Origin of the sequence: Paracoccus binzhouensis (genome assembly GCF_016446475.1) — a bacterium.
Taxonomy (GTDB): domain Bacteria; phylum Pseudomonadota; class Alphaproteobacteria; order Rhodobacterales; family Rhodobacteraceae; genus Paracoccus; species Paracoccus binzhouensis.
This window is the reverse complement of the sequence record NZ_JAEHFP010000013.1, coordinates 1-54,360: the sequence shown is the minus strand read 5'-3', so window position 1 is coordinate 54,360 and position 54,360 is coordinate 1. Positions and strand designations below refer to the sequence as shown.

Genomic DNA, 54,360 nt, shown 5'->3' with positions numbered 1-54,360 from the left:
GGGCAGCGGCGAGGCCCCGGCCGCCATGCCGGGCACCGCGCCGCGGCTGCGCGTGGCACGCAGCCCGGGCCGGACCGGCGCGCATCCGAACGGACAGCCGGCCTGGCTTGCTGTGGGGTTCTGGGCCGTCATGGCCGTCCCGTCCTCATGCCTTGGAATCACTACAAATATGGCAGGCCAGTCTCCTTCGTGAAAAGGGGGGATGGCGTGCCGGGCTGACAAATCCACACGCTGACCGGCGCGCGCCGGCAGGAAATCTCGCGGCATTCGGGCCGCGGCCGGAATTCCAGCACCAGCGCGCAGGGTGCGGCGGGCAGTTCCTCGGCCGCGTCGGGGAACAGGCGCGGCGCCTGCAGCGCATAGCCGCGGATGCGCGCGCGCACCGGCTCCAGCGCCGCCTCCTCCCCGGTCGAGCGCGCGGCCAGCAACTCCATCAGGTTCAGCTCCATCAGCAGCAGCTCGCGCAGCGCCTTGTCCGCCGCCGCGACCGGGTCGTCATGGCAGCCGAAGCCCAGCACCGGGTCCTGGCCCTCCAGGCTCATGCTGCGGCAGACCATGACGCAGGGCTCGCAAGAGCTGCGGATCTGCCACCAGTCGGTGCGCCGGCGCAGCGCCGCGCCCCGGCGCATGGCCTCGAGCTGCGCGGCCAGACCGGCCTGCGCGATCCATGCCTCCGAGACCGGCGCCGCCGGTTCGTGCCCCAGCCACCAGTCGGCGACCGCGGCGCGTTCGCAGGCCTCGTTGCGGGCGGCCTCGCAGGCAAGGGCGGGGTCGGGATGGGCCGCCACCCCGTCGCGCCACGGGTCGAACGCGCCGCCCCGTCGTCGCCAGTCGGCCAGGGCGTGGATCTCGGCGGTTTCGCCAAGGCAGCGGTCGAAGGCGTCGTCCCTGGTCCACCCGGCGCCGCTGGCAGTGCGGCCGTCCCGGGTCAGGGCCTGCAGGATGACGAGGCCGGGGGCGAAGAAGCTTTCGCGCCAATCGTGGCGCTGCCAGCTGTCGATCAGATCCTCGGTGCGTCGGCAGAGCTGTTCCATCGGTTTGCAGATGTCCTTTCAAGTCCTGGGTTTCCCCGGCCTAGCGGCTGCCTGTGATCCCGGTGTGAATTTTCCCCGGCGAGGGGCTGTGGCCGGGTCGCGGCCCGCAACGGCTTGCCGCAAGCGCCCGCGATGGCTAGGAAAGCCCTGCAACAGCAGGAGGGCCGGGCCATGGCCGACGAGGATTATGTCTATGACGAGGCGAGCGGAGAGTGGCGCCCGGCCTCGGAAATGGCCGCGGCGGCCCAGGCGGCCCTGCCCGTCGCCCGCGACGCGGCCGGCAATGCCTTGGCCGACGGCGATTCGGTGACGCTGATCAAGGATCTGAAGGTCAAGGGCACCAGCCAGGTGCTCAAGCAGGGCACCGTCATCCGCTCGATCCGGCTGACCGAAAATCCCGAGGAGATCGACTGCCGGCACGACTCGATCAAGGGCTTGGTGCTGCGCACGGAATTCGTGCGCAAGCGCTGAGCGGGCGGGCGGTGGCCGGGCAGGGGGCGGGCAAAGTCGCCTGCCGGGCATTGCAATCCTGACGCGTTTCCATCACGCTTCCCCTCAACGGGATGAGGGAAGCATGGCAGGACGTCCGACCATCGAGGATGTAGCCCGCGCCGCCGGCGTCAGCGTGGCGACGGTGGACCGGGTGCTGAACGGCCGCGCCCGGGTGCGCGAGGAGACGGCGCGCAAGGTTTCAGAGGCCGCCGAGGCGGTGGGCTATCACGCCGCCCCCGCCATCCGCGCCCGGGCGCTGGCCCATGTGCCGGAACTGCATCTGGGCATCGTCCTGCAAAAGGAACGCCATGCCTTCTACCAGGATTTCGCCGCCCGGCTCGAGGAGGCGGCGCGCCTGGACCCATTGCGGCGTTGGCGGCTGACCGTCCGCTTCTCGCCCGGACAGTCGCCGGCCGATTTCGCCGAGACCATCGCCGGCATGGCCGGCAAGGTGCAGGCCGTCGCTGCCACCGGCATCGACCATCACGACGTGACCTCGGCGGTGGCGATGCTGCGCGGTCGCGGCATTCCGGTCTTCTCAATGCTGTCCGATTTCGCCGCCGGCGTGCGCGAGGCCTATCTGGGCACCAACAACCTGAAGACCGGCCGCACCGCGGCCTGGCTCATGCACCGGATCATGCGGCAATCCGGCAAGATCGCGCTGTTCATCGGCGGGCACCGCTTTCACGGCCATGACCTGCGCGAGGCTGGATTTCGCAGCTATTTCCGCGAATATGCGCCAGAAATCCCGTTTCTCGACACGATGATCAACCTCGAGACCCGGCAGCTGACCTATGAGACGACGCTGGAAATCGCCGCCCGCCATCCCGACCTGGCCGGGATCTATTGCGCGGGCGGCGGCATGGAGGGTGCCATCGCCGCCATCCAGGAACTGGGCCTGGGCGGCAAGGTGGCGCTGATCGTCCACGAGCTGACGCCGGAATCGCGCCAGGGGCTGATGCAGGGCGTGGTCTCGGTGGTGCTGGCGACGCCCTTGCAGCCGCTTTCCGCCGATGTGCTGAGCGCGGTCGGCCATGTGCTGGAACACGGCATGGCCGAGAACCCGGGCCAGCGCTTCGTCAATGCGCTGGTGGTGACGCCGGAAAGCCTGTGACCAGGAATGATGGAAAGACATCATTTCTGGCTCTGTTTCTGTCATCCATGATGGAAATTTCCTCTCAAAGCATTTGACCTGAATCGCGTTCTGCCCGAATGCTTCTGCACGGTCCCGGAAGATGAGGAGCCAGGGATCGGCAGCCAGACAGGGTCGCGGCGCCCCGTGCGTGCCTTTCCGGCACCCCGGCGGCCGCTGTCCGAGCTGACGCGGGCCACGCCCGCATGAACCGAAATGGGGAGGATAGTGATGAAGAGATTCCTGCTGGCAACGGCCTGCGCCGCGTCGCTTTCGGGGGCGGCCTCGGCCGAGACCATCGGCGTGTCCATGGCGCTGTTCGACGACAATTTCCTGACCGTGCTGCGCAACGGCATGCAGGAGCACGCGGCGACCCTGGACGGCGTGACGCTGCAGGTCGAGGACGCGCAGAACGATGTCGGCAAGCAGCTGAACCAGATCGAGAACTTCGTCGCCTCGGGCGTCGATGCGATCATCGTCAACCCGGTCGATACCGATGCCACCATCGCCATGAGCGCCGCGGCCCAGAACGCCGGCATCCCGCTGGTCTTCGTCAACCGCCAGCCGGTGAACCTGGACAGCCTGCCCGAGAACCAGGCCTTCGTCGCCTCGGACGAGAAGGAATCCGGCACGCTGGAAACGCAGGAGGTCTGCCGGCTGCTGAAGGAGCAGGACAAGACCGAGGCCAAGGCCGTGGTGCTGATGGGCGAGCTATCGAACCAGGCAGCGCGGATGCGGACCCAGGACATCAAGGACGTGCTGGCGACGCCGGATTGCGGCTTCATCACCATCGTGCAGGAGCAGACGGCGAACTGGTCGCGCACCCAGGGCGCCGACCTGGTCAGCAACTGGCTCTCGGCCGGGACCGAGTTCGATGCGGTGATCTCGAACAACGACGAAATGGCGATTGGCGCCATCCAGGCGCTGAAGACCGCCGGCCGCGACATGGGCTCGGTGGTGATCGGCGGCATCGACGCCACCCAGGACGCCCTGGCGGCGATGAAGGCGGGCGATTTGGACGTGACCGTGTTCCAGGATGCCGCCGGCCAGGGCCACGGCGCCGTCGACACCGCGCTGAAGCTCGCCCGCGGCGAGGCGGTCGAGCAAAAGGTCTATGTGCCCTTCCAGCTGGTCACGCCCGAGAACCTGGACCAGTTCCTGTCCAAGAACTGAGCCTTGCGGCGGGGCCGCCCTGGCCCCGCCCGATCGAGACAGGGGGGAAGCCGATGCTTGACCGGAGCAGCGCCTGGCAGGGCGAGTTCATTCTGGAAGTCGACAATATCACCAAGGAGTTTCCCGGCGTGAAGGCGCTCGACGGGGTGCAGCTGAAGATCCGCCCCGGCACCGTCCATGCGCTGATGGGCGAGAACGGCGCCGGCAAATCGACGCTGATGAAGATCATCGCCGGGGTCTATACGCCCGATGGCGGCGAGGTGCGCTTCGCCGGCCAGCCGCTGAGCGTCAGGACCCCGCTCGACGCGCTGAACTCGGGCATCGCCATGATCCATCAGGAACTGAACCTGATGAACTGGATGACGGTGGCCGAGAACATCTGGATCCGGCGCGAGCCGCTGAACCGCTTCGGTCTGGTCGATCACGGCCGCATGCGCCAGATGACCGCCGACCTGCTGGGCCGGCTGAACATCCGGCTGGATCCCGACGCCCAGGTCAGCGAGCTGACCGTGGCGCAGAAGCAGATGGTCGAGATCGCCAAGGCGGTCAGCTACAATTCCGACGTGCTGATCATGGACGAGCCGACCAGCGCCATCACCGAGGCCGAGGTCGAGCATCTTTTCGCCATCATCCGCGACCTGAAATCGCGCGGCATCGGCATCGTCTACATCACCCACAAGATGAACGAGCTGTTCGAGATCGCCGACGAATTCACCGTCTTCCGCGACGGCAAATATGTCGGCACGCATCCCTCCAGCGGCGTGACCCGCGACGACATCATCCGCATGATGGTCGGGCGCGAGATCACCGAGATGTTCCCCAAGATCGACTGCGAGATCGGCGAGACCGTCCTGGAAGTGCGCAACCTGACCCTGCCGGGCGTGTTCCACGACGTCAGCTTCAGCGTCCGCAAGGGCGAGATCCTGGGCATCGCCGGGCTGGTCGGCTCGAAACGCTCGAACGTGGCCGAGGCGATCTTCGGCGTGCATCCCGCGCCCATCGGCGACATCCTGATCGACGGCCGGCACGCGCGCATCACCTGTCCCTCGGACGCGATGGCGCATGGCATGGCCTTCCTGACCGAGGACAGGAAGGAGACCGGCTGCTTCCTGATCCTCGACTGCCTGGAAAACATCCAGTCGGCGCTGATCACCCGCGGCCATGTGAAGAACGGCTTCCTGGACCAGAAGACCATCACCGCCAAGGCCGAGGACATGGCGCAAAAGCTGCGGGTCAAGACCCCCAGCCTGCACGAGACGGTCGAGAACCTGTCGGGCGGCAACCAGCAGAAGCTCTTGATCGCGCGCTGGCTGCTGACCGAGCCGCGCATCCTGATCCTGGACGAGCCGACGCGCGGCATCGACGTCGGCGCCAAGTCCGAGATCCACCGCCTGATCACCAACCTGGCCGCGCAGGGCGTGGCCGTCATCATGATTTCCTCGGAAATGCCCGAGGTCCTGGGCATGAGCGACCGCATCATGGTCATGCACGAGGGCCATGTGTCGGGCTTTCTCGACCGGGCCGAGGCCGATCAGGTCAAGATCATGTCGCTGGCCGCCAAGTAACAAGGAGTCCCCATGTCAGACGCAAGCATGGCCGCGCCGCAGCGCCGCCACCGCCCGATGATGGCGGAATTCAACATCCTTCTGGTCCTGGTCGGCATCAGCCTGACCTTCGAGATCCTGGGCTGGATCACCCAGGGACAAAGCTTCCTCGGCAACTGGCAGCGGCTGTCGATCATGATCCTGCAGGTCTCGGTGGTGGGAATCATCGCCATCGGCGTGACGCAGGTCATCATCTCGGGCGGCATCGACCTGTCCTCGGGTTCCATCGTCGGCGCCACGGCCATGGTCTCGATGAGCCTGGCGCAGGCCGCCGGCTATGAGCGCGCGGTCTATCCGGCGCTGACCGGCCTGCCGGTGCTGGTGCCGCTGGCCGTCGGGCTGCTCTTCGGGCTGGTCTGCGGCATCATCAACGGCGCGCTGATCGCCTATACCAGGATCCCGCCCTTCATCGCCACGCTGGGCATGATGGTGACGGCGCGCGGCTTCGCCAAATGGTATACCAAGGGCCAGCCGATCAGCTTCCCCTCGGACGGCTTCGCCGCCATCGGCAAGGGTATGATGCCGGTCGTCATCTTCCTGGTGGTGGCGCTGATCTTTCACGTGGCGCTGAAATACACCCGCTATGGCAAGTTCACCTATGCCATCGGCGCCAATCCGCAGGCGGCGCGCGTCTCGGGCATCAATGTCGAGCGTCAGCTGGTCAGGATCTATGCCATTGCCGGGCTGCTCTCGGCCCTGGCCGGAATCGTGGTGGCGGCGCGCGGCCTGACGGCGCAGGCCGGCATGGGCACCATGTACGAGCTCGATGCCATCGCCATGGCGGTGATCGGCGGCGTGTCGCTGACCGGCGGGCGCGGCTCGATCCTGGGCACGACGATCGGCATGGTGATCTTCGGGGTGATCATCTCGGGTTTCACCTTCCTGCGGCTCGACGCCTATTACCAGGAGATGATCAAGGGCGTCATCATCGTCGCCGCCGTGGTCGCCGACGTCTATCGCCAGAAGAAGCGCAAGAAAGCCTGAGCCATGACCCACGCTTCCCTGGGTGTCGCGCTGATCGGCACCGGCTTCATGGGCAAATGCCACGCCATGGCCTGGCGCAACCTGGCGACCGCCTTCGGCGGCACCCCCCCGCGGCTGGAGATCCTGGCCGACACGCCCGCCGACAGGGCCGCCGATGCGGGGCGTTCCTTCGGCTTCGCCCGCGCCACCGGAGACTGGCGCGCGGCGGTCTCGGACCCGGCGGTGGACGTGGTCTCGATCACCACGCCGAACGGCCTGCATCGCGAGATGGCCGAGGCGGCGCTGGCGGCGGGCAAGCATGTCTGGCTGGAAAAGCCGATGGCCCTGACCGTCGCGGATGCCGAGGCGATGGAGGCGGCGGCCCGCGCCTCGGGCCGGATGACGCTGCTGGGCTACAACTATACCCGCTCGCCCGCCTTCCGCGCCGCCGTCGAGCTGGTGGCCCAGGGCGCCATCGGCCGGCCGATCCACTTCCGCGGCATGTATGACGAGGATTACATGGCCGATCCCGGCCTGCCCTGGAGCTGGCGGCTGACCCGCAAGGACGGGGGCCTTGGCGCGCTGGGGGATCTGGGCTGTCACCTGGTCTCGGTCATGCTGGCGCTGATGGGGCCGGTGGCCCGCGTCTATGCGCAGATGGACACGGTGATCGCCGAGCGTCCGCACCAGGACGGCACGGCGCCGGTCGAGAACGAGGACCAGGCGCAGGCGCTGATCCGCTTCGCCTCGGGCGCCTCGGGCGAGTTTTCCTGCTCGCGGATGGCGCGGGGCTATCGCTGCCGCCTGGCCTGGGAGGTGCAGGGCACCGAGGGCACGCTGCGCTTCGACCAGGAGCGGATGAACGAGCTGTGGCTCTACCAGCCCGGCGCGGCCGAGACGGACGGCTTCCGCCGCATCCTGACCGGCCCGGCCCAGCCCGGCTTCGCGGCCTTCTGCCCGGCGGGCGGGCATAATTTCGGCTTCAACGAACAGAAGGTGGTCGAGGCGCAGCTGCTGCGCGAGGCCATCGAGAGCGGCAGCCCGGCCTGGCCCGACTTCACCGCGGGCCTGGCCATCGAACGCATCATCCACGGCATGGCCCGGTCCGCCGAGACCGGCGGCGCAGTGGCCTTCTAGACCCACCCCTATCGGAGCACATTCCATGACCTTGAAGATCGGAGTCATCGGCACCGGCGCCATCGGCCAGGACCATACCCGGCGCATCAACCGGGTGCTGGCCGGTGCCCGGGTCACGGCGCTGAACGACGTGAACCGCGCCAATGCCGAGGCCTGCCAGCGCGACCATGCCCCCGAGGCGCGGATCTTCGACGATCCGCATGCGCTGATCGGGGATGCGGATGTGGATGCGATCCTCGTCTGCTCCTGGGGCCAGACGCATGAGGATTATGTCCTGGCCGCCATCGCCGCCGGCAAGCCCTGCTTCTGCGAAAAGCCGCTGGCCACCACCGCCGAGGGCGCGAAGCGCATCGTCGAGGCCGAAGAGGCCGCCGGCAGGCGGCTGGTGCAGGTCGGTTTCATGCGCCGCTACGATCCCGGCTACGTAGCGCTGAAGAAGGCGCTCGCGCAGGTGACCGGCGCGCCCTTGATGGTCCATGCCGCGCATCGCAACCCGCGCGTGGGCCAGAACTACCTGACCCCGATGGCCATCCACGACACGCTGATCCACGAGATCGACGTGCTGCGCTGGCTGCTCGACGACGACTATGTCAGCGCCCGGGTGTTCTTCCCGCGCAAGTCGCCCCGCGCCCATGAAAACCTGCGCGATCCGCAGGTGGTGGTGCTGGAGACCGCCGGCGGCGTGGTGATCGACGTCGAGGTCTTCGTGAACTGCCATTACGGCTATGACATCCAGTGCGAGATCGTGGGTGAGGACGGCATCGCCCGGCTGCCCGAGCCGATGGGCATCCAGACCCGCTCGGGCGCGGTGCTGGGCCAGCCGATCCTGATGGACTGGAAGGACCGCTTCATCGACAGCTACGACCACGAACTGGCCGATTTCCTGAAGGCGGCGGCCCAGGGGACCGCCGCCGGCCCCACCGCCTGGGACGGCTATGTCGCCGCCGTCACCGCCGATGCCTGCGTCGCCGCGCAGGACGCCTCGGGCGAGGCTGTCAGGATCGACCTGCCCGCCCGTCCCGCCCTTTACGCCTGAGGTTTCGCCATGCGCTTCGCCCTGAACCATATCGTTGCCCCGCGCCTGCCGCTGGCCGAGTTCTTCGCCCTGGCCCGGCGCCTGGGCTGCACCGAGGTCGAGATCCGCAACGACCTGCCCGACGTGACCGGGCAGGCCCCGGCCGAGGTCGCCCGCATGGCCGCGGATGCCGGCGTGGCGATCCTGTCGGTCAACGCGCTCTATCCCTTCAACCAGTGGAGCGACGACCTGGCCGGTCGCGCCGAGCGGCTGGCCGATTTCGCGGCCGGGGCAGGGGCGCAGGCGCTGGTGCTCTGCCCACTGAACGACGGCACCGAGATCGCGCATTCCCGCACCGTGGCGGCGCTGGACAGGCTGCGCGACATCCTGCAGCCGCGCGGGCTGTCCGGGCTGGTCGAGCCGCTGGGCTTTCCGCAAAGCGCGCTGCGCCGCAAGGCCGAGGCGGTCGCCGCCATCACCGAGGCCGGCGGTTTCGACGCCTTCCGCCTGCTGCACGACACGTTCCATCACCATCTGGCGGGCGAGACGGCGTTCTTCCCGCATCGCACCGGGCTTGTGCATGTCTCGGGCGTCACCGATGCGGCGCTGCCGGTCGCGGCGATGCTGGACCGCCATCGCGTGCTGGTCGATGCCGATGACCGGCTGGAGAACGTGGCGCAGCTGCGCGCGCTGCTGGCGGATGGCTATGACGGCCCGGTCAGCTTCGAACCCTTCGCGCCCGAGGTGCATGCGCTCGAGGACATCGAAACCGCGCTGCGCGGCAGCATGGAGCACCTGCGCCGCGCCGTCGCGGAAACCGCGGAGAGCCCGGCATGAGCAAGCCCCTCGACGTCATCACCATCGGCCGTTCGTCGGTCGATCTCTACGGCCAGCAGATCGGCGGCCGGCTGGAGGACATGGGATCCTTCGGCAAGTATATCGGCGGATCTCCGACCAACATCGCCTGCGGCACGGCGCGGCTGGGACTCAAGTCGGCCGTCATCACCCGGGTCGGCGACGAGCATATGGGCCGCTTCATCCGCGAGCAGCTGGCGCGCGAGGGGGTCGATACCCGTGGCGTCGCGACCGATCCCGAGCGGCTGACGGCGCTGGTGCTCTTGGGCATCCGCGACGAGGACAGCTTCCCGCTGATCTTCTATCGCGAGAACTGCGCCGACATGGCGCTGTCCGAGGACGACATCGACGAGGGCTTCATCGCCGAGGCCCGCGCGGTGCTGGCCACCGGCACGCATCTGAGCCATCCCCGGACCGAGGCCGCGGTGCTGAAGGCGCTGGAACTGGCGCGGAAGCACGGCGCCAGGACGGCGCTGGACATCGACTACCGGCCGAACCTCTGGGGGCTGTCGGGCCATGGCGATGGCGAAAACCGCTTCATCGCAAGCGCCGCCGTCACCGGCCGGCTGCAGGCGACGCTGCCGCTTTTCGACCTGATCGTCGGCACCGAGGAGGAATTCCACATCGCCGGCGGCACGACCGACACGCTGGCGGCGCTGCGGGCGGTGCGGGCGCTGACCCCGGCGGTGCTGGTCTGCAAGCGCGGCGCGGCCGGCGCGGTCGCCTTCGAGGGCGCGGTCGAGAACTGGCAGAGCGGCCGGACCGGCCCCGGCTTCCCGATCGAGGTCTTCAACGTGCTGGGCGCCGGCGACGGCTTCTTCTCGGGGCTGCTCAAGGGCTGGCTGGATGGCGAGGACTGGCCGCGCACGCTGGCCTATGCCAATGCCTGCGGCGCCTTCGCGGTCAGCCGCCACGGCTGCACCCCGGCCTATCCGTCGCTTGCCGAGCTGGAATTCTTCCTCAAGCGCGGGGTGGTGCGGCCGGACCTGAGGAACGACGCCGCGCTGGAACAGATCCACTGGGCCACGAATCGCAGCAATCCGGGCGCGGGCGACTGGTCCACCATGCGGGTCTTTGCCTTCGATCACCGCGCACAGCTCGAGGAGATGCCGGGCTACACGCCGGAAAGGGGCGGCGCCTTCAAGGAGCTGTGCCTGCAGGCGGCGCTGCGGGTGGCGGATGGCCGGCCGGGCTATGGCATCCTTTGCGACAACCGCATCGGCCGGCGGGCGCTGCATCGGGCCTCGGGGACCGGGCTGTGGATCGGCCGGCCCTGCGAATGGCCGGGCTCGCGGCCGCTGGAGCTGGAGCCGGAGCTGGGCCCGGATTGCGGCGCCCTGTCCGAATGGGCGCGCGAGAACGTGGTCAAGGTGCTGTGCTTCTGCCATCCCGAGGACGATGCCGAAACGCGCGCCGCGCAGGAGGCGACGGTCGGGCGCCTCTACGCCGCCGCGCGCCGCAACGGGCTGGAATTCCTGCTGGAGGTGATCCCCTCGAAGGTCGGGCCGGTGGACGACATGACCACCGCCACGCTGATCCGGCAGTTTTATGCCGCAGGCATCTGTCCCGACTGGTGGAAGCTCGAGCCGATGACCAGCCGCGCCGCCTGGGCCGAGGCCATTGCCGCCATCGAGGCGCATGACCCCCATACCCGCGGCATCGTGGTGCTGGGCCTCGACGCGCCCGAGGCCGAGCTGCGCGCCAGTTTCGAGGTCGCCGCCGGTTTCGGCCTGGTCAAGGGCTTTGCCGTCGGCCGGACGATCTTCGGCGCCGTGGCACGGCGCTGGCTGGCGGGCGGGATCGACGATGCGGCGGCGGTCGAGGAGATGGCCGGGCGCTATCGCCGGCTCTGCGAGATCTGGGACGAGGCACGCGCCCGCGTCGGGGTGGCGGCATGAACGCCGCGGGACGGGGGGCGCCGCCCCCCGCACCCCCCGGGGTATTTGGCCAGCGAAGAAGCGGAAGGACGCGGCGGCGTCCGGGAGGAAGGACATGAGCGGGACGATCCGGCTGACGGCGGCGCAGGCGATGGTGCGCTGGCTGTCGGTGCAGATGAACGAGGCGGGCGAGCGCTTCGTCGAGGGCTGTTGGGCCATCTTCGGCCATGGCAATGTCGCCGGGATCGGCGAGGCGCTGCACGGGATCGGCGAGGCCTTCCCGACCTGGCGCGGCCAGAACGAGCAGACCATGGCCCATGCCGCCATCGCCTATGCCAAGGGCCATGCCCGGCGGCGCTGCCAGGCGGTGACCAGCTCGATCGGCCCGGGGGCGACGAACATGGTCACCGCCGCGGCGCTGGCGCATGTCAACCGGCTGCCGGTGCTGTTCATCGCCGGCGACGCCTTTGCCAGCCGCCGGCCCGATCCGGTGTTGCAGCAGGTCGAGGATTTCGATGACGGCACCGTCTCGGCCAATGACTGCTTCCGCCCGGTGGTGCGCTATTTCGACCGCATCCAGCGCCCCGAGCAGCTGTTGACCGCGCTGCCGCGCGCGCTGCGGGTGATGACCGATCCGGCCGATTGCGGGCCCGCCTGCCTGGCCTTCTGCCAGGATGTGCAGGCCGAGGCTTACGATTGGCCCGAGGCCTTCTTCGCGCCCAGGGTCTGGCGTATCCGCCGGCCCGAGCCGGATGCGGGCGAACTGGCCGAGGTGGCGGCGCTGATCCGCCAGGCCGAGCGGCCGGTGATCGTCGCGGGCGGGGGCGTGATCTATTCCGGGGCCGAGGCGGCGCTGGCGGAATTCGCCAGCCGCCACGGCATCCCGGTGGCCGAGACCCAGGCCGGCAAGTCGGCCCTGGCGCAGTCCCATGCGCTGAACCTGGGCGCGGCCGGGGTCGACGGCTCGGCGGCGGCCAATGCGGCGCTTGCCGCGGCCGATCTGGTGATCGGGCTCGGCACCCGGCTGCAGGATTTCACCACCGGCTCGCGCACGCTGTTTTCCGGGCGGCTCGTGTCGATCAACGTACAGCCCTACGACGCCGCCAAGCATGGTGCGGTGAGCCTGGTCGCCGATGCCCGCGTGGCGCTGGAGCGGCTGACCGCGGCCCTGGGCGATCATCGCCTCGCCTTCGACGGCGCGGCGCGAGCCGAATGGCTGGCGGCGGTCGATGCGCATTGCGCCGCCCCGGCCGAGGGCAATGCGCTGCCGACCGACGCCCAGGTGATCGGCGCCGTGCAGCGCGCCGCCCCCGAGGCCATCGCCATGTGCGCCGCCGGCACCATGCCGGGCGCGCTGAAGCTGCTCTGGCAGCCGGCGCAGGGCGGCTACCACATGGAATACGGCTATTCCTGCATGGGCTACGAGATCGCCGGCGCGCTTGGGTTGAAGCTGGCACGGCCGGAGCGCGAGGTGATCTGCTTCGTCGGCGATGGCAGCTACATGATGGCCAACAGCGAGCTGGCGACGGCGGTGATGCGCCGCGTGCCCTTCACCGTGATACTGACCGACAACCGCGGCTATGGCTGCATCAACCGCCTGCAGGCCGGCACCGGGGGCGAGCCGTTCAACAACCTGTATGTCGACTGCGCCGTCGAGGCGCAGCCGCAGATCGACTATGTCGCCCATGCCGCCTCCATGGGCGCCCATGCCGTCAAGGCCGGCAGCATCGCCGAGCTGGAGGCGCGGATCGCCGAGGCGCGGTCCCGCGACATCCCCACGGTCATCGTCATCGACACCACCGCCGCCCCCGGCCCCGGCGACGGGCTCACCGGCGCCGGCCATTGGTGGGACGTCGCCGTGCCGCAGACCGGCGGCTCGGACCGGCTGCGCGACGCCTATGCAAGATACATCGAGAACAGCCGCAAGCAGGCGCTCGTCAACTGAAGGAATCCCCATGATCCGTTTCGGCACCAATCCCATCGCCTGGGCCAATGACGACGACCCGTCGATCGGCGCCCATATCCCGACCGAGCAGATCCTGCACGAGGCGGGCGAGATCATCGGCTTCGACGGCATCGAGAACGGCCATCGCTGGCCCTCGGACCCGCATGCGCTCAAGGAGTTGCTGGGCCGCTACGGGCTGAAATTCGTCTCGGGCTGGTATTCGACCGCGCTGCTGACCCGCTCGGTCGCGGAGGAGATCGCGGCGGTCCAGGAGCATCTGGCCAAGCTCAAGGCCAATGGCTGCAAGGTCTGCATCGCCTGCGAATGCTCGAACACCGTGCATGGCCGGCCCGACGTGCCGGTCAATGCCCGGCCGCGCCTGAGCGCCGCGGAAATGGCCGAGTTCGGCCTCAAGATGGAGGAATTCGCCCAATACCTGGCCGGGCAGGGCATCACCCTGGCCTATCACCACCACATGGGCACCGTGGTCGAGAGCCCCGAGGAGATCGACGCCTTCATGGCCGCGACCGGCCCGGCGACGCATCTGCTGTTCGATGCCGGCCATTGCAGCTTCGGCGGCGGCGATCCCGAGGCGGTGCTGAGAAAGCATGTCGGCCGGGTGGCGCATTTCCACGCCAAGAACATCCGCCGCGCCGTGACCGAGGAGGTGCGCGCCCGGGACATGAGCTTCCTGCAGGGCGTGCTGGCCGGGGCCTTCACCGTGCCCGGCGATCCCGAGGGCGCCATCGACTTCCGGCCGCTGCTGAAGATCCTGGCCGAGGCCGGCTATGACGGCTGGCTGGTCATCGAGGCCGAGCAGGACCCCGACAAGCGCAACCCGCTGGAATACCAGTCTCTGGGCCTGAAGGCGCTGAAGGATATGGCGCAGGCCGCCGGTCTTCACTAACCTGCCGCCATGCTGGTCGATCCCCAACACCCGTTCTTCCGCCCGCTCTGGGTCCGCATCCTCTGCGTGCTGCTGCCGCTGCTCTGGGCCGGGTTCGAGGCCGCCAGCGGCTCGATCTTCTGGGCCATCCTGTTCGGGGCGGCGGGGATCTACCTGGTCGTGGCGCTGTTCATCATCCGCAAGGAGGAGCCATGAACCTGTTGCGCAAGCCGGCCGGCCGGCACGGCCTTGTCCATCACATCACCCCCGAGGCCGCGGGCTGGTCCCATGTCGGCTTCGACCTCTGGCGGCTGGGGCCGGGCGAGACGGCCGAGGGCCATACCGGCGGCATGGAGGCGATCCTGGTCATCGTCGAGGGCAAGGCCCGCATCGGCGGCGCCGGCCGCGACTGGGGCGAGATGGGCGCCCGGCTGGACGTCTTCGAGAAGACGCCGCCGCATTGCCTCTATCTGCCCGATGGCAGCGACTGGCGGGCCGAGGCGGTGACGCCGCTGACCCTGGCCGTCTGCCTCGCCCCCGGCAAGGGCGGCCATCCCGCGCGTCGCATCGGACCCGAGGGCATCGCGCTGACCCGGCGCGGACAGGGCGCCAATACCCGCTTCATCAACAACATCGCCATGGAAGACCAGGATTACTGCGACAGCCTGCTGGTGACCGAGGTCTTCACCCCGGATGGAAACTGGTCGAGCTATCCGCCGCATCGCCATGACGAGGACGACTTTCCCCGCATGACCTATCTGGAAGAAACCTATTACCACCGGCTGAATCCGCCGCAGGGCTACGGCATCCAGCGGGTCTTTACCGAGGATGGCAGCCTGGACGAGACCATGGCGGTCGGCAATCACGACGTGGTGCTGGTGCCCAGGGGCCACCATCCCTGCGGCGTGCCCTATGGCTACGAGATGTATTACCTGAACGTCATGGCCGGCCCGATCCGCAAATGGCGCTACGAGAATCATCCCGACCACGACTGGATCTGGCAGCGCGACAACGGCTGAGTGCCGCGCGCCCGCCGGTCCGGCGGTCGCGGTCTGCCTTTCCCCCTTCGGGTCTGCCTGGCGAAACGCCGAAATCCTGCCAGATCTTTCGGCGTTTCGCTGCGTCGTTGCGTCAGAATGACGGCCAGACCCGGCAGAGCACTTGACCTGTCAGGCAGATTCGTTTGCATCAGGGGCAGGGAATATCTCTAGACATGGGAGGCATTATGTCGTTCTTCTCCACCCGCATGCTTGCGGCGTCGGCCTTTGCGCTGATGGCTGCGGCGCCGCTGCACGCCAAGACCTTCGTCTATTGCTCGGAAGGCTCGCCCGAGGGTTTCGACCCCGCGCCCTATACCGCCGGCACCACCTTCGACGCTTCGGGCCATGCGGTCTACAACCGCCTGGTGCAGTTCAAGCCCGGCACGACCGAGATCGAGCCGGCCCTGGCCGAAAGCTGGGAGGTCAGCGAGGACGGGCTGACCTATACCTTCCATCTGCGCAAGGGGGTGAAATTCCATTCCAACGACAAGTTCACCCCCTCGCGCGACTTCAACGCCGATGACGTGATCTTCACCTTCGAGCGCCAGGCCTCGGCCGACCATCCCTGGCACGAATACATCCCCGGCATCACCTACGAATACTATTCCTCGATGGAGATGGACAAGCTGATCAAATCCATCGAGAAGGTCGACGACTACACGGTGAAGTTCACCCTGAACCAACCCGAGGCGCCCTTCCTGGCCAATGTGGCCATGCCCTTCGTCTCGATCGTGTCCAAGGAATATGCCGACACGCTGGAGGCCGCCGGCACCAAGGAGGACCTGAACAACGCCCCGATCGGCACCGGCCCCTTCAAGTTCGTCGCCTATCAGAAGGACGCGGTGATCCGTTACCAGAAGAACGCCGATTACTGGGGCGAGGCGCCCAAGATCGACGACCTGGTCTTTGCCATCACCCCCGACGCCTCGGTGCGGCTGCAGAAGCTCAAGGCCGGCGAATGCCATCTGATGCCCTATCCGGCCCCCGCCGACCTCGCCGACATCAAGGCCGACCCGAACCTGAAGCTGGACGAGCAGGCCGGCCTGAACGTCGGCTACCTGGCCTATAACACCACCGTTCCGCCCTTCGACAAGCCCGAGGTCCGCAAGGCGCTGAACATGGCCATGGACAAGAAGGCCATGGTCGAGGCGGTCTACCAGGGCAGCGCCGAGGTGGCCAAGAACCCGATCCCGCCGACCATGTGGTCCTATAACGACGCCATCGAGGACGACAAATACGACCCCGAGGCGGCGAAGAAGATGCTCGAGGAAGCCGGCGTCAAGGACCTGACCATGGAAGTCTGGGCCATGCCGGTGCAGCGCCCCTACATGCCCAATGCCCGCCGCGCCGCCGAGATGATCCAGAGCGATTTCGCCAAGGTCGGCGTCAAGGTCGAAATCGTCAGCTACGAATGGGGCGAATACCTGAAGAAGTCGATGGAGGAAGGCCGCAAGGGCGCCGTCATCCTGGGCTGGACCGGCGACAACGGCGACCCGGACAACTTCCTGTCGGTGCTGCTCAGCTGCGCCGCGGCCACCCCGGGCGGCGCCAACCGGGCTTTCTGGTGCAACGAGGAGTTCTCTGATATCCTGGCAAAAGCCAAGGCCAGTTCGAACCACGAGGAGCGGGTGAAGCTCTACGAGGAGGCGCAGGTCATCTTCAAGAAAGAGGCGCCCTGGGCCACGCTGGCGCATTCGACGCAATACGTGCCGATGGCCAAGAACGTGACCGGCTTCGTGCAGTCGCCGCTGGGCGATTACACCTTCGAATCCGTGGACCTGACCGAATAAGGCCAGCCCCGGATTGACACTCTTGCGGCCGTGCGGGGCAGCCCCCTGCACGGCCCTTAGGTTAGGGTTCGATGCTCAGATTCATCCTCAAGAAACTGCTTTACCTGGTCCCGACCATGATCGGGATCACGCTGGTGGCCTTCGGCTTCATCCGGCTGCTGCCGGGCGATCCGGTGCTGCTGATGGCCGGCGAGCGCGGCGTCTCGCCCGAGCGCTATGCCCAGATCGCGGCGCAGCTCGGCTATGACAAGCCGGTCTGGCAGCAATATTTCCACTATCTCGGCAACCTGCTGCAGGGCGACCTGGGCAATTCGCTGGTGACCAAGAAGCCGGTGCTGGCCGAGTTCCTGGCGCTGTTCCCGGCCACGGTCGAGCTGGGCCTGGTCGCCATCGTCCTGGCCACGGTGATCGGCGTGCCGGTGGGCGTCATCGCCGCGATCAGGCGCGGCAGCTGGTTCGACCAGATCTCGATGACCGGGGCGCTGGTCGGCTTCTCCATGCCGATCTTCTGGTGGGGGCTGCTGCTCATCATCCTGTTCTCGGGCGTGCTGGGCTGGACGCCGGTCTCGGGGCGCATCTCGTTGATGTATTTCTTCCCGCCGGTGACCGGCTTCATGCTGATCGACAGCCTGCTTTCGGGGCAGGACGGCGCCTTTGCCTCGGCCGTCAGCCACCTGATCCTGCCCTCGATCGTGCTGGCGACCATCCCGCTGGCGGTGATCGCGCGCCAGACCCGATCCGCCATGCTGGAGGTGATGGGCGAGGATTACGTCCGCACCGCCCGCGCCAAGGGCCTGTCGCCGCGCCGGGTCATCGGCGTGCATGCGCTGCGCAACGCCATGATCCCGGTCATCACCACCATCGGCCTGCAGATCGGCGTGCTTCTGGCCGGCGCCATCCTGACCGAGACGATCTTTTCCTGGCCCGGCATCGGCAAGTGGATGATCGATTCGATCTCGCGCCGCGACTATCCGGTGGTGCAGTCGGGGCTGCTGCTGATCGCCGCCATCGTGATGATCGTGAACCTGATCGTCGACCTGACCTATGGTCTCATCAACCCGAGGATCCGGCACAAATGACCGATACCACCGTCAAGATCTCGGACGCGGCCATCCGCCGCCGGATGCTGCGCGAGTTCTGGTTCTACTTCAGCCAGAACCGCGGCGCGGTGATCGGCCTCGTCGTCTTCGTCCTGCTGGTGCTGACCGCCGTCTTCGCGGCGCTGATCGCCCCGCATGACCCCACCCAGCAATACCGCGACGCGCTGCTGGTGCCGCCGATCTGGCAAGAGGGCGGCCGGGCCGGCTTCCTGCTCGGCACCGACGCGGTGGGCCGGGACATGCTGTCGCGGCTGATCTACGGCGCGCAATATTCACTGTTCATCGGCATCGTCGTCGTGGCCATCGCGCTGACCGGCGGTATCGTCATCGGGCTTGTCGCCGGCTTCTTCGGCGGCTGGATCGACAGCGTCATCATGCGGGTCATGGATGTGGTGCTGGCCTTCCCCTCGCTGCTGCTGGCGCTGGTGCTGGTCGCGGTGCTGGGGCCGGGGCTGACCAATGCGATGATCGCCATCGCCATCGTCTACCAGCCGCATTTCGCCCGCCTGACCCGCGCCGCGGTGATGGGGGAAAAGGCGCGCGAATACGTCACCGCCGCCAAGGTCGCCGGCGCCTCGAACCTGCGGCTGATGTTCAAGACCATCCTGCCCAACTGCCTGGCGCCGCTGATCGTGCAGGCAACGCTGAGCTTCTCCAGCGCCGTGCTCGATTCGGCCGCGCTGGGGTTCCTGGGCATGGGCGCGCAGCCGCCGGCCTCGGAATGGGGCACCATGCTGGCCGAGGCGCGCGAGTTCATCCTGCGCGCCTGGTGGGTGGTGACCTTCCCCGGCCTCGCCATCCTGGTCTCGGTGCTGGCGATCAACCTGATGGGCGACGGCCTTCGCGACGCGCTCGACCCGAAACTGAAGCGGAGCTGACCGATGGCGCTTCTGACTATCCGCAACCTGACCGTGCGCTTCGCCACCTCGACCGGCAGCTTCACCGCCGTGGACGGCATCGACGTGACCGTGGACAAGGGCGAGGTGCTGGCCATCGTCGGCGAATCCGGCTCGGGCAAGTCGGTCTCGATGCTGGCGGCGATGGGGCTTCTGCCCGACACCGCCACCGTCACCGCCGACGAGATGCGCTTCGACGGCCAGGACCTGCTGGCCCTGACCCCGCGTCAGCGCCGCCGCATCATCGGCCGCGAGATCACCATGATCTTCCAGGAACCCATCGCGTCCCTGAACCCCAGCTTCACCACCGGCTACCAGATCGAGGAGGTGCTGCGCTTCAACGCCGGTCTCTCGAAACGCGCCGCGCGGGCACGGGCGCTGGAGCTTTACCGCCAGGTCGGCATCCCCGACCCCGAGGAGAAGCTGAAAAGCTATCCGCACCAGATGTCGGGCGGGCAATGCCAGCGGGTGATGATCGCCATGGCCATCGCCACCAACCCGCGCCTGCTGATCGCCGACGAACCCACCACGGCGCTGGACGTGACCATCCAGAAGCAGATCCTGGACCTGCTGATGGAATTGCAGGAACAGACCGGCATGGCGCTGATCCTGATCACCCATGACATGGGCGTGGTGGCCGAGACCGCCGACCGCGTGCAGGTGCAATACAAGGGCAGGAAGATGGAGGAGGCCGACGTGCTCACGCTGTTCGAGGCGCCGAAACACCCCTATACGCGGGCGCTGCTTTCGGCGTTGCCGGAAAACGCCACCGGCAACCGGCTGCCCACCGTCGGCAGCTTCCTCGAGGAGGCGCCGCAATGAGCGCCGGAACCCATGTCGTCGAAGGCCGCAACCTGATCCGCGACTATCACGTTCCGGGCTCGCTGACCCGCGCCGCCAAGATGGTGCGCGCGGTCAAGGGCATCAGCTTCTCGGTGGATCGCGGCAAGACCCTGGCCATCGTCGGCGAATCCGGCTCGGGCAAGTCGACGCTGGCGCGGATCATCGCGCTGATCGACCCCGCCTCGGGCGGCGAGTTGCTGATCGACGGCAAGCCGGTGGACATCGCCAAGGCGCGGCTGACGCGCGAGATGCGCTCGAAGGTGCAGATGGTGTTCCAGAACCCCTATGGCAGCCTGAACCCGCGCCAGAAGATCGGCGACGTGCTGATGGAGCCGCTGCTTCTGAACACCGACACCCCCGCCGCCGAACGCCGCCGCCGGGCCGAGGAGATGCTGGTCAAGGTCGGACTGCCGCCCGAGGTGTTCAACCGTTATCCGCACATGTTCTCGGGCGGGCAGCGCCAGCGCATCGCCATCGCCCGGGCCTTGATGCTGAACCCGACGCTTCTGGTGCTGGACGAGCCGGTCTCGGCGCTGGACCTGTCGGTGCAGGCGCAGGTTCTGAACCTGCTGGCCGACCTGCAGGAGGAGTTCGACCTGGCCTATGTCTTCATCAGCCACGACCTCTCGGTGGTGCGCTATATCGCCGACGAGGTGCTGGTGATGAACAAGGGCGAGGCGGTAGAACAGGGCAGCCGCGAGGCGGTCTTTGCCGACCCCAGGCACCCCTATACGCGCGAGCTGTTCGCCGCGACCCCGGTGACGGATGTCGAGGCGATCCGCGAACGGGTGGCCCGTCGCCAGGCGCTGCGCGCCGCGGCCGTCTGACCCAGCCACCTGCGCAAAACCCGCCGAGGCGCGCCGCCGCCTTGGCGGCTTTCTTTGCTCTCCAAATACCCTCGGGGGGTCCGGGGGGCGAAGCGCCCCCGGTTCTCAACCGTCCAGATCGCGATAATCGTGCATTCGGCCGCGCCAGTCGCGGATCCGGTAGCGGCCGGGCGCCACCGTCTCGACATAGCCCGGCCCCAGCGGCACCTTGCCATGCCCGCCCGGCAGGTCCAGCACATAGGTCGGCAGGCAGGTCCCCGACAGCCGGCCGCGCAGCTGCGCCATGATCGCCTGGCCTTCGGCGATGCTGGTGCGGAAATGGCCGGTGCCGCGCGCCAGGTCGCAATGATGCAGATAATAGGGCTTCACCCGGTTGCGGATCAGCGCGCGGAACAGCTCGGCCAGGGTTTCGGCCTCGGCGTTCACGCCCTTCAGCAGCACGGTCTGCGACAGCAACGGGATGCCGGCATCGGCCAGCCGGGCCAGCGCGGCGCGGGCCTCGGCAGTCAGCTCGTCGGCGTGATTGATGTGCAGCACCACCCAGATCGCCAGCCGCCCGGGGCGCAGCGCCTGCAGCATGGCGGCGTCGATGCGCTGCGGCGCCACCGCCGGAATGCGGGTATGGAAGCGGACGATATCGACATGCGGGATTGCCGCCAGCCGCTGCAGCAGGGCGGCAATGCGCCGCGCCGACAACACCAACGGATCGCCGCCGGTCAGGATCACCTCGTGGATGGCCGGCGTCCGGGCGATGTAGTCCAGCGCCGCGGCCAGCTGCGGCTCGGGCAGGGTGCCGTCCTCGCCCACCACCTCGCGGCGGAAACAGAACCGGCAATAGACCTCGCAGCTGCGGGTGACGTGCAGGATCACCCGGTCGGGATAGCGGTGCGTCAGGCCGGGCGTCGGGCTGTGCGCATCGTCGCCGATCGGATCGGCCAGTTCCTCGGGCCGGATCAGCAATTCGCGCGCATCGGGCACGAATTGCGCCGCCACCGGCCCGTGCGGCGCCGCCTCGGCCGCGCGCTGCATGGCCGGGGTCATGCGGATGCGGAACTCGGCCGCGACCCGTTCCAGCGTCGCAGCCTCGGCCGCATCGGCCAGCCCGGCATCGACCATGCCGGCGACGGTTGTGATGGGACGGGGCTTTTCTGCGGACAAGGAAGAACTCGCGGCTGGGGAAAGGCGGTATATCGGCCCATGCCGCCCGCTTGGCAAGGGCAGGTTCAGGAAGGCAGCGCCAGGCTGCGCTCATCCTTCAGGATCCGCAGCACGATTTCCGAGCGCACCTGCGCCACCTGCGGATGCGGCAGCAGATGGCGATGGATGAAATCCGAAAACGCTTCCAGGTCGCGGACCCGGACGTCCAGGATGTAATCCGCATCCCCCGAGACCGAGAAGGCCGAGCGGATCTGCGGATGCGCCGCGACGAAGCGGGCGAAATCGTCGTCCTTGCCCTGGCCATGGCTGCGCAGGTTGATGCGGATGATGGCACGCAGCCCGAAGCCCAGCTTCTGCGGGTTCAGCCGGGCGGAATAGCCCTCGATCACGCCCGCCTCCTCCAGCGCCGCCCGCCGGCGCGAGCATTGCGAGGGCGACAGGTTCACCAGGTCCGCCAGCGCCGCATTGGTCATCGCCCCGTCGCGCTGCAGGGCCGAGAGGATGGCGATGTCGAACCCGTCCATGCGTATTTCTTGCACGATACGATCCTTTCATGCGCGTTCCATGTGACAACCATGCATCTCTAGCACAATTTGCACCGAAATTGCACGGGTTCTGCGCGATGATCGAAAAAACCGCGAACAGAACAGGAGGAGACCATGGGACCGTTCCCGCATGACGCCCCGAAGGCCACCATCAGCCCCCACAATCCCGCCGGCACCGACGGGTTCGAATTCGTCGAGTTCGCCCATCCGCAGCCGGACACGCTGGACCGCATCTTCCGCCAGATGGGTTTCGTGCCGGTGGCGAAGCACAAGCGCAAGGCCATCACGCTTTACCGGCAGGGCGACATCAACTACCTGCTGAATGCCGATCCCGACAGCCATGCCGCCGGATTCGTGCGCGAGCACGGGCCCTGCGCACCGGCCATGGCCTGGCGGGTGGTCGACGCGCAGGCGGCGCTGAAACGCGCGCTGGACCTGGGGGCCGAGGAATATACCGGCGCGGGCAAGTCCATCGACGCGCCCGCGGTCTACGGCATCGGCGGCTCGCTGCTGTATTTCATCGACCGCTACGGCGATGCCGGCAGCGCCTATGATGCCGATTACGACTGGCTGGGCGAGGCGGACTCGCGCCCCGAGGGCTTCGGCTTCTACTACCTGGACCACCTGACCCACAACGTGATCCGCGGCAACATGGACACATGGTATAAATTCTACCACGACACGTTCAATTTCCGCGAGATCAAGTATTTCGACATCAAGGGCAAGCAGACCGGGCTGGTCAGCCGGGCGCTGACCTCTCCCGACGGCAAGATCCGCATCCCGATCAACGAATCCACCGACGACCACAGCCAGATCGAGGAATACCTGCGCGAATACAAGGGCGAGGGCATCCAGCACATCGCCATCGCCACCGAGGGCATCTATGAAGGCACCGACCGGATCGCCGCGGCCGGCATGGAATTCATGCCCGGCCCGCCGGATGTCTATTATGAGATGTCGCATCGCCGGGTGAAGGGCCACCAGGAACCCATCGAGCGGATGAAGAAGCACGGCATCCTGATCGACGGCGAGGGCGTGGTGGGCGGCGGCACGACCCGGGTGCTGCTGCAGATCTTCTCGAAGACGGTGATCGGGCCGATCTTCTTCGAATTCATCCAGCGCAAGGGCGATGACGGCTTCGGCGAGGGCAATTTCCGCGCCCTGTTCGAATCGATCGAGGAGGACCAGATCCGCCGCGGCGTGTTGCATGCCGACCCGGCCGCCTGAATGGCCTGGACCGATTATGCCTCCGCCCCGCCGCCCGGGACCGAGATCTGCGACGAGGCCGAAATCGGCCAGCTTCGCTGCCTGACCGTCGAAAGCCCGAACGGCCGCTTTCCGCTGCTGCTGGTGCGGCTGCCCGAGGGGTTGCGGGCCTATGTGAATGCCTGTCCGCACCAGTATCTGCCGCTGGACTATCGCGGCGACCGGCTGGTCTCGGCCGATGGCGCGCGGCTGATCTGCACCGCCCATGGCGCCATGTTCGAGATCGCCAGCGGCCGGGCGGTGGTGGGCGCCGATTGCGGGCTCGACATCGTGCCGCTGTCCACCACCGGCGGCAAGGTCAGGATCGCTTCGACGTGACCGGGGCGGGAAGGCGCCACCCCGGCGCCTTCCCCCATCGCGGTCAGAGCGACCGCGCCAGCGCCTCGAGCTGATCGGCGGCCATGTTCCAGCCCTGGTGGAAACCCATCTGCTCGTGCTGCTTCAGCGTCTCGTCGTTCCAGTGCATGGCGCGTGCGACGTAATGGGTCTTGTCGCCCTGCGGCTCGAAGCTCACATGCGCGGCCATGAAGGCGCGCTCGGCAGGGATCCAGCCGGGCAGGAAGGCGTCGGTGGTGACCAGCCGCCGCTCGGGCTCGATTTCCAGGAAGACGCCGAAATTCTCGAACCGCTCGCCGTCGGGGCCGTTCATCACGCTGTAGAACTCGCCGCCCGGGCGCAGGTCCAGCCGCGCCTCGGAGACGAACCAGGGCTTGGGGCAGAACCATTGCTTCAGCAGCTCGGGCTCGGTCCAGCAGCGCCACAGCTTGGCCGCGGGGGCGTCGAGCAGGCGGTCCAGCACCAGCACGTGTTTCGGTTCATGGGTCATGGGATCTCTCCTTGGTCTGGGTTATGGTCAAGGAACGGGCGGGAAGCGGCCAATCCGACAAGGGCCGCGAAAAAATTTCAGGATCCTTCCGAAAGCGCCTGCAGGCTGTCCAGTTGCCGGCGGATATGCGTGGCCTCGGCGGCGGAATTGGCCAGGCCGATGGCTCGGGACAGGGCCTCGCGCGCCTCGGCGTTCCGGCCCAGCTGACGCAGCAAGGCGCCGCGCAGGCCGTGCAGGTAGAAATAGCCGTCCAGCCGCTCGCGCAGCGGCTCGACCAGGTCCAGCGCCGCCTCGGGGCCGTGCAGCTTCGCCACCGCGACCGCGCGGTTCAGCGTCACCACCGGCGAAGGCGCGAGCCGTTCCAGCGCGGCATAAAGCCGGTCGATGCCGGCCCAGTCGGTATCCGCGGGCCGCGGCGCGCGGGCGTGAAGCGCGGCGATGGCGGCCTGGATCTGATAGGGGCCCGGCCGATGATGCAGCATGGCCTTGTCGAGCATGGCCAGCGCTTCGCCGATCATCTGCCGATTCCAGAGGGTTCGGTCCTGTTCCTCAAGCAGGATCGGGGCGCCGGCCGCGTCCAGGCGCGCCCGCTGGCGGCTGTGCTGCAGCAGCATCAGCGCCAGCAGGCCCATCATCTCGGGTTCAGCCGGGAACAGGCGCAGCATCAGCCGGGCCAGTCGGATCGCCTCGTCGCAAAGCGCGGCGCGTTCGCCGGCCGGGTCGGCATCGGCATAGCCCTCGTTGAAGACCAGGTAGATCATCGCGGCCACGGCGGCGAAACGCTCGGCGCGCTCGGCCGGGCCGGGCGTGTCGAAGGGCAGGGCGGATTGCCCGATGCGGGCCTTGGCGCGGGTGATGCGCTGCTCCATCGCGCGGGGGGCGACCAGGAAGGCGCGGGCGATGCGCTCGACCGGCAGGCCCGAGACGATGCGCAGCGCCAGGGCGATCTGCTGGGTGGCGGGCAGGTCGGGATGGCAGCAGATGAACAGCAGCCGCAGGATGTCGTCGCGGTAATCCGCCGCGTCCAGCCGCTCGGCCAGGTCGGGGCCGGATTCGGGCTGCGCCATGGCCTCCTCGGGCGGCAGTTCGGCCAGCCGGGCGTCGCGGCGCAGATGGTCCAGCGCCGCGTTGCGCCCGACCATGATCAGCCAGCCTTCGGCGTTGCGGGGCGGGCCGTTCTGCGGCCAGTGGCGCAGGGCGCGCAGGCAGGCCTCCTGATAGGCTTCCTCGGCCAGGTCGAGATCGCGGAAATAGCGCAGCAGGGCGGCCATGGCCTGCGGCCGCGCGCCGGTCAGCCGCGCCTCGATCCAGCCGGGGTCAGTCCTGTCCATCATCGCCCGCCTCGCCCCCCGGATGGAACATCATCACCGGCCGGATCTCGTAGGCGCCGCCTGGATTGGCCGCGCCCAGATCGCGCGCGATGTCCAGCGCCTGGGCCAGCCCCTCGACCTCGACGATGTAGAAGCCCAGCAGCTGCTCCTTGGTCTCGGCATAGGGGCCGTCCAGCACCAGTTGCTCGTCCTTGCGGAAGGTGGTCGCGGCGCTGGTCGGCATCAGCCGCGCCACCGGACCGAGCTGCCGGGCCCATTTGCGATGCACGGCGCCCAGCCGTTCCATGACCGCGGCATCCTCCTCGCGGGTCCAGGCCGAGGTGACGGCCTCGTCATTGTAGCAAAGCAGCGCATAGAGCATCGGGTTCCTCCTGTGGCAAGGACGGGCGGCGCGCCCGGGTTCCGACACTGGCGGGAAAATTTTCGCGGGGGTAGGGGGCAAGGGCCAGCCTTGCGCATGAAAAAGCCGCCGCGGAGAGACGCTCCGCGGCGGCGAATTCGGTCGGGCGTGCCGGATCAGAACACGAAATCGCCCATGTCGAGCTGGTTCGCCTGCATGTCGCGGATGGTGACCGTGGTATCGGCCGACAGCCGCAGCACCAGGTCGTCGCCCGACTGCTGGGCTGTGTTGATGACCTGCTGCACCTGGGCGCGGCTGAAATCGTCCAGGTCCAGCCGGTCCAGGCCGTTCTGGAAATCGGTAATCACGTCGCGGCCGTCGCCGCGCTCGAATTCGAACACATCGACGCCCTGGCCGCCCCACAGGATGTCATTGCCGCGCCCGCCATCCAGCGAATCGCGGCCCGCGCCGCCGTTCAGGACGTCGTTGCCCAGCCCGCCGTCGAGCTCGTCGGCGCCTTGGCCGCCGTTCAGCGTGTCGTTGCCGGCATCGCCGTCCAGCTCGTCATTGCCGACGCCGCCCCACAGCAGATCATGGCCGTTCCCGCCCTCCAGCTCATCGTTGCCGGCACCGCCAAAGAGGGTGTCGTTGCCGTTGCCCCCCTTGATCTCGTCATTGCCCAATCCGCCGAACAGCTTGTCGAATCCGTCGCCGCCGAAGATGTCGTCATTGCCATTGCCGCCCGCGACCTCGTCATTGCCGGCGCCGCCATGGATACTGTCGTTCCCGTCGCCGCCCAGCAACGTGTCGTTGCCGGCCAGGCCGAAGACCCGGTCGTTGCCGCCCAGCCCCGACAGCCAGTCGGCCACGTTGGTGCCGTTCAGGATATCGGCGAAATTGCTTCCAATCTTGCGTGCCATGGTCATGCTCCTTTTTATGGGGCGGGATAGTCCCGCGCCGAAACAGGGGAATCGCGGCGACGCATCCGCCGCGAATGGAATGAAGAGGGAGATGGCACAGGTTTGCTGACAGCATTCTGACCCGGACTGTCAGGCGATTGTCAGACGGTCCGGCAGGGCGGCGTTCCGACGGGTTTCTCCGCCTTGTCAGTCCGTTGTCAGTTCTCGGGCGCTATCAAGATCGGCATGAAGACGCTCGCCCTCCTGTCGGCCCTCCTGTCGTTGCCCCTGGTCCCGGCCCGGGCGCAGGATCTGTCCGGCCCCGATTTCGAATTCGCCCGCGACGCGGTGGCGCGGGGCGAGATCCTGTCCCTTGCCGAGGTGCTGGCAAGGCTGCAAGACTCGCATCCGGGCCGGGTGATCGAGGTCGAGCTGGGACAGGATGACGGCATGCTGATCTATGAGGTCGAGCTGGTGACGCAGGACGGCCGGCTGATCGACGTCGAGTTGGACGCCGCGACCGGCGCCATTCTCGACCTGGACGAGGACGAGGACTGATGCGGGCGCTGGTGGTCGAGGACGAGCCGCGCATCGCAGCGGATCTCGAGCGGGCGCTGAAGGCGGCGGGCTTCCTGGTCGAGGCGGTCGCCGATGGCGAGGCCGCCTGGTTCCGCGGCGGCACCGAGAATTACGACCTGATCGTGCTGGACCTGAACCTGCCGCGGCTGGACGGGTTGACGGTGCTGAAGCGCTGGCGCGCCGAGGGCTGCGAAAGCCCGGTGCTGATCCTGACCGCGCGCGGCGCCTGGACCGAGCGGGTCGAGGGCATCGACGCCGGCGCCGACGACTACCTGCCCAAGCCCTTCCGCATGGAGGAACTGATCGCCCGCGCTCGCGCCCTGGTGCGCCGCGCCGGCGGCCGGGGCAACGCGACCCAGCAGGTCGGGCGGCTGACCGTGGACCTGAACCGGATGACCGCCGCCATCGACGGCATCCCGGTGCCGGTGACACCGCTGGAATTCCGGCTGATCTCCTACCTGGCGCTGAACCGCGACCGCACCGTGCCGCCGACCGAGCTGCTGGAGCATCTCTATGGCGACGACGACTCGCGCGAGGCGAACGCGGTCGAGGCGATCATCACCCGGCTGCGCCGCAAGCTGGGACCCGGCGTGATCGGCACCCGGCGCGGCTTCGGCTATCACCTGGAAAACGGGCCGACGGCGTGACCCGCTCGATCCGCTGGCGGCTGGTCCTGGCCGGGGCGCTGGCCATCGCCGCGGCGCTGGCGCTGTCCGGCATGGGCCTGGCCATGCTGTTCGAGCGCCATGGCGAGCGCGTCGCCGTCGCCGACCTGCGCGCCCGGGCCCTGGCCTTGGCCGCCATGGTCGAGCCCGAGGCGGATGGCGGCGCCCGGCTGCGGCCACCACCCGAGGATCCGCTCTACAGCCAGCCCTTCTCGGGCCATTACTGGCAGGTGACGCTGGGCGAGGAGACGCGGCGCTCGCGCTCGCTCTGGGACTATACGCTGCCGGCCGAGGAACCGGCGCCGCCGCCGGGCCAGATCCGGGTGCGAACCCTGCCCGGCCCGCGCGGCGAGGCGCTGCTGGCGGTCGAACAGGGCCTGTCGGTCGGTCGCGGCGACCGGCCGGTGCCGCTGCGCATCATCGTGGCCGAGAATCGCGGCGATCTGGACCTGGCGCGACGCGGTTTCCTGGGCGACCTGCTGCCCTATCTCGCGCTGCTCGGCGCGGCGCTGATGGGGGCGAGCTGGCTGCAGATCAGCATCGGGCTGCAGCCGCTGGCCCGGGTGGGCGAGCGGGTGGCGGGGTTGGTCTCGGGGGCGCGGCCGCGCATCGGCCAGGACCTGCCGGCCGAGGTGATCCCGCTTGCCAGCCAGATCGACCGGCTGCTCGACGCCCGGGACGAGGAACTGGCCCGCGCCCGCCACCGCGCCGCCAATCTGGCGCACGGCTTCAAGACGCCGCTGCAGGCGCTGCTGGGCGATGCCGCGCAGCTGCGCGCCCGTGGCGAGGAGGAGATCGCCCGCAGCATCGAGACCGTCGCCACCGAAATGCGCCGCCATGTCGACCGGGAGCTGGCCCGCGCCCGCATCCAGTCGGGGCGCAATGCCGCGGGCGCCGAGCCCGGCCTGATCGCCGCCAAGCTGATCGGCGTGCTGCGCCGCACGCCCCTGGGCGCCGAGATCAACTGGCAGCTCGACGCCCCGCCCGGGTTGCGCGCCCGCATCGACCCCGACGACCTGACCGAGGCGCTCGGCGCGCTGCTGGAAAACGCCATGCGCCACGCCCGCCAGACGGTGCGCGTCCTGGTCCGGCCAGAGGCCGGTGCCATCCGCATCGCCATCAGCGATGACGGCCCGGGCGTGCCCGAGGCGCATCTGGCCGGGCTGACCCAGCGCGGCCTCAGCCTCGATCCCAGCGGCGAGGGGCAGGGCATCGGCCTGGCGGTGGTCGCCGATATCGTCGACGCCGCGCAGGGCAGGCTGGCGCTGCAGAACACCCATCCCGGCTTCCAGGCCGAATTGCGGCTCAAGGCGCTGCCGCCCGACCCGCCTTCACCGTTGCCCCAAAACCCGTAACCCGGCTTCCGCCCGGCGATCCGGCGACGGCCAAGGCGCCCGACCGGCTTCTTCGTTCCCCAAATACTCATGCAGCGGTCGCCGCTGGCCGGGCGGCGGTCAGGGCAGCGTGACCGCGACATTGTCGATCAGCCGCACCCCGTCCAGCCAGGCCGCGACCAGCAGCCGCGCCGGGCGGCCGCGTTCCGGGGCCTGCAGCGTCTCGCCGTCGCGCAGTTCCAGATAGTCCACCGGCCCGATGCCTGCCGCTTCCAGCGCCGCGTGCGCAGCGGCCAGCGTCTCGGCCACCGGCCCGCCCGCCTCGATCTGCCGCGCCGCGTCGAACAGCGCGCGGGGCAGGGCGGCAGCGCGGCTGCGGCCCTCGGGCGTCAACCGCTGGTTGCGCGAGGACAAGGCCAGCCCGTCTTCGGCCCGCACGCAGGGGCAGGGCACGATCTCGATGGGCAGCTTCAGGTCCAGCGCCAGCCGCCGCACCAGTTGCAATTGCTGCCAGTCCTTCTCGCCGAAGAAGGCCCGGTCGGCCTGGGTCATGTTGAACAGCAGCGTCACCACCGTCGCCACGCCGTCGAAATGACCGGGCCGATACGCCCCCTCCAGCGGCCCGGTCACCCCCGAGACCGAGACCACTGTCGCATGCTCCGGCGGATAGACCTCGGCGCCATCCGGGACGAACAGTGCATCGACGCCCAGGGGGCCGAGCAGGGCCGCATCGGCATGTTCGGTGCGCGGATATTTGGCGAAATCCTCGGCATTGTTGAACTGGCGCGGATTCACGAACAGCGTCACCACCACCCGGTCGCAAGCGGCCTTCGCGGCGCGGACCAGGCTCAGATGCCCCTCGTGCAGAGCGCCCATGGTGGGGACGACGCCGATGGTCTCGCCCAGGGACTTCCAGCCCCGGACCAGGCTGCGCAGCTCGGCCAGCGGCCGGACGATCGGGGTGCTCATTCGGACTTGCCCTCGCCGAAGACATGTTCGGGACCGGGAAAGCTGCGGGCGCGCACCTCGGCGGCATAGGCGGCGATGGCGGCATCGGCGCCCTGGCCCAGCTCGGCATAGCGCTTGACGAATTTCGGCCGGAATTCAGCGAACAGGCCCAGCATGTCGTCCACGACCAGCACCTGCCCGTCGCAATCGACGCCGGCACCGATGCCGATGGTGGGCACGGCGATCTCTTGCGTGATGCGCCGGCCAAGCGCCGCGGGCAGCTTTTCCAGCACCACGGCGAAGGCGCCGGCATCGGCCAGCGCCGCGGCATCGACGGCGATGCGGTCGGCCTCGTGATGGCTGCGGCCCTGCACCTTGTAGCCGCCGAGCGTGTTCACCGATTGCGGCGTCAGCCCGACATGGCCCATGACCGGGATGCCGCGCGCGACCAGGAAGCCCACGGTCTCGGCCATGTGCCGCCCGCCTTCCAGCTTGACCGCCTGGCAGCCGGTCTCGGCCATCAGCCGCGCGGCGTTGCGGAAGGCCTGCTCGGGCCCTTCCTCGTAGCTGCCGAAGGGCATGTCCACCACCATGCAGGCGCGCGCGCAGCCGCGGGCCACGGCGCGGCCATGCAGGATCATCATCTCCATGGTCACGCCCAGGGTCGAGGGCAGGCCGTGCAGCACCATGCCCAGGCTGTCGCCCACCAGCACCAGGTCGCAATGCGCATCGACGAGCTGGGCCATGGGGGTGGTATAGGCGGTCAGGCAGACCACGGGCTCGACGCCCTTGCGGGCACGGATGTCGCCGGGGCCAAGCCGGCCCTTGCGATCGGGGGTCGCGCTCATCTCTCTCTCCCTTGTCCTCGGCCGCGGCGGCCGGTGCCCGAATATTGGATTCGCGCCGGGATGTCTCGCAATAAAATGAGCCGGGGCGGGATTGCCACGCATGAAAAGAAGGCGCGGATCGAACGGCGGGCGTGTTAGTTGCAATATTCAAGACATATCAACGGCTTTTCACTCATACATGGTGCAATGCGTGATCCATGATCCCGCCTTGTGGCGACCGTCCCGGCCCCGGACCGCCGCTTCGGTGCTGACGCACGCTCTTCGCAATCTTCCAGTTTATATACATAATATCAATATATTATGATAATTTTCCAGATTTCTTCCAAGACGCGCATTCATCCGTCCCTGCGACCTTCCTTGACATGGGGCCGGGCGCGGCCTAGTGCCCTGCCGAATGCAGATGCCGCGCCGCGGCCAGTTCCTCGGGATCGAGACATGACGCTGAAAGCTGCCATCCTTGGGGCATCGGGTTATACGGGGGCGGAACTGGTCCGCATCCTCGCCACCCATACCCGGATCGAGATCGCCGCGCTTTCTGCCGACCGCAAGGCCGGGCAGGGCTATGACGAGGTCTTCCCGCATCTGCGACACCTGAAGCTGCCGGCGCTGGTCCGGATGGAGGAGATCGACTTCTCGGCCATCGACCTGGTGTTCTGCGCCCTGCCGCATGGGCTGAGCCAGCCGCTGGTCGGGCAATTGCCGCGCGACGTGAAGATCGTCGATCTGGGCGCCGATTTCCGGCTGCGCGACCCGGCGGAATACCGGAAATGGTATGGGCTCGACCATGCCGCGCCCGAGATCCAGCCCGAGGCGGTCTATGGCCTGACCGAGTTCTATCGCGACCAGATCAAGGGCGCCCGGCTGGTCGCCGGCACCGGCTGCAACGCGGCGACGGTGCAATTCGCGCTGCGGCCGCTGATCGGATCAGAGCTGATCGACCTGGACGACATCATCTGCGACCTGAAGAACGGCGTCTCCGGGGCAGGGCGGTCGCTCAAGGAAAACATGCTCTTCGCCGAACGCTCCGAGGACGTGGCGGGCTATTCCCAGGGCGGCAAGCACCGCCACCTGGGCGAGTTCGACCAGGAATTCTCGGCCATCGCCGGGCGCGAGGTGCGCATCCAGTTCACCCCGCATCTGGTGCCGGTGAACCGCGGCATCCTGGCATCCTGCTACCTGAAGGGCGAGCCGCAGGCGGTGCATGCGGCGCTGGCCGAGGCCTATGCGGACGAGCCCTTCATCCTGGTGCTGCCCTTCGGCCAGCTGCCGGCGATGGCGCATGTCCAGGGCTCGAACTTCTGCCATATCGGCGTGACCGGCGACCGGATCTCGGGGCGCACGCTGGTCGTCTCGACGCTGGACAACCTGTGCAAGGGCTCCTCGGGGCAGGCGGTGCAGAACGCCAACCTGATGCTGGGCCTGCCGGAAACCGAAGGGCTTATGCTGGCGCCGATCTTCCCCTGACCGCTGCCGGGCGGCGGCGATCCTGGACCATGGCGCGCGGAACGGGACCGCGGAACCGGAAGGCGGGGCCGCGCGTCTTGTTCGATAGGGCGGCATCCGGCCGCCGGAAGGAGAAAGCCAATGCGTAGCCTGATTGCGACTGCCGTTTCCGCAATGGTGCTGATGCTGGCCGGTTGCGGCGACAATGCCACCGAGCGCGCCGCGACCGGCGGCCTGGGGGGCGCGGTGATCGCCGGCCCGGCCGGTGCGGTGGTGGGCGGCACCATCGGGGCCGCGACCGCGGATTGATCCGCAGCACCCCGCACAGCTGCGGATGATGCCCGCCGGCCGCGCAAGGGCGGGCGCCGGGCAGGGATGGGGCCCGTCCCGCCGGCCCCCTTATCGCGCCTCAGCCCTTGGCGCGTTCCACATAGGTCAGGTCGGCGGTGTTGATGACCACCTTGGTGCCGACGCCGATATGCGGGGGCACCATGATGCGCACGCCGTTATGCGCCACCGCCGGCTTGTAGCTGGACGAGGCAGTCTGGCCCTTGACCACCGGCTCGGTCTCGACCACTTCGACGGTGACCTTCTGCGGCAGCTCGATGGCGATGGCGACGCCGTTATGGACCTGCAGGAAGACGCGGATGCCGTCCTCCAGGAAGACCTTGTCGTCGCCGACCACATCGGGCGAGACCACGACCTGCTCGTAGCTCTCCGGCTCCATGAAGTGGAAGCCCTCGCCGTCCTCGTAGAGGAAGTCGTATTCGCGCTCGTCCACATGGGCGCGCTCGACCTGTTCGGTGGTCTTCCAGCGTTCCGAGACCTTGGTCCCGTCCGAGATGCGGCGCAGATCGACCTGCGTGACCGGCGTGCCCTTGCCGGGATGGAAGTTCTGCGCCGTCAGGACGACATAGAGACGGCCGTCGATCTCGACGACATTGCCTTTGCGAAGGCTGGAGGCGATGACTTTCAAGGCGGTTTCCCTTGCCTGCTTTTCAATTTCCGGAAGGCCGGATACCAAGTCCGGCGAAGATGACATCCCATAGCGTTTTCCGCAGGCTTGCGCCAGCCGCAAGCGGAAAACGTCGCCGATGCAGGAGGTGCGCGCATGAACCCCGCCGATGAAAGCCCGTGGTGGGACCGCGACCGCCATGCCGGGCGCCGGCCGCTGCTGTTGGCCAGGGGCCGCATCCAGGCCGCGATCCGTGACTGGCTGGGCGCCCAGGGCTTCGTCGAGGTCGATCCGCTGGCCCTGGCCGTCAGCCCGGGAAACGAGGTGCACCTGCATGCCTTCGAGACCCGGCAGATCGGCAATGACGGGCTGGCGCGGCCGATATATCTGCATACCAGCCCGGAATTCGCCATGAAGAAGCTGCTGGCGGCGGGCGAGGGGCGCATCTTCGCCTTCAGCCATGTCTGGCGCAACCGCGAGCGTGGGGTGCTGCACAGCCCGGAATTCACCATGCTGGAATGGTATCGCACAGGCCAGGATTATCGCGTGCTTTTCGAGGATTGCGCGCAATATCTGCGGCACGCGGCGGAATGCGCCGGGGCCGAGATGTTGCGCTTTCGCGGCGTCGCATGCGATCCCTATGCCACGCCCGAGGTGATGACGGTGGCACAGGCGTTTCGCGAGCTGGCCGGCATCGACCTGCTTTCGACCTGCGACGGGGCCGAGACCGATGCCGATGCGCTGCGTGCCCAGGCCGAAGGGCAGGGGGTGCGGCTGGCCCCGGATGACGGCTGGTCCGACATCCTGTCCCGGGTGCTGGTCGAGAAGGTCGAGCCGCATTTGGGCCATGGCCGGCCGCTGATCCTCGACCGCTATCCGGCCGCCGAGGCGGCGCTGGCCCGCCGTGCCGCGGACGAGCCGCGCGAGGCCGAGCGGTTCGAGCTTTACGCCTGCGGGGTCGAGCTGGCCAACGGTTTCGGCGAGCTGACCGACCCGGTCGAGCAGCGCCGCCGCTTCCAGCAGGAGATGCAGGAAAAGGCGCGAATCTATGGCGAGCGCTATCCTCTGGATGAGGATTTCCTGGCCGCCCTGGCCTTCATGCCGCCGGCGTCGGGCTGCGCGCTGGGGTTCGACCGGCTGGTGATGCTGGCCACCGGCGCACCGCGCATCGACGAGGTTCTGTGGACACCAATTCCTTAGAAACAGTATATTATCAGAAATATCTAAGATAGTATCGAGAACTCGGCCGCCCGCCCTTGCGCGAGCTGTTGCCGCGCGCGTGATTACGCCTTTCAGCCGGTTCACGCCGCCGCTACTCTGGTCAAAACACGCGAGCGAGGGGTGGGAAATGCGGTTTTCATTGCGGGTATCGGCGACACTGACGGCGCTGGCGCTGGTGCTGGGCGGATGCACGGGCGGGATCTATCAACCCGGCGGCGTGGCCCAGCAGAGCCAGGAGATCAAATGGGGGCGCGACCAGAATCCGCCCGTGGCCAAGGTGGCCGGGCTGAACGGCTGGATCCAGGGCTTCAAGGCCAATGCGCGCGCCCAAGGCATCAGCGACGGGACGCTGGATTTCGCCTTCCGCGACGTGATCTACAATCCCGAGGTGGTGCGGCGCTCGCAGAACCAGGCCGAGTTCAAGAAGTCGCTCTGGGAATATCTCGAGACCGCGGTCTCGGAAAAGCGCCAGACCAACGGCCGGGCGGTGCTGGCGCAATATGGCGGCGTACTGGGCCGCGTCGAGGCGGCCTATGGCGTCGACAAGGAAATCGTCGCCGCCGTCTGGGGCATGGAATCGACCTATGGCGAGCGCCGGGGGGACATGCCGCTGATCGAGGCGCTGGCGACGCTTGGCTATGAAGGCTATCGCGGCGCGTTCTTCCGCAGCCAGCTGATGGCGGCGCTGCGCATCCTGCAGGCCGGCGACATCGACCCGGGCCACATGACCGGCAGCTGGGCCGGGGCCATGGGCCATACGCAGTTCATTCCGACCACCTATCTGGCCTATGCGGTGGATTTCACCGGCGACGGCCGGCGCGACATCTGGTCGAACGATCCCTCGGACGCGCTGGCCTCGGCCGCGAACTACCTGGCGAAATCCGGCTGGCAGCCGGGACTGCCGGCGGCGGTCGAGGTCACGCTGCCGTCCGGCTTCGCTACCGGGTCTGCCGGCAAGGGCAAGCGGCGCAGCGTCGCGGAATGGCAGTCGCTGGGCGTGCGCCAGGCGACCTCGCGGCCCTTGCCCCCGGCCGGCACTTCGGCCGAACTGATCCTTCCCGGCGGTCCCACCGGCGCGGCCTTCCTGATCACCCGCAACTTCCACGCCATCCTGCGCTACAACAATGCCGACAGCTATGCGCTGGCGGTCTCGCATCTGGCGGACCGGCTGAAGGGCTATCCGGGCCTGGCCAATCCCTGGCCGGTCGATCATCCCGGCCTGCGCATCGAGCAGCGCAAGGAGATGCAGCGCCTGCTGACCGCGCGCGGCTTCGACACCCAGGGCGTGGACGGCAATGTCGGCAGCAACACGATCGGCGCGATCAAGGCCTATCAGGCCTCGCGCGGCTTGCCCGTGACGGGCGAGCCATCGGCCGCGCTGCTGGAGCAGCTGCGCCGCGGCTGAGGCGGCCGGCTTTCGGCGGGCGATCATCGCCCGCCGGTCACGGATCGCAGATTGACTACATAACTCTGGTTATCGCGACAATGGATGCGCGGTGGCGACACCCTCCCGCTTGACACCCTTCCGCTTGCGGAGGCGCTCGGCGCCAGAGGATCGCAGCAAGGTGAAAACCCCGCTCCAGGACTCTGGAGCGGGGCTGGATTTGGGGTCTGCGGGATGGTGGGTTAGTCCGCCCGCAGTGGAGAATCAAATACCTTGGTACCAATATGATCCAAGGATAGAATCAGAATTCGCCCGGCGATATTGGTAGATTTGCCTATCCGGCGCGCCCTGCCCCGTCACATCGCCAGCCGTCGCGAATCCGGGTCGTAGAGCGGCTTCAGGCTCGCCTCGGCCGCGACCAGCCGGCCGGCCACCTCGATCTGCCAGGCCGAGGCCAGCAGTTTCTCGGCCGTCTCGTCCGGACGGCAGGGCGCATAGCCCAGGCCGATGGCGCCGCCCAGCGTATGGCCATAGGCGCCAGAGCTCAGTTGCCCGACGATGCGGCCGTCGCGCAGGATCGGCTCGTTATGGAACAAGAGCGGCTCGGGATCGCGCAGGCGGAACTGCAGCAGCCGGCGGGTCAGGCCCTGCTCGCGCTTCCTCAGCACTGCCTCGCGGCCGATGAAATCGCCCTTGCCGGTCCTGACCGCGAAGCCCAGCCCGGCCTCCAGCACGTGATCCTCGTCGGTGATGTCGTGGCCGAAATGCCGATAGGCCTTTTCGATCCGGCAGCTGTCCATGGCGTGCAGCCCGCAAAGCCGCAGGCCCAGGTCCTCGCCCGCCTCGGCCAGCACCTCAAAGACATGCGCGGCCTGGTCAGAGCTGACGTAAAGCTCCCATCCCAGCTCGCCCACGTAGGAGATGCGATGCGCGCGGGCCAGGCCCAGGCCGATCTCGATCTCGCGCGCCAGGCCGAAGGGATGCGCCTCGTTCGAGAAATCGTCGGGCGAGACCCGGGACAGAAGCTCGCGCGAGCGCGGCCCCATGACCGGGATCACCGCCTCGGCGGCGCTGATGTCGGTGATGGTGACGAAGGCTTCGCCCAGATGCCGGCGCAGCCAGGCCAGGTCGCGCTGCAGCGTCGCGCCGGGCACCACCAGCAGGAAGGCGGTTTCCGAGAGCCGCGTCGCCGTCAGGTCGGACTCGATCCCGCCGCGGGCGTTCAGCATCTGCGTATAGACGATGCGCCCCGGCGCCACGTCCATGTCATTGCCGCAAAGCCGTTGCAGGAAGGCCAGCGCATCCCGCCCCTCGACCCGGATCTTGCCGAAGCTGGACATGTCCAGCAGCCCGACGCCTTCGCGCAGCGCCCGGTGTTCCTCGGCGCTGTTTGCAAACCAGTTCTGCCGGGTCCAGGCATAGCGGTATTCGCGCGGCTCACCGGGACCGGCAAACCAGTTGGCGCGTTCCCAGCTCGCGACCTCGCCGAATACCGCGCCGCGCGCCTTCAGGTGCTCGTGGAGCGGCGAACGGCGCAGCCCGCGCGCCGTCGCCATCTGGCGGTAAGGGTAATGATCGGCGTAAAGCAGGCCCAGCGTTTCCGTCACCCGCTCGCGCAGGTAGCGGCGATTGCGCTGGAAGGGCTGGGCGCGGCGGATGTCCACCTCCCACAGGTCGAAGGGCGGCTCGCCCTCGTCCATCCAGGCCGCCAGCGCCATGCCCGCCCCGCCGGACGACACGATGCCGATGGAGTTGTAGCCGGCCGCCACCCAGTAGCCGGCGAGATCCGGCGCCTCGCCCAGGTAATAGCGGTCGTCGGGGGTGAAGCTTTCCGGGCCGTTGAAGAAGGTGTGGATGCCGGTCTGGGCCAGGATCGGCATGCGGGCGATGGCCTGTTCCAGGATCGGCTCGAAATGGTCCACGTCCTCGGGCAGCTGGTCGAAGCAGAAATCCTCGCGGATGCCGGCCATGCCCCAGGGCTTCGCCACCGGCTCGAAGGCGCCGAGCAGGATCTTGCCGGCATCCTCCTTGTAATAGGCGCATTCGTCGGGCACGCGCAGCACAGGAAGCTGCGGCAGGCCCGGGATCGCCTCGGTGACGATGTAGAAATGCTCGCAGGCATGCAGCGGCAGGGTGACGCCGTTCTGCGCCGCCAGGTCCCTGCCCCACATGCCGCCGCAATTGACCACATGGGCGGCGGCGATATGGCCCTGCTCGTCGCCCGCCTGCCAGTCGACGCCGGTGACGCGGCCGCGATCGGCGGTGACGCGGGCGACCTTGACGCCCTCGGCGATGCGGGCGCCGCGCAGTCGCGCACCCTTGGCCAGCGCCAGGGCGATATTGGCCGGATCCGCCTGCCCGTCTCCCGGCAGATGGACGCCGGACACCACGTCCCGAGTCTCAAGATGTGGATACAGCGCCCTGATTTCGCTGGGAGAAAGCTCATTGACCTCGACACCGAAGGCCCGGGCCATCGAGGCCTGGCGCAACAGTTCTTCGCGCCGGGCCTCGGTCAGCGCCACGGTCATCGAGCCGCGCTGGCTGAAACCGGTGGCCAGCCCGGTCTCGGCCTCCAGCCGCGTGTAGAGGTCGGTCGAATATTTCGCCAGACGGGTCATGTTCCGGCTGGCGCGCAGCTGCCCCACCAGCCCAGCCGCGTGCCAGGTGGTGCCGCAGGTCAGCTGCTTGCGTTCCAGCAGCACGATGTCGGTCCAGCCCCGCTCGGCCAGGTGATAGGCGACCGAGCAGCCGGAGATGCCGCCGCCGATGATGACGACGCGGGCGGATTTGGGCAGATCGGGCATGGCGCGGCTCCTGGCAGGTTCGGCAGCATCATGCCAACTCAAAATGAAAATTTAAAGGGTAATTTTCATTTTTATGATGATTTTATAGTTTATCATCACTTCTGCATGACTCTGGTCAGAACCGCACGGATCGTCTAGCAAGGACGCATGGACCGGATCGGGCAGGATATCAGGGCCTTGCGCAAGGCGCGGGGCATGACCATCGCGGATTGCGCGGCGGCGCTGGACCGTTCGGTCGGCTGGCTCAGCCAGGTCGAGCGCGGCATGACCACGCCTTCCGTCCACGACCTGGGCCAGATCGCCAACCTGTTCGGCCTGAACATCAGCTTCTTCTTCCGCTCGGCCGCCCGCCGGCCCGAGGAACAGGGCATCATCGTCCGCGCCGCCGATCGCAGCGCCATCGGCTCAAGCGAAACCGGGCTCAGCGAGGAACTGCTCTCCCCCGGCCTGACCGGCGGATTCGAGATGATCCGCTCGGTCTTCGCCCCGCGCTCGAAAAGCCAGGGGATGCGCCCGGCCCGCGACAAGGAGGATGGCGGCGTCGTCGTCTCCGGCCGGCTGGTCCTGCAAGTCGGGACCGCGCGCTTCGCGCTGGCTGCCGGCGACAGCTTCCAGTTCAAGGGCGCGGCCTATGCCTGGGAAAACCCCGGCGACGAGCCGGCCGAGGTGATCTGGATCGTTGCGCCGCCGATCTACTAGCGTCGCCGATATTGCCAATTTTGCTATTTGCACGGTGTTGGCCTTGCATATTTTGCAAATATTCGCCTTTCCGCTTCCCGCCCGGGCATCCAGCCGGTAGTTTGCCGCAAACCCCAAGGGAGACGGCCATGAAGGACATTCTCGGCGAACTGGAATCGCGCCGCCGCGATGCGCGGCTGGGCGGCGGGCAGCGGCGCATCGACGCCCAGCACGCCCGTGGCAAGCTGACCGCACGCGAGCGGCTCGAGCTGCTGCTGGACGAGGGCTCCTTCGAGGAATTCGACATGTTCGTCCGCCACCGCTCGACCGATTTCGGCATGGAGGACGACCGGCCCTATGGCGACGGCGTCGTCACCGGCTGGGGCACGATCAACGGCCGCATGGTCTATGTGTTTTCGCAGGACTTCACCGTCTTCGGCGGCTCGCTGTCGGAAACCCATGCGCAGAAGATCTGCAAGATCATGGACATGGCAGTGCAGAACGGCGCCCCGGTGATCGGGCTGAACGATTCCGGCGGCGCCCGGATTCAAGAGGGGGTGGCCTCGCTGGCGGGTTACGCGGACGTGTTCCAGCGCAACATCATGGCCTCGGGCGTGGTGCCGCAGATCAGCGTCATCATGGGCCCCTGCGCCGGCGGCGCGGTCTATTCGCCGGCGATGACCGACTTCATCTTCATGGTCAAGGACACCTCCTACATGTTCGTGACCGGCCCGGACGTGGTCAAGACGGTGACCAACGAGGTGGTGACGGCCGAGCAGCTGGGTGGCGCCTCGACCCATACCAAGAAGTCCTCGGTCGCCGACGGCGCCTTCGAGAACGACGTCGAGGCGATGACCGAGATCCGCCGGCTGGTCGACCTGCTGCCGCTGAACAACCGCGAAAAGGCGCCGACCCGGCCGTTCTTCGACGACCCGAACCGCATCGAGCCCAGCCTCGACACGCTGATCCCCGACAACCCGAACCAGCCCTATGACATGAAGGAGCTGATCCTGAAGGTCGCGGACGAGGGCGACTTCTACGAGATCCAGAAGGATTTCGCCGCCAATATCATCACCGGCTTCATCCGCATCGAGGGCCAGACCGTGGGGGTGGTCGCCAACCAGCCGATGGTGCTGGCGGGCTGCCTCGACATCGACTCGAGCCGCAAGGCGGCGCGCTTCGTGCGCTTCTGCGACGCCTTCGAGATCCCGATCCTGACCTTCGTCGACGTGCCGGGCTTCCTGCCGGGCACCGGCCAGGAATATGGCGGCGTCATCAAGCACGGCGCGAAGCTGCTCTTCGCCTATGGCGAGGCCACGGTGCCGAAGGTCACGGTCATCACCCGCAAGGCCTATGGCGGCGCCTATGACGTCATGGCCTCCAAGCACCTGCGTGGCGATTTCAACTATGCCTGGCCCACGGCGGAAATCGCGGTGATGGGCGCCAAGGGCGCGGTCGAGATACTGTATCGCAGCGAACTGGGCGATGCCGAGAAGATCGCCGGCCGGACCAGGGATTACGAGGACCGCTTCGCCAACCCCTTCGTCGCCGCCGAAAAGGGCTTCATCGACGAGGTGATCCAGCCGCATTCGACCCGCCGCCGCGTGGCGCGCGCCTTCGCCAGCCTGCGCGGCAAGAAACTGTCGAATCCCTGGAAGAAGCACGACAACATCCCGCTGTAACCAGCGGCGAAGCAAGGGGGGAAAGGATGTCGAGACTTGCGGTGTTCGGCCTTGCGCTGTCATGCCCGGCCCTGGCGGCCGGGGCGATGGCGGCTGGCGCCGAGCCGGCCGGGATCAGACTTCCCTCGGGCGCGACCGTATTCTGGCAGGAAACCCGGCACGACAATTCCGGAGGCCAGGGCCTGACCTATCGCTTTCGCTTCGTCATGCCCGACCTGGCCAGCCGGGTGCCGGCGACCAGCGGCCCGGCCTCGGATTTCGACGCCGGGACGGGCGAGGACGCGGCCGGGCGCGCGCCCATCGACATCGACACCGAGACCGGCGCAGTTGCGGGCGCGCCTGCGGATGCGGCGCCGGATGACGGGCTGATCGACCCGGCGCTTCTGGACGACCAGCCGGTCGAGGCGGATGCCGCCGCCGAGGAGGCCGCCGATGCGCTGGTCGAGGTGCCGGTGCTGCCGGCCGCCCCCGACGTGCTGGCCCAGGACCCGGTGCATGACGACATCGTCTGGCTGTGCGAGCACTGGATCCTGCCCCGCATCGCCAGCCCCGCGCCCCGCCCCAGCCAGATCGTCATCAGCCTGGCGGATCGCGAACTGCCCTTCGGCGCTTACGACCCCGAGGCGATCCAGCTTTTCGAGGCCTTCCGGCTGCCGCCCGACCGCGATGCCTGCGAATGGGAGCCATGGTGATGGCCGGCTTCACGTTTCCGTGCCCTGATGCAGGCCTGCCACAGAGCCCCGCAGCTTCGGGGATGGCCCGGCCCTGCGGCTGTAAGGGCTTGCGCGGGCTGGCTATCATGCCGCCGCGGCCGCCCCTTGCGGCCGAATCTCAACCGAGCAGTCGGGACCGCAGCGTCCCGCCATACAGGAGCACGACACCATGTCGAAGAAAGTTGTTCTGGCCCTCGTCCTCGTCGGCCTCGCCGCGGCTTGCGCCAAGAAAGAGCCCGAAGTCGTTCCGGCCCCGGTCGTCCAGCCCGAGCCGGTGTTCCAGGGCAAATACGGCGCCAACTGAGCCATTCGCCGCGCGCGGGCTGCCAGGCGGCCCGCGCCAACCGCGCCCCTGCCCGCCCCCGCGCGTCACCACCGACAAAGGGGGCAAGACATGCTGAAGCATCGCGGCTTTCCGGGCCGTCTTCCGGGCACCGATTTCCAGTTCATCATCCGCCGCGCCAACAAGAAGGGTGCAACGCCCTTGGTCCGGCGTGAGCGGTTCCATGACCGCAAACCCGTCGACAAGCGCGCCGATGCCGCCTTCCTGGCAGCGCTGATCGCGCATTTCGGCGACGAGCCCTTCCCGCGCGGCAACCTGGACGCCGGCCGGCTGTCCTGGCTTCTGGGCCGCGAGGTCGTGGCCGTCGGCAAGCTGGACCCGACCGATTACGAGCAGTTGCTGCGCGTTGACATGAAGCGTGCCGAGGCCGGATTCCCCGAGCTTTTCGCCGAGGAGGCGCCGGAGTTCGACTGGGACGAGGCCGGCTGGGACGATGAAGACCCCGACGCGGAGGCCGATGATCGATGACCGGCCGAGCGATGGGCGGAATGCCGCGTAGTCTTGTCTTTTCACACCGTTGTCAGTTTCTTCCGGAAATGGCGCGTGCAATATTGTGCGCACCTCTATCATCAACGGCCCGGCAACGGGTCCATAATACAGGCAAAGAGCTATGCAAAAATCCGTCATCCTCCGTCTTTCCGGCGTGGCCCTCATGGTCGCCGGCCTTGCCGCCTGCGACCAGGGCTATGGCGGCGGCATCTCGCCCGATGCGCAGCGCGCGGCGGGTGGCGCCCTGGCCGGGGCCGCGGTCGCCAAGATCATCGACGGCGACGTGGGGACCGGCGCGCTCATCGGTGCGGCGGGCGGCGCGCTCTGCGACGACGCCGGCGTCTGCCAGCAGCGCTACTAAACGCAACAGGGCAGTCGGCTCGGGGCACCAGCCCCGCGCCGCCGCCCGCATCCCGGAGCAAACGAGATGTCCAAGAAACTCGTTCTCGTGCTTGGGCTGGGCCTGTTCGGCCTCGCCGGCTGCACCCAAGGCATCAACCCGACCGACATGGACCGCGGCCTCATCGGCGCGGGCGTCGGCGCGACCGCTGCCTATGTCGGCGGCCATAACGTCGCCAAGGGCGCGGCCATCGGCGCTGCCGCCGGCGCGCTTTGCGACGACGTCCGCCTTTGCGAGCCGACCCGCCGCTACTAAGCCGCGCGGCCCCGAACCATTACCGTTTTCAGGCCGTCCCGGCACCTTGCCGGGGCGGCTTTTTCACGTCCGGGATCTGCCCCAAGGGAAAGAAGCATGTTCAAGAAAATCCTGATCGCCAACCGGGGCGAGATCGCCTGCCGGGTCATCAAGACCGCCAAGAAGATGGGCATCCAGACCGTCGCCGTCTATTCCGACGCCGACCGCAACGCGCTGCATGTCAAGATGGCGGACGAGGCCGTCCATATCGGCCCGCCTCCGGCGAATCAGTCCTATATCGTGATCGACCGGATCATGGAGGCGATCCGCCGGACCGGGGCCGAGGCGGTGCATCCCGGCTATGGCTTCCTGTCCGAGAACATGAAATTCGCCGAGGCGCTGGAAAAGGAAGGCGTGGTATTCATCGGCCCGCCCTCGCCCGCCATCGAGGCGATGGGCGACAAGATCACCTCGAAGAAGCTGGCGCAAGAGGCCGGGGTCAGCACGGTGCCGGGCTATATGGGCCTGATCGCCGATGCCGACGAGGCGGTGAATATCTCGAAGGAAATCGGCTTTCCGGTGATGATCAAGGCCAGCGCCGGCGGCGGCGGCAAGGGCATGCGCATCGCCTGGACCGAACAGGAGGCGCGCGAGGGCTTCGAATCCTCGAAGAACGAGGCGGCGAACAGTTTCGGCGACGACCGCATCTTCATCGAGAAATTCGTGACTCAGCCCCGGCATATCGAGATCCAGGTGCTGGCCGACAAGCACGGCAATTGCGTCTACCTGCACGAGCGCGAATGCTCGATCCAGCGCCGCAACCAGAAGGTGATCGAGGAAGCCCCCTCGCCCTTCCTCGACGAGGCGACCCGCAGGGCCATGGGCGAACAGGCCTGCGCATTGGCCAAGGCGGTGGGCTATACCAGCGCCGGCACGGTGGAATTCATCGTCGACGCGCAGAAGAACTTCTATTTCCTGGAGATGAACACCCGGCTGCAGGTCGAGCATCCGGTGACCGAGCTCATCACCGGCATCGACCTGGTCGAGCAGATGATCCGCGTCGCCGGCGGCGAGCCCCTGCCCTTTGCCCAGGCGGACCTGAAGATCGACGGCTGGGCCATCGAAAGCCGGCTCTATGCCGAAGATCCCTATCGCAACTTCCTGCCCTCGATCGGCCGGCTGACCCGCTATCGCCCGCCGCGCGAGACCGCCGCCGGCCCGCTGCAGGCGGCCGACCGCTGGGTGCCCGCCCATCCCGGCGACCACCCGCCGGTCGCCGCGACCGGGGTGCGCAACGATACCGGCGTCTACGAGGGCGGCGAGATCAGCATGTATTACGACCCGATGATCGCCAAGCTCTGCACCTGGGCGCCGTCGCGCGAGGCGGCCATCGAGCAGATGCGTCTGGCGCTGGACGAGTTCGAGGTCGAGGGCATCGGCCACAACCTGCCCTTCCTGTCGGCGGTGATGGACCATCCGAAATTCGTCTCGGGCGACATCTCGACCGCCTTCATCGCCGAGGAATATCCCGAGGGCTTCCTGGGCGCGACCCTGCCCGATGCCGAGATCACCCGCGTCGCCGCCTCGGCCGCGGCCATGCATCGCGTGGCCGAGATCCGCCGCGCCCGCATCTCGGGCCGGCTCGACAACCACGAGCGGCATGTCGGCGAGCATTGGGTCGTCTTCGTCGCCGGCAAGGAGATCCCGGTGCGCATCACCGCCGACCGCCAGGGCTCGACGGTCGAGATCGACGGGCGCAAGCTGCGCGTCGAAAGCGACTGGCTGCCCGGCCAGTCTCTGGCACGGCTGTCGGTCGATGGCGTGGCCCTGGTGATGAAGGTGGACCGGCTGCCCTCGGGCTTCCGGCTGCGGGTGCGCGGCGCGGACCTCAAGACCTATGTGCGCCGTCCGCGCGCCGCCGAGCTGGCGCGGCTGATGCCCGAGAAACTGCCGCCGGACACCTCGAAATTCCTGCTCTGCCCGATGCCGGGCCTGGTGGTGCGGATCAATGTCGCGGCCGGCGACGAGGTGCAGGAGGGCCAGGCGCTGGCCACGGTCGAGGCGATGAAGATGGAGAACATCCTGCGCGCCGAGAAGAGGGCGGTGGTGAAATCCGTCAACGCCCAGCCGGGCGAAAGCCTCAAGGTCGATGACGTGATCATCGAGTTCGAGTGACGGGAAACCGCCGGGCGCCCGCCAGTGCCCGGCCCAGGGATCGGGGATCATGCCGGTTTTCGACGACTATCTCAGCCCCCATGCACAGCAGGCGGTGATCGCCGGGCTGTTCATCGCCACGGGCTGGTGGGTCGTCGCCCTGCAGAACCGCCGGCGCGATGCCAAGCGGCGGGCCGAGCGGGTGGGCGACGTGCAGCGCGCCCTGCTGGCCGAGATCCGCGCCCATGTCGTGGCGCTGGAGGCGCAGCGACTGGACGAGGACGAGGCACGGCGGCTGCTGGACAGCCTGCGGGACAGCGGCCGGGTGCCGGTGATCCCGACCCAGGCCAACGACCGGATATTCGCCGCGATCATCGACGAGGTGCATATCCTTCCGGCCTCGGTCATCGACCCGGTGGTGACCTATTACCGGCAGCTTTCGGTCATGGCCGCCTTTGCCGAGGCGATCCGCAACCAGGCCAGGCAGGACGCGGCCCGGGCGGTCGAGATGTTCGGGGATTACCTGGGACTGACCGAGGCGGCGCGCGAGACCGGGCACGAGGCGATGCGGCTTCTGATGGCCAGCATCTTCGGCGGCGAGCGTGCGGTCCAGGAGTTGCTGGAACAGGAAGAACAGGCGGGCGCCCGGCGCATTGCTGCCACCCTGCCCGACGAGCTGGCGGAACTGCGCGACCGCCTCAGTAAGCGATCTTCGGACCGGAGCGGCCTTTGATGGGTTTCAGACCGACGATGATGGCCATTTCGTTGGCGGTGCGGGCACGGGCCAGCCGCTCGGCCAGCGAGGCGTTGGCCGGGCCGGGCTTGGCTGGACCGGAACCCGTCGCCGGGGCGACGTCTTCCGCGACGCGCGGCAGGGGCGATTCGGCCATGGCTGTCCTCCTGTTCAGCGGGCATCCGTGCTGCCCTGCCCCCAAGATAGTGCCTGCGCCGCCATCCCGCAATGACATCGGCGCGATTTTCGCAAGCCCGGGTCACGGCAGCCCGGCGCGGCCGATCTCTTGCCGGCGCAGCGGGAACTTGTCGATGGCGCGGGTGATCTCGCGCACCGACCAGGGTACGGGCTTCCTTTGCTTGACCTGGCCGTCCTTGTCCATCAGCACCAGCGAGAACCCCTCGGGGCGCAATTGCCGCCGCCAGGCGCTGGCCGCCGCCGGGTCGGTATCGGTCACCACCACTACGTCGCGCGCGATCAGCGGCGCCGGGTCGCGTTGCAGCGCCGCCAGCTGCTCGACGAAGGCCGGATCGGCGGCGGTATCGGCAAAGACCACCACCGGCCGGGCCTGCCACAGGAATTCCGCCGGATCGGCCTCGGCCGCCGGCAGCACGGTCAGCGCGCGCGCCGCCGTCCCGGCCGGCGCGGCCGGGCCTTCGCTGCGCGCGGCGGGCACTTCGCCGCGGACATACGGGCGATGGCCGTCGGCCTCGCCCTCGGGCCTGGATCCCATCGCCGCCAGAAGCGGCACCAGCGCCAGAAAAATCAACCGTTTCAGTTTCATCGCCCCCTCTGCTCTCTCTTCATATAAGAGCCGAGGGGCCATGGGAAAGGATGCAAGATGAGCGAAAGCACGAAAGCCGCACTGGAAGAATGGCGCCGGCTCGCCAGCAAGGAGCTGAAGGGCACCGATCCGGACAGCCTGACCTGGCACACGCTGGAGGGAATCGCGGTCAAGCCGCTCTATACCCAGGCGGATGTGCAGGACCTGCCGCATCTGGGCAGCCTGCCCGGAATCGAGCCCTACACCCGCGGCCCGCGTGCCACCATGTATGCCGGCCGTCCCTGGACGATCCGGCAATATGCCGGCTTCTCAACCGCCGAGGAATCGAACGCCTTCTATCGCAAGGCGCTGGCGGCGGGCCAGCAGGGCGTCTCGGTCGCCTTCGACCTGGCCACGCATCGCGGCTATGACAGCGACCATCCCCGCGTCGAGGGCGACGTGGGCAAGGCCGGCGTCGCCATCGACAGCGTCGAGGACATGAAGATCCTGTTCGACGGCATCCCACTGGACAAGGTTTCCGTGTCCATGACCATGAACGGCGCGGTGATCCCGATCCTGGCGAATTTCATCGTCACCGGCGAGGAACAGGGGCATCCGCGCTCGGTGCTGTCGGGCACCATCCAGAACGACATCCTCAAGGAATTCATGGTCCGCAACACCTATATCTATCCGCCCGAGCCCTCGATGCGGATCATCGCGGACATCATCGAATACACCTCGAACGAGATGCCCAGGTTCAACTCGATCTCGATCTCCGGCTATCACATGCAGGAGGCGGGCGCGAACCTGGTGCAGGAGCTGGCCTATACCCTGGCCGACGGGCGCGAATATGTCCGCGCCGCGCTGAAGGCCGGCATGGACGTGGACCAGTTCGCCGGGCGGCTGTCCTTCTTCTTCGCCATCGGCATGAATTTCTTCATGGAGGCGGCCAAGCTGCGCGCCGCGCGCCTGCTATGGACGCGCATCATGAAGGAATTCGAGCCGAAGAAGCCGGGCAGCCTGATGCTGCGCACGCATTGCCAGACCTCGGGCGTGTCCCTGCAGGAACAGGACCCCTACAACAACGTGGTGCGCACCGCCTACGAGGCGATGGCCGCGGCGCTTGGCGGCACGCAGTCGCTGCATACCAACGCGCTGGACGAGGCCATCGCGCTGCCGACCGAGTTCAGCGCCCGCATCGCCCGCAACACCCAGCTGATCCTGCAGGAGGAGACCGGCATCACCCATGTCGTGGATCCGCTGGCCGGCAGCTATTACGTCGAGAGCCTGACCCATGAGCTGGCCGAGAAGGCCTGGGCGCTGATCGAGGAGGTCGAGGCCATGGGCGGCATGACCAAGGCCGTGGCCTCGGGCATGCCCAAGCTGCGCATCGAGGAAACCGCCGCCCGCCGCCAGGCCCAGATCGACCGCGGCGAGGAGGTGATCGTCGGCGTGAACAAGTATCGCCTGGCCAAGGAAGACCCGATCGACATCCTCGACATCGACAACATGAAGGTGCGCGAGGCGCAGATCGCCCGGCTGCGGGCGATGCGCGCGGCGCGGGACGAGGCGAAATGCCAGGCGGCGCTGGACGAGCTGTCGCGCCGGGCGAAGGAAGGCGGCAACCTGCTCGAGGCGGCGGTCGAGGCCGCGCGCGCCCGGGCCAGCGTGGGAGAGATCAGCATGGCGATGGAGAAGGTGTTCGGCCGCCACCGGGCCGAGGTCAAGACGCTGGCCGGCGTCTATGGCGCCGCCTATGAGGGCGACGACGATTTCGCGCAGATCCAGCGCGACGTCGAGGCCTTCGCCGAGCAGGAGGGCCGCCGCCCGCGCATGCTGGTGGTCAAGATGGGCCAAGACGGCCACGACCGCGGCGCCAAGGTGATCGCCACCGCCTTCGCCGATATCGGCTTCGACGTCGATGTGGGGCCGCTGTTCCAGACACCCGAGGAAGCCGCACAGGACGCCATCGACAACGACGTGCATGTCGTGGGGATCTCGTCCCAGGCGGCGGGCCATAAGACCCTGGCGCCGAAGCTGATCGCGGCGCTGAAGGACCAGGGCGCCGGCGACATCATCGTGATCTGCGGCGGGGTGATCCCGCAGCAGGATTACGATTTCCTGAAGAAGGCCGGGGTGAAGGCGATCTTCGGGCCGGGGACCAATATCCCGGCGGCTGCCCGCGACATCCTGGGCCTGATCCGCGAGGCGCGGGCGGCGTGAGCGGGCTGCGGCCGCATCGGTATTGGGGCGACGAAGAAGCCGGCGCCGGTCCCGAAGCGGCGCCGGCGCCGGGAAAGGGGGAAGGATGCTGCGTCCCGCGACCGAGGCCGATCTTCCGGCGCCGCCGCATGGGTATTTGTGAAACGGAAAGATGGCCGGCCGCCGCGCGAGGGATCGGGCGGCGGCTTCCAGCAGGAGCAAGCCCATGATCATCCGACCTGCCGAGGACCGCGACATGGCCGCCATCCTCGGCTTCTGGAACCCGCTGATCCGCGAGACCACGGTCACCTTTTCCAGCGAGGAGAAGACCGCCGGGGGGCTGGCGCTCATGATCGCGCAGCGGCGGGCGGCGGGGCGGGAATTCCTGGTCGCCGAGGAAGACGGCGCGGTGCTGGGACTGGCGAGCTACGATCAGTTCCGCAGCGGCAACGGCTATGCGCATTGCATGGAGCACACGGTCATCCTGTCTCCGGCCGCGCGCGGGCGCGGCATCGGCCGGGCGTTGATGGCGGCGATCGAGGACCATGCCCGCGCCGGCGGCGCGCATGGCATGATCGCCGCCGTCTCGGCCGAGAACCCGGCCGGCATCGCCTTTCACCGCGCCATCGGCTACCGGCAGGTGGGGCTGGTGCCGCAGGCGGGGCGCAAGTTCGGCCGCTGGCTGGACCTGGTGCTGCTGCAAAAGATCCTCTGAGCCCGGCTTGCCTGTTCCCGGGCGCTGTGAAAGACTCGCGCCCGGAAACGCGAGGGCGGGATGAACGACGGGCGCAACGGCACGGTCAAGCAGATCATCTGCATCAAATGGGGCACGAAATTCGGCCCGGAATTCGTCAATCGCCTGCATGGCATGGTGGCGCGCAACATCACCCCGCCGTTTCGGCTTTACTGCTTCACCGATGACGGCACCGGGCTGCATCCCGACATCGCCGTGCGGCCGCTGCCGGAATTCGACTATCAGGCGCCGGTCAACACCAAGGGAAAATGGCCGAAATCCCGGCTTTGGGGCGATCTGGGCGACGTGACCGGGGTGGTGCTGTTCCTGGACCTGGACGTCATCATCACCGGCAGCCTCGACGATTTCTTCGCCTATGGCGATCCCGACGACACGGTGCTGGGGCTGAACCCGAACACGCCGCTGGAGAAGATGGGCCAGACCTCAGTCTATCGGATGCGGGTCGGCAAGCTGAAGCCCCTGCAGGAGATATTCCGCGCCGATCCGCAGGCCGCGGCCGACAAGTTCAAGTATGAGCAGCGCTTCGTCACCCGCAACGCCCCGGGCGGGGTGAAGTTCTGGCCGCGCGGCTGGCTGGCGCATTTCCGCATGCATTGCGTGCCGAACTTTCCGCTGAACTACCTGCGCCCGGCGCGCATCCCCCCGGGCACCCGCATCGTGATCTTTCCGGGCGACCTGAACCCGCCCGACGCCATCCTGGGCCGCTGGAGCGACAAGGACCAGCATCGCGCGCCGCTGGACCACCTGCGCGCCGCCTTCGACGGCCGCCGGCGCGAAAGCCTGTCCCGGCACCTGCGCCACTACCTGCTTCCCGTCGGCTGGGTCGGCGAGCTATGGCGAGAATAGGCGCGCCGCCCGAGACGCATTACACCCTGCCCGCGGATTTCGCCGCCGCGCTGGGGCAATGCGTGGCGAGTTTCGGCTGGCTCGAGGAGATCATCAAGCGCACCATCTATGCGCTCGACCGCGCCCGCCTGGCCGACGACCTGACCGAGGAGGAACTGCAGAGCTGGCTGACCCGCATGGGCTCGATCGCCGACGATTCCATGGGCACGCTGATCGAGCAGCTCGATGCCGCCATGCGCCGCTATCCCGGCCTGCGCGACCGCAACCGCATCACCGACCGGCTCTACGAGATCCGGCTGCACCGCAACCTGCTTTGCCATGCCTCCTGGCGCCCCACCGGGGACAAGGCGCGCTGGCATCCGGCCTTCGTCAACACCAAGGGCGAGGTGCAGCGCGAGCCGCTGGCCATCGCCGCGCTGGAGCGCATTCGCGAGGACACCGTCGATATCGGCGTGCGGGTGATGCGGGTGATGCGCGCCACCGGCGTGCAGGGTTACTGGGCGGGCGACGACGAGGCGTGAAGCCTTGCGTTGCAAGCCCGCGCCGCATCCGCTAACACCGCAACGTCCATAGATAAGAGTTGCATATGTCCGCCCAGAACCAGGGGCAAAACGCCTCTCCGCTTCGTCTCGGCATCGCTGGCCTCGGGACGGTCGGCACCGGCACCGTCAAGATCATCCAGAAACACGCCGCCCTGCTGGGGCTTCGCGCCGGCCGGCCCATCGCCATCACCGCCGTCAGCGCCCGCGACCGGATGAAGAACCGCGACCTGGACCTGTCCGGCTATGCCTGGGAGGAGGACGCCCGCGCCCTGGCGCTGCGCGAGGACGTGGACGTCTTCGTCGAGCTGATCGGCGGCGACGAGGGCATCGCCCGCGAGGCGGTGACCGCAGCGCTGCGGGCCGGCAAGGACGTGGTGACCGCCAACAAGGCGCTGCTGGCGATCCACGGCCAGGAACTGGCGGAACTGGCCGAGGCCAATGGCCGGGTGATCCGCTTCGAGGCCGCGGTAGCGGGCGGCATCCCGGTGATCAAGGCGATGACCGAGTCGCTTTCCGGCAACGAGATCCGCCGCGTCATGGGGGTGATGAACGGCACCTGCAACTATATCCTGACCCGGATGGAAAGCGCCGGCCTGCCCTATGAGACGGTGTTCGAGGAGGCGCGGCAGCTGGGCTATCTGGAGGCCGACCCGACGCTGGACGTGGGCGGCATCGACGCCAGCCACAAGCTGGCCATCCTGGCCGCCATCGCCTTCGGCACCCGCCCCAGCTTCGACGCGGTCGAGATCGAGGGCATCGAGCGGGTCAGCATCGACGACATCCGCCGCGCCGCCGATATGGGCTATCGCATCAAGCTGCTGGGCGTGGCGCAGATGACCGGACGCGGGCTGGAGCAACGCATGTCGCCCTGCCTGGTGCCCGCCGACAGCCCGCTGGGGCAGTTGCAGGGCGGCACCAACATGGTGGTGATCGAGGGCGACTCGGTCGGCCAGATCGTGCTGCGCGGCGCCGGCGCCGGCGAAGGCCCGACCGCCAGCGCCGTCATGTCCGACGTGATCGAGATCGCCCGCGGTGTCAGGATGCCGAGCTTCGGCCAGCCGGCCGGGACGCTGGCCAGCCCGCAGCCGGCGCGCACCGCGGTGCCGGCGGCCTATTACATCCGCCTGCAGCTGACCGACAAGCCGGGCGCGCTGGCCAAGGTCGCCTCGGTGCTGGGCGACAGCGGCATCTCGATCGACCGCATGCGGCAATACGGCCATTCCCGGACCGAGGGCGTGGCGCCGGTGCTGATCGTCACCCACAAGACCACCCCCGAAGCCATCGACCACGCCATCGAGGCCCTGCCCCGCACCGGCGTCATTGCCGGCGAGCCGGTCGAGTTGCGCATCGAGGAGGTCTGATCCGCCGGCGCGGCGCCCGGCCGCACTGGCGGATGTGGGTATTTGGCAAACGGAAAGTGAAGGGCGCCGTTGCCCCGGAATGCGGCGACGCGGCCTTTCCTGACCGGCCGAGAGACCGGCAGCGGCGGCGGCCTGGTTCGCGGCCGGCTTCGGGTATTCCCGCATCGAAGAGATCGCCGGGGCCGGTCAGGCGCTGCCCAGGTGGCGCAGGCCGTGGGTCACGTCGGCCCGGACCGCCAGCCGCAGCCCCGGCTCGTCCCCGGCGCGCAGCGAGGCCAGGATCATGCGGTGGTGGCGCGGCGGCTCGTTGCGCTTGACCCGGCCGTAGAGGGCCCGCATGGTCGGACCGAGCTGCAGCCAGACCGTCTCGACGATGGCCAGCATCGCCGGCGCCTGGGCGCGCAGGTAGAGCAGCCGGTGGAATTCCAGGTTGGTGCGGATATAGCCGATCGCGTCATGGCTTTCGGCCGCCTCGCCGATGGCGGCGTTGATCACCGCCATGCGCTCGATCAGCGCCTGGTGGGCGCGCGGCAAGGCGCGGGCGGCCAGTTCCGGCTCGATCAGCCCGCGCAGCGCCGCCAGTTCCTCGATGCGCTCGATCGACAGTTCCGGCGTGGTGATCCGCCCCGAGGAGGAGAGCGACAGCGCCCCTTCGGCCACCAGCCGCCGCACCGCCTCGCGCGCCGGGGTCATCGAGACGCGATGCTCGGCGGCGATGCCGCGCAGGGTCAGGGCCAGGCCGGGCGGCAGTTCGCCCAGCATGATGCGCTGGCGCAGGTTGCGGTAAAGCCGCTCATGGGCCGAGGTTTCCGAGGAACGCGAAGCAGTCATGCGCCAGCTGTGATCACAAAACCGGGCGCCGTCAAGCCCTGCCGCTCAGGGGCGGAAGCGCCAAGCCAGCAGCTCGTGCCCATGTGCCCGCAGCCAGGCGCGCTGGCGGGCGTAATCCGGCATCAGCCGGCCGGTCGCGGCCCAGAAGGCCGGCGAATGGTCCATATGCGCCAGATGCGCCACCTCATGCGCGGCGACATAGTCCAGCACCTCGGGCGGCGCCATGGCGAGGCGCCAGGAAAACATCAGCCGCCCGTCATGGGTGCAGCTGCCCCAGCGCGAGCGGGTGTCGCGCAGCGCCAGCGCCCGGAAGCCGCGCCCCAGCGCCGCCGCATGGCGGTCGCAGGCCGCGATCAGCCGGGCCTGCGCCAGGTGCTTCAGCCAGGCCTCGACCACCACGCCGGCCGGCCGGGCCTGGGGCACCAGCAGGGCCTCCTCGGTCAGCGCGACGCGGCGGGTCTCGGCCGGGGTGATGCGGCG

The 54,360-nt window shown here is 68.2% G+C and carries 56 protein-coding genes; 41 read left to right on the top strand and 15 right to left on the bottom strand.

Features of this window, described 5'->3' with window-relative positions; genetic code table 11:
• Positions 1-161: 161 nt before the first annotated feature.
• Positions 162-1,034, bottom strand: a complete 873-nt coding sequence (locus I9P22_RS05760) for a YcaO-like family protein (RefSeq protein ID WP_199258404.1) — start codon at positions 1,032-1,034, stop codon at positions 162-164.
• A gap of 171 nt (positions 1,035-1,205) precedes the next feature.
• On the opposite strand from I9P22_RS05760, the gene I9P22_RS05755 reads away from it, so the two are divergent.
• From I9P22_RS05755 to I9P22_RS05670, 18 genes are all read left to right on the top strand, one after another.
• Positions 1,206-1,505: an alkylphosphonate utilization protein gene (locus I9P22_RS05755; RefSeq protein ID WP_199258406.1), complete on the top strand. Its 300-nt coding sequence runs from the start codon at positions 1,206-1,208 to the stop codon at positions 1,503-1,505.
• Between the two features lie 103 nt (positions 1,506-1,608).
• Positions 1,609-2,640: a LacI family DNA-binding transcriptional regulator gene (locus I9P22_RS05750; protein ID WP_199258403.1), complete on the top strand. Its 1,032-nt coding sequence runs from the start codon at positions 1,609-1,611 to the stop codon at positions 2,638-2,640.
• 249 nt (positions 2,641-2,889) lie between these two features.
• Complete coding sequence (locus I9P22_RS05745) at positions 2,890-3,831, top strand: sugar ABC transporter substrate-binding protein (RefSeq protein ID WP_199258402.1); 942 nt, start codon at positions 2,890-2,892, stop codon at positions 3,829-3,831.
• Between the two features lie 53 nt (positions 3,832-3,884).
• Positions 3,885-5,396: a sugar ABC transporter ATP-binding protein gene (locus I9P22_RS05740; protein WP_199258401.1), complete on the top strand. Its 1,512-nt coding sequence runs from the start codon at positions 3,885-3,887 to the stop codon at positions 5,394-5,396.
• Between the two features lie 12 nt (positions 5,397-5,408).
• Positions 5,409-6,419 carry an ABC transporter permease gene (locus tag I9P22_RS05735; protein ID WP_199258400.1) on the top strand — a complete coding sequence of 337 codons (1,011 nt, stop codon included), beginning with the start codon at positions 5,409-5,411 and terminating at the stop codon, positions 6,417-6,419.
• Between the two features lie 3 nt (positions 6,420-6,422).
• Positions 6,423-7,535 (top strand): Gfo/Idh/MocA family protein, encoded by a 1,113-nt coding sequence (locus I9P22_RS05730; RefSeq protein ID WP_199258399.1) that lies wholly within the window; start codon positions 6,423-6,425, stop codon positions 7,533-7,535.
• Positions 7,536-7,560: 25 nt separating this feature from the next.
• Entirely contained in the window at positions 7,561-8,571 is a 1,011-nt protein-coding gene (locus I9P22_RS05725) for a Gfo/Idh/MocA family protein (RefSeq protein WP_199258398.1), read from the top strand.
• A 9-nt stretch (positions 8,572-8,580) separates the two neighbouring features.
• Positions 8,581-9,387: a TIM barrel protein gene (locus tag I9P22_RS05720; protein WP_199258397.1), complete on the top strand. Its 807-nt coding sequence runs from the start codon at positions 8,581-8,583 to the stop codon at positions 9,385-9,387.
• On the top strand, positions 9,384-11,303 hold the full coding sequence (locus I9P22_RS05715; RefSeq protein WP_199258396.1) for a bifunctional 5-dehydro-2-deoxygluconokinase/5-dehydro-2-deoxyphosphogluconate aldolase: 1,920 nt from the start codon (positions 9,384-9,386) through the stop codon (positions 11,301-11,303). The genes I9P22_RS05720 and I9P22_RS05715 overlap by 4 nt, the downstream gene beginning before the upstream one ends.
• A 94-nt stretch (positions 11,304-11,397) precedes the next feature.
• Positions 11,398-13,227, top strand: coding sequence for a 3D-(3,5/4)-trihydroxycyclohexane-1,2-dione acylhydrolase (decyclizing) (gene iolD / locus I9P22_RS05710; RefSeq protein WP_199258395.1), 1,830 nt, complete (start codon positions 11,398-11,400; stop codon positions 13,225-13,227).
• 10 nt (positions 13,228-13,237) lie between these two features.
• The gene (gene iolE, locus I9P22_RS05705) at positions 13,238-14,134 is read left to right on the top strand and encodes a myo-inosose-2 dehydratase (RefSeq protein ID WP_199258394.1); all 897 of its coding nucleotides are present in this window, start codon (positions 13,238-13,240) and stop codon (positions 14,132-14,134) included.
• A gap of 9 nt (positions 14,135-14,143) precedes the next feature.
• Positions 14,144-14,329, top strand: a complete 186-nt coding sequence (locus I9P22_RS05700; RefSeq protein WP_199258393.1) for a hypothetical protein — start codon at positions 14,144-14,146, stop codon at positions 14,327-14,329.
• Positions 14,326-15,132: a 5-deoxy-glucuronate isomerase gene (gene iolB, locus I9P22_RS05695; RefSeq protein ID WP_199258392.1), complete on the top strand. Its 807-nt coding sequence runs from the start codon at positions 14,326-14,328 to the stop codon at positions 15,130-15,132. The genes I9P22_RS05700 and iolB overlap by 4 nt, the downstream gene beginning before the upstream one ends.
• A 206-nt stretch (positions 15,133-15,338) precedes the next feature.
• Positions 15,339-16,943, top strand: a complete 1,605-nt coding sequence (locus I9P22_RS05690) for an ABC transporter substrate-binding protein (protein WP_199258391.1) — start codon at positions 15,339-15,341, stop codon at positions 16,941-16,943.
• A gap of 71 nt (positions 16,944-17,014) precedes the next feature.
• Positions 17,015-18,022: an ABC transporter permease subunit gene (locus I9P22_RS05685; RefSeq protein ID WP_199258390.1), complete on the top strand. Its 1,008-nt coding sequence runs from the start codon at positions 17,015-17,017 to the stop codon at positions 18,020-18,022.
• Positions 18,019-18,921, top strand: a complete 903-nt coding sequence (locus tag I9P22_RS05680) for an ABC transporter permease subunit (RefSeq protein WP_199258389.1) — start codon at positions 18,019-18,021, stop codon at positions 18,919-18,921. Before I9P22_RS05685 ends, I9P22_RS05680 begins: the two co-directional genes overlap by 4 nt.
• Positions 18,922-18,924: 3 nt before the next feature.
• Positions 18,925-19,761 carry an ABC transporter ATP-binding protein gene (locus I9P22_RS05675; RefSeq protein WP_199258388.1) on the top strand — a complete coding sequence of 279 codons (837 nt, stop codon included), beginning with the start codon at positions 18,925-18,927 and terminating at the stop codon, positions 19,759-19,761.
• Positions 19,758-20,609, top strand: coding sequence for an ATP-binding cassette domain-containing protein (locus tag I9P22_RS05670; protein WP_199258387.1), 852 nt, complete (start codon positions 19,758-19,760; stop codon positions 20,607-20,609). Before I9P22_RS05675 ends, I9P22_RS05670 begins: the two co-directional genes overlap by 4 nt.
• 105 nt (positions 20,610-20,714) lie before the next feature.
• On the opposite strand, the gene I9P22_RS05665 is transcribed toward I9P22_RS05670, so the two are convergent.
• Both I9P22_RS05665 and I9P22_RS05660 read right to left on the bottom strand, forming a co-directional pair.
• Positions 20,715-21,725 (bottom strand): lysine-2,3-aminomutase-like protein, encoded by a 1,011-nt coding sequence (locus I9P22_RS05665; RefSeq protein ID WP_199258405.1) that lies wholly within the window; start codon positions 21,723-21,725, stop codon positions 20,715-20,717.
• A 107-nt stretch (positions 21,726-21,832) separates the two neighbouring features.
• Entirely contained in the window at positions 21,833-22,306 is a 474-nt protein-coding gene (locus tag I9P22_RS05660; protein WP_199258386.1) for an Lrp/AsnC family transcriptional regulator, read from the bottom strand.
• A gap of 120 nt (positions 22,307-22,426) precedes the next feature.
• On the opposite strand from I9P22_RS05660, the gene hppD reads away from it, so the two are divergent.
• Positions 22,427-23,539 carry a 4-hydroxyphenylpyruvate dioxygenase gene (gene hppD / locus I9P22_RS05655; RefSeq protein WP_199258385.1) on the top strand — a complete coding sequence of 371 codons (1,113 nt, stop codon included), beginning with the start codon at positions 22,427-22,429 and terminating at the stop codon, positions 23,537-23,539.
• Complete coding sequence (locus I9P22_RS05650; protein WP_199258384.1) at positions 23,540-23,896, top strand: Rieske (2Fe-2S) protein; 357 nt, start codon at positions 23,540-23,542, stop codon at positions 23,894-23,896. It abuts the gene before it with no gap.
• 43 nt (positions 23,897-23,939) lie between these two features.
• Here I9P22_RS05650 and I9P22_RS05645 read toward each other — a convergent pair whose 3' ends face one another.
• From I9P22_RS05645 to I9P22_RS05630, 4 genes are all read right to left on the bottom strand, one after another.
• Positions 23,940-24,404, bottom strand: a complete 465-nt coding sequence (locus I9P22_RS05645) for an SRPBCC family protein (RefSeq protein ID WP_199258383.1) — start codon at positions 24,402-24,404, stop codon at positions 23,940-23,942.
• Between the two features lie 77 nt (positions 24,405-24,481).
• Positions 24,482-25,735 (bottom strand): RNA polymerase sigma factor, encoded by a 1,254-nt coding sequence (locus I9P22_RS05640; protein ID WP_199258382.1) that lies wholly within the window; start codon positions 25,733-25,735, stop codon positions 24,482-24,484.
• A complete protein-coding gene (locus tag I9P22_RS05635; protein ID WP_199258381.1) occupies positions 25,722-26,096 on the bottom strand; it encodes a YciI family protein in 375 nt (124 codons plus the stop codon). Before I9P22_RS05635 ends, I9P22_RS05640 begins: the two co-directional genes overlap by 14 nt.
• A gap of 155 nt (positions 26,097-26,251) precedes the next feature.
• Positions 26,252-26,995, bottom strand: coding sequence for a calcium-binding protein (locus tag I9P22_RS05630; RefSeq protein ID WP_233253236.1), 744 nt, complete (start codon positions 26,993-26,995; stop codon positions 26,252-26,254).
• A 225-nt stretch (positions 26,996-27,220) separates the two neighbouring features.
• Here I9P22_RS05630 and I9P22_RS05625 point away from each other — a divergent pair, with 225 nt between their 5' ends.
• From I9P22_RS05625 to I9P22_RS05615, 3 genes are read left to right on the top strand one after another with little or no spacing between them, the layout of a single operon-like run.
• The gene (locus tag I9P22_RS05625; protein ID WP_199258379.1) at positions 27,221-27,532 is read left to right on the top strand and encodes a PepSY domain-containing protein; all 312 of its coding nucleotides are present in this window, start codon (positions 27,221-27,223) and stop codon (positions 27,530-27,532) included.
• The gene (locus tag I9P22_RS05620; RefSeq protein WP_199258378.1) at positions 27,532-28,200 is read left to right on the top strand and encodes a response regulator transcription factor; all 669 of its coding nucleotides are present in this window, start codon (positions 27,532-27,534) and stop codon (positions 28,198-28,200) included. Before I9P22_RS05625 ends, I9P22_RS05620 begins: the two co-directional genes overlap by 1 nt.
• Complete coding sequence (locus tag I9P22_RS05615) at positions 28,197-29,573, top strand: sensor histidine kinase (RefSeq protein WP_199258377.1); 1,377 nt, start codon at positions 28,197-28,199, stop codon at positions 29,571-29,573. Before I9P22_RS05620 ends, I9P22_RS05615 begins: the two co-directional genes overlap by 4 nt.
• A gap of 99 nt (positions 29,574-29,672) precedes the next feature.
• Here the strand turns inward: I9P22_RS05615 and panC are convergent, their stop codons facing one another.
• Positions 29,673-30,521: a pantoate--beta-alanine ligase gene (panC, locus tag I9P22_RS05610; protein ID WP_199258376.1), complete on the bottom strand. Its 849-nt coding sequence runs from the start codon at positions 30,519-30,521 to the stop codon at positions 29,673-29,675.
• Complete coding sequence (gene panB, locus I9P22_RS05605; protein ID WP_199258375.1) at positions 30,518-31,348, bottom strand: 3-methyl-2-oxobutanoate hydroxymethyltransferase; 831 nt, start codon at positions 31,346-31,348, stop codon at positions 30,518-30,520. Before panB ends, panC begins: the two co-directional genes overlap by 4 nt.
• Before the next feature lie 435 nt (positions 31,349-31,783).
• Between panB and argC the strand changes: the two genes are divergently transcribed.
• Entirely contained in the window at positions 31,784-32,812 is a 1,029-nt protein-coding gene (gene argC / locus I9P22_RS05600) for an N-acetyl-gamma-glutamyl-phosphate reductase (protein ID WP_199258374.1), read from the top strand.
• A gap of 120 nt (positions 32,813-32,932) precedes the next feature.
• Complete coding sequence (locus tag I9P22_RS05595) at positions 32,933-33,100, top strand: hypothetical protein (protein ID WP_199258407.1); 168 nt, start codon at positions 32,933-32,935, stop codon at positions 33,098-33,100.
• Positions 33,101-33,200: 100 nt separating this feature from the next.
• On the opposite strand, the gene efp is transcribed toward I9P22_RS05595, so the two are convergent.
• Positions 33,201-33,767, bottom strand: coding sequence for an elongation factor P (gene efp / locus I9P22_RS05590; protein WP_199258373.1), 567 nt, complete (start codon positions 33,765-33,767; stop codon positions 33,201-33,203).
• A gap of 135 nt (positions 33,768-33,902) precedes the next feature.
• On the opposite strand from efp, the gene epmA reads away from it, so the two are divergent.
• Entirely contained in the window at positions 33,903-34,946 is a 1,044-nt protein-coding gene (gene epmA, locus I9P22_RS05585) for an EF-P lysine aminoacylase EpmA (RefSeq protein ID WP_199258372.1), read from the top strand.
• 148 nt (positions 34,947-35,094) lie between these two features.
• A complete protein-coding gene (locus I9P22_RS05580; RefSeq protein ID WP_199258371.1) occupies positions 35,095-36,372 on the top strand; it encodes a lytic murein transglycosylase in 1,278 nt (425 codons plus the stop codon).
• A 335-nt stretch (positions 36,373-36,707) separates the two neighbouring features.
• Here I9P22_RS05580 and I9P22_RS05575 read toward each other — a convergent pair whose 3' ends face one another.
• On the bottom strand, positions 36,708-39,155 hold the full coding sequence (locus I9P22_RS05575) for a GcvT family protein (protein WP_199258370.1): 2,448 nt from the start codon (positions 39,153-39,155) through the stop codon (positions 36,708-36,710).
• Between the two features lie 147 nt (positions 39,156-39,302).
• Here I9P22_RS05575 and I9P22_RS05570 point away from each other — a divergent pair, with 147 nt between their 5' ends.
• From I9P22_RS05570 to I9P22_RS05535, 9 genes are all read left to right on the top strand, one after another.
• Complete coding sequence (locus I9P22_RS05570) at positions 39,303-39,854, top strand: helix-turn-helix domain-containing protein (RefSeq protein ID WP_199258369.1); 552 nt, start codon at positions 39,303-39,305, stop codon at positions 39,852-39,854.
• A 128-nt stretch (positions 39,855-39,982) separates the two neighbouring features.
• Positions 39,983-41,515, top strand: a complete 1,533-nt coding sequence (locus tag I9P22_RS05565; RefSeq protein ID WP_199258368.1) for an acyl-CoA carboxylase subunit beta — start codon at positions 39,983-39,985, stop codon at positions 41,513-41,515.
• 26 nt (positions 41,516-41,541) lie between these two features.
• Complete coding sequence (locus I9P22_RS05560) at positions 41,542-42,207, top strand: DUF6497 family protein (protein WP_199258367.1); 666 nt, start codon at positions 41,542-41,544, stop codon at positions 42,205-42,207.
• A 190-nt stretch (positions 42,208-42,397) separates the two neighbouring features.
• Positions 42,398-42,532, top strand: a complete 135-nt coding sequence (locus tag I9P22_RS24835) for a hypothetical protein (RefSeq protein ID WP_269846628.1) — start codon at positions 42,398-42,400, stop codon at positions 42,530-42,532.
• Between the two features lie 90 nt (positions 42,533-42,622).
• The gene (locus I9P22_RS05555) at positions 42,623-43,039 is read left to right on the top strand and encodes a hypothetical protein (protein ID WP_199258366.1); all 417 of its coding nucleotides are present in this window, start codon (positions 42,623-42,625) and stop codon (positions 43,037-43,039) included.
• 142 nt (positions 43,040-43,181) lie between these two features.
• Complete coding sequence (locus tag I9P22_RS05550) at positions 43,182-43,421, top strand: hypothetical protein (protein WP_199258365.1); 240 nt, start codon at positions 43,182-43,184, stop codon at positions 43,419-43,421.
• A 66-nt stretch (positions 43,422-43,487) separates the two neighbouring features.
• Positions 43,488-43,715 (top strand): hypothetical protein, encoded by a 228-nt coding sequence (locus tag I9P22_RS05545; protein ID WP_199258364.1) that lies wholly within the window; start codon positions 43,488-43,490, stop codon positions 43,713-43,715.
• Positions 43,716-43,811: 96 nt separating this feature from the next.
• Positions 43,812-45,869, top strand: a complete 2,058-nt coding sequence (locus I9P22_RS05540; protein WP_199258363.1) for an acetyl-CoA carboxylase biotin carboxylase subunit — start codon at positions 43,812-43,814, stop codon at positions 45,867-45,869.
• 49 nt (positions 45,870-45,918) lie between these two features.
• On the top strand, positions 45,919-46,581 hold the full coding sequence (locus I9P22_RS05535; protein ID WP_199258362.1) for a hypothetical protein: 663 nt from the start codon (positions 45,919-45,921) through the stop codon (positions 46,579-46,581).
• Here I9P22_RS05535 and I9P22_RS05530 read toward each other — a convergent pair.
• Positions 46,547-46,738 (bottom strand): hypothetical protein, encoded by a 192-nt coding sequence (locus I9P22_RS05530; RefSeq protein WP_199258361.1) that lies wholly within the window; start codon positions 46,736-46,738, stop codon positions 46,547-46,549. The two genes, I9P22_RS05535 and I9P22_RS05530, sit on opposite strands and share 35 nt — an antisense overlap.
• A 102-nt stretch (positions 46,739-46,840) precedes the next feature.
• The gene (locus tag I9P22_RS05525) at positions 46,841-47,365 is read right to left on the bottom strand and encodes a DUF4174 domain-containing protein (protein WP_199258360.1); all 525 of its coding nucleotides are present in this window, start codon (positions 47,363-47,365) and stop codon (positions 46,841-46,843) included.
• 57 nt (positions 47,366-47,422) lie between these two features.
• On the opposite strand from I9P22_RS05525, the gene scpA reads away from it, so the two are divergent.
• From scpA to I9P22_RS05500, 5 genes are all read left to right on the top strand, one after another.
• Positions 47,423-49,567: a methylmalonyl-CoA mutase gene (gene scpA / locus I9P22_RS05520; protein ID WP_199258359.1), complete on the top strand. Its 2,145-nt coding sequence runs from the start codon at positions 47,423-47,425 to the stop codon at positions 49,565-49,567.
• Between the two features lie 205 nt (positions 49,568-49,772).
• Complete coding sequence (locus tag I9P22_RS05515; protein ID WP_199258358.1) at positions 49,773-50,261, top strand: GNAT family N-acetyltransferase; 489 nt, start codon at positions 49,773-49,775, stop codon at positions 50,259-50,261.
• A gap of 60 nt (positions 50,262-50,321) precedes the next feature.
• A complete protein-coding gene (locus I9P22_RS05510) occupies positions 50,322-51,146 on the top strand; it encodes a glycosyl transferase (RefSeq protein WP_199258357.1) in 825 nt (274 codons plus the stop codon).
• Positions 51,134-51,667 carry a hypothetical protein gene (locus I9P22_RS05505; RefSeq protein WP_199258356.1) on the top strand — a complete coding sequence of 178 codons (534 nt, stop codon included), beginning with the start codon at positions 51,134-51,136 and terminating at the stop codon, positions 51,665-51,667. The genes I9P22_RS05510 and I9P22_RS05505 overlap by 13 nt, the downstream gene beginning before the upstream one ends.
• Before the next feature lie 65 nt (positions 51,668-51,732).
• On the top strand, positions 51,733-53,049 hold the full coding sequence (locus tag I9P22_RS05500; RefSeq protein WP_199258355.1) for a homoserine dehydrogenase: 1,317 nt from the start codon (positions 51,733-51,735) through the stop codon (positions 53,047-53,049).
• Between the two features lie 186 nt (positions 53,050-53,235).
• Here the strand turns inward: I9P22_RS05500 and I9P22_RS05495 are convergent, their stop codons facing one another.
• Together I9P22_RS05495 and I9P22_RS05490 are read right to left on the bottom strand one after the other, a co-directional pair.
• A complete protein-coding gene (locus tag I9P22_RS05495; RefSeq protein WP_199258354.1) occupies positions 53,236-53,880 on the bottom strand; it encodes a GntR family transcriptional regulator in 645 nt (214 codons plus the stop codon).
• Positions 53,881-53,925: 45 nt separating this feature from the next.
• Positions 53,926-54,360: M48 family metallopeptidase (locus tag I9P22_RS05490; protein ID WP_199258353.1), on the bottom strand; the 435-nt coding region annotated here is incomplete at its 5' end.

Coding starts and splice junctions, on each gene's coding strand:
- I9P22_RS05760 (WP_199258404.1), bottom strand. CDS start 1,034: ATGGAACAGCTCTGCCGACGCACCGAGGATCTGATCGACAGCTGGCAG.
- I9P22_RS05755 (WP_199258406.1), top strand. CDS start 1,206: ATGGCCGACGAGGATTATGTCTATGACGAGGCGAGCGGAGAGTGGCGC.
- I9P22_RS05750 (WP_199258403.1), top strand. CDS start 1,609: ATGGCAGGACGTCCGACCATCGAGGATGTAGCCCGCGCCGCCGGCGTC.
- I9P22_RS05745 (WP_199258402.1), top strand. CDS start 2,890: ATGAAGAGATTCCTGCTGGCAACGGCCTGCGCCGCGTCGCTTTCGGGG.
- I9P22_RS05740 (WP_199258401.1), top strand. CDS start 3,885: ATGCTTGACCGGAGCAGCGCCTGGCAGGGCGAGTTCATTCTGGAAGTC.
- I9P22_RS05735 (WP_199258400.1), top strand. CDS start 5,409: ATGTCAGACGCAAGCATGGCCGCGCCGCAGCGCCGCCACCGCCCGATG.
- I9P22_RS05730 (WP_199258399.1), top strand. CDS start 6,423: ATGACCCACGCTTCCCTGGGTGTCGCGCTGATCGGCACCGGCTTCATG.
- I9P22_RS05725 (WP_199258398.1), top strand. CDS start 7,561: ATGACCTTGAAGATCGGAGTCATCGGCACCGGCGCCATCGGCCAGGAC.
- I9P22_RS05720 (WP_199258397.1), top strand. CDS start 8,581: ATGCGCTTCGCCCTGAACCATATCGTTGCCCCGCGCCTGCCGCTGGCC.
- I9P22_RS05715 (WP_199258396.1), top strand. CDS start 9,384: ATGAGCAAGCCCCTCGACGTCATCACCATCGGCCGTTCGTCGGTCGAT.
- iolD (WP_199258395.1), top strand. CDS start 11,398: ATGAGCGGGACGATCCGGCTGACGGCGGCGCAGGCGATGGTGCGCTGG.
- iolE (WP_199258394.1), top strand. CDS start 13,238: ATGATCCGTTTCGGCACCAATCCCATCGCCTGGGCCAATGACGACGAC.
- I9P22_RS05700 (WP_199258393.1), top strand. CDS start 14,144: ATGCTGGTCGATCCCCAACACCCGTTCTTCCGCCCGCTCTGGGTCCGC.
- iolB (WP_199258392.1), top strand. CDS start 14,326: ATGAACCTGTTGCGCAAGCCGGCCGGCCGGCACGGCCTTGTCCATCAC.
- I9P22_RS05690 (WP_199258391.1), top strand. CDS start 15,339: ATGTCGTTCTTCTCCACCCGCATGCTTGCGGCGTCGGCCTTTGCGCTG.
- I9P22_RS05685 (WP_199258390.1), top strand. CDS start 17,015: ATGCTCAGATTCATCCTCAAGAAACTGCTTTACCTGGTCCCGACCATG.
- I9P22_RS05680 (WP_199258389.1), top strand. CDS start 18,019: ATGACCGATACCACCGTCAAGATCTCGGACGCGGCCATCCGCCGCCGG.
- I9P22_RS05675 (WP_199258388.1), top strand. CDS start 18,925: ATGGCGCTTCTGACTATCCGCAACCTGACCGTGCGCTTCGCCACCTCG.
- I9P22_RS05670 (WP_199258387.1), top strand. CDS start 19,758: ATGAGCGCCGGAACCCATGTCGTCGAAGGCCGCAACCTGATCCGCGAC.
- I9P22_RS05665 (WP_199258405.1), bottom strand. CDS start 21,725: ATGGTCGATGCCGGGCTGGCCGATGCGGCCGAGGCTGCGACGCTGGAA.
- hppD (WP_199258385.1), top strand. CDS start 22,427: ATGGGACCGTTCCCGCATGACGCCCCGAAGGCCACCATCAGCCCCCAC.
- I9P22_RS05650 (WP_199258384.1), top strand. CDS start 23,540: ATGGCCTGGACCGATTATGCCTCCGCCCCGCCGCCCGGGACCGAGATC.
- I9P22_RS05645 (WP_199258383.1), bottom strand. CDS start 24,404: ATGACCCATGAACCGAAACACGTGCTGGTGCTGGACCGCCTGCTCGAC.
- I9P22_RS05640 (WP_199258382.1), bottom strand. CDS start 25,735: ATGGACAGGACTGACCCCGGCTGGATCGAGGCGCGGCTGACCGGCGCG.
- I9P22_RS05635 (WP_199258381.1), bottom strand. CDS start 26,096: ATGCTCTATGCGCTGCTTTGCTACAATGACGAGGCCGTCACCTCGGCC.
- I9P22_RS05630 (WP_233253236.1), bottom strand. CDS start 26,995: ATGGCACGCAAGATTGGAAGCAATTTCGCCGATATCCTGAACGGCACC.
- I9P22_RS05625 (WP_199258379.1), top strand. CDS start 27,221: ATGAAGACGCTCGCCCTCCTGTCGGCCCTCCTGTCGTTGCCCCTGGTC.
- I9P22_RS05620 (WP_199258378.1), top strand. CDS start 27,532: ATGCGGGCGCTGGTGGTCGAGGACGAGCCGCGCATCGCAGCGGATCTC.
- panC (WP_199258376.1), bottom strand. CDS start 30,521: ATGAGCACCCCGATCGTCCGGCCGCTGGCCGAGCTGCGCAGCCTGGTC.
- panB (WP_199258375.1), bottom strand. CDS start 31,348: ATGAGCGCGACCCCCGATCGCAAGGGCCGGCTTGGCCCCGGCGACATC.
- argC (WP_199258374.1), top strand. CDS start 31,784: ATGACGCTGAAAGCTGCCATCCTTGGGGCATCGGGTTATACGGGGGCG.
- I9P22_RS05595 (WP_199258407.1), top strand. CDS start 32,933: ATGCGTAGCCTGATTGCGACTGCCGTTTCCGCAATGGTGCTGATGCTG.
- epmA (WP_199258372.1), top strand. CDS start 33,903: ATGAACCCCGCCGATGAAAGCCCGTGGTGGGACCGCGACCGCCATGCC.
- I9P22_RS05580 (WP_199258371.1), top strand. CDS start 35,095: ATGCGGTTTTCATTGCGGGTATCGGCGACACTGACGGCGCTGGCGCTG.
- I9P22_RS05575 (WP_199258370.1), bottom strand. CDS start 39,155: ATGCCCGATCTGCCCAAATCCGCCCGCGTCGTCATCATCGGCGGCGGC.
- I9P22_RS05570 (WP_199258369.1), top strand. CDS start 39,303: ATGGACCGGATCGGGCAGGATATCAGGGCCTTGCGCAAGGCGCGGGGC.
- I9P22_RS05565 (WP_199258368.1), top strand. CDS start 39,983: ATGAAGGACATTCTCGGCGAACTGGAATCGCGCCGCCGCGATGCGCGG.
- I9P22_RS05560 (WP_199258367.1), top strand. CDS start 41,542: ATGTCGAGACTTGCGGTGTTCGGCCTTGCGCTGTCATGCCCGGCCCTG.
- I9P22_RS24835 (WP_269846628.1), top strand. CDS start 42,398: ATGTCGAAGAAAGTTGTTCTGGCCCTCGTCCTCGTCGGCCTCGCCGCG.
- I9P22_RS05555 (WP_199258366.1), top strand. CDS start 42,623: ATGCTGAAGCATCGCGGCTTTCCGGGCCGTCTTCCGGGCACCGATTTC.
- I9P22_RS05550 (WP_199258365.1), top strand. CDS start 43,182: ATGCAAAAATCCGTCATCCTCCGTCTTTCCGGCGTGGCCCTCATGGTC.
- I9P22_RS05545 (WP_199258364.1), top strand. CDS start 43,488: ATGTCCAAGAAACTCGTTCTCGTGCTTGGGCTGGGCCTGTTCGGCCTC.
- I9P22_RS05540 (WP_199258363.1), top strand. CDS start 43,812: ATGTTCAAGAAAATCCTGATCGCCAACCGGGGCGAGATCGCCTGCCGG.
- I9P22_RS05535 (WP_199258362.1), top strand. CDS start 45,919: ATGCCGGTTTTCGACGACTATCTCAGCCCCCATGCACAGCAGGCGGTG.
- I9P22_RS05530 (WP_199258361.1), bottom strand. CDS start 46,738: ATGGCCGAATCGCCCCTGCCGCGCGTCGCGGAAGACGTCGCCCCGGCG.
- I9P22_RS05525 (WP_199258360.1), bottom strand. CDS start 47,365: ATGAAACTGAAACGGTTGATTTTTCTGGCGCTGGTGCCGCTTCTGGCG.
- scpA (WP_199258359.1), top strand. CDS start 47,423: ATGAGCGAAAGCACGAAAGCCGCACTGGAAGAATGGCGCCGGCTCGCC.
- I9P22_RS05515 (WP_199258358.1), top strand. CDS start 49,773: ATGATCATCCGACCTGCCGAGGACCGCGACATGGCCGCCATCCTCGGC.
- I9P22_RS05510 (WP_199258357.1), top strand. CDS start 50,322: ATGAACGACGGGCGCAACGGCACGGTCAAGCAGATCATCTGCATCAAA.
- I9P22_RS05505 (WP_199258356.1), top strand. CDS start 51,134: ATGGCGAGAATAGGCGCGCCGCCCGAGACGCATTACACCCTGCCCGCG.
- I9P22_RS05500 (WP_199258355.1), top strand. CDS start 51,733: ATGTCCGCCCAGAACCAGGGGCAAAACGCCTCTCCGCTTCGTCTCGGC.
- I9P22_RS05495 (WP_199258354.1), bottom strand. CDS start 53,880: ATGACTGCTTCGCGTTCCTCGGAAACCTCGGCCCATGAGCGGCTTTAC.